This window comes from Blautia caecimuris, from assembly GCF_024622975.1.
Lineage (GTDB): Bacteria > Bacillota > Clostridia > Lachnospirales > Lachnospiraceae > Blautia_A > Blautia_A caecimuris.
The window spans coordinates 1-57,268 of record NZ_JANJZT010000020.1 but is presented as its reverse complement, the minus strand read 5'-3'; the positions used below and the strand labels follow the sequence as shown (position 1 = coordinate 57,268).

The window sequence follows — 57,268 nt, the reverse complement described above, 5'->3', positions numbered from 1 at the left end:
ACGTTAGATACATGAAGAGCGGCTTCTTTCTTTGTGATTCCGCCTGCCTGGTTTGCTGCAGATGGTTTGCTGTGCTTAGTAACCATGTTGACGTTTTCAACGATCACGGTGTTGTCTTTTACGTTAACGGCAAGGACTTTGCCCTCTTTGCCTTTATCTTTTCCAGCGATTACTTTAACAGTGTCGCCTTTTTTAATCTTCATAGCTGACATTAGGCACCCTCCTATAATACTTCCGGAGCTAAGGAAACGATCTTCATGAATTTTTTCTCACGAAGCTCTCTGGCAACTGGTCCAAAGATACGAGTTCCTCTCGGAGTTAAATCGTCTTTAATGATTACGGCTGCATTTTCATCGAAACGGATGTAGGATCCGTCTTTACGACGAGCGCCTTTTTTGGAACGAACAACAACAGCTTTTACTACGTCACCTTTTTTAACAACGCCGCCTGGTGTTGCATCTTTAACAGTAGCAACGATAGTGTCGCCGATATTTGCATATCTTCTTGTAGAGCCGCCCATAACACGAATACAAAGGATTTCTTTTGCACCAGTGTTATCGGCAACTTTTAATCTGGTTTCCTGCTGAATCATACTGGTTTCCTCCTTATTTAGCTTTCTCTACGATCTCAACCAGTCTCCATCTTTTGTCCTTGGACAGCGGTCTGGTTTCCATAACTTTTACGGTATCACCGATATTGCACTCATTCTGTTCATCATGAGCTTTTAATTTATATGTTCTCTTCACGATTTTTTTGTAAAGAGGATGTTTTACATGGTCTTCAATTGCAACTACGATGGTCTTGTCCATCTTATTGCTGACAACCTTACCCACACGGGTTTTTCTCAGATTTCTTTCCACGATTCTGTCCTCCTATATTCACTATTTCGCAGCGTTTGCCTGCTCAGTGATTACTGTCTGGATTCTGGCAATATTCTTACGAACCTCTTTGATCCGGCTTGTATTGTCTAATTGATTAGTTGCATTCTGAAATCTCAGGTTAAAAAGTTCTTTCTTAGCAGCTACTAATTCTTCGTTTAATTCTGCAGCTGATTTTGCTTTTAAATCTTCCACGAATTTATTAATTTTCACTGTTATCACCGCCTTCTAAGTCTGCACGAGAAACGATTTTACATTTACATGGTAACTTGTGCATTGCAAGACGTAATGCTTCACGGGCAACCTCTTCGGATACGCCTGCAATCTCAAACATTACACGTCCTGGCTTAACAACTGCTACCCAGTATTCCAGGGAGCCTTTACCGGAACCCATACGTGTTTCTGCTGGTTTCGCTGTTACTGGTTTATCTGGGAAAATCTTAATCCAAACCTGACCACCACGTTTGATGTAACGTGTCATGGCAATACGGGCTGCCTCGATCTGATTAGATCTGATCCAGCACGGTTCGGTAGCAACAAGCCCGAATTCACCATAATTGATTTTGTTACCTCTAAGGGCTTTACCTCTCATGGAGCCACGGAATTGTTTACGACGTTTTACTCTTTTTGGCATTAACATTATTTATCGCTCCCTTCCTTAGTTCCTTTTGTGGGAAGTACTTCACCATTGTAGACCCAAGCTTTTACGCCAACTTTACCGTAAGTTGTGTCTGCTTCTGCGAAGCCATAGTCGATGTCAGCACGAAGTGTCTGAAGCGGAATAGTTCCTTCGCTGTAGAACTCTGTACGAGCCATATCAGCTCCGCCAAGACGTCCGGATACGGATGTTTTGATTCCCTTTGCTCCGGCTTTCATTGTTCTCTGCATTGTAGATTTCATTGCACGACGGAAAGAAATACGGTTCTCAAGCTGAAGTGCGATGTTCTCTGCAACAAGCTGTGCATCTCTGTCCGGTCTTTTCACTTCTTTGATGTCAACGATCAGTTTTTTATCTGTATATTTCTGAAGCTCAGCTTTTACTTTTTCGATCTCAGATCCGCCTTTACCGATTACGATACCCGGTTTAGCAGTGTAGATGATGATCTTAACTCTGTCAGATGCTCTTTCGATCTCAATCTTGGAAACACCTGCGCTGTACAGTTTTTTCTTCAAAAATGTTCTGATATTGTAGTCTTCAACCAGATAATCTGCGAAGTCTGCTTCTGCATACCATCTGGAATCCCAATCCTTAATAATACCGACTCTAAGGCCATGTGGATTAACTTTCTGTCCCATGCTCTTCCTCCTTATCTTTCATCCAGCACGATGGTGATATGGCTTGTTCTCTTCTCGATTCTGTAAGCTCTACCCTGTGCTCTTGGCTGAATCCGCTTCATTGTAGGTCCTTTGTTTGCATAGCACTCTGCAATGTAGAGGTTTTCTGCGCTCATACCGTTGTTGTTCTCAGCGTTTGCGATTGCTGACTCAAGCAGCTTTTTGAGAACGCTGGAAGCATATCTCGGGTTATATGTGAGGATACCAAGTGCTGTCTGCACATCTTTGCCACGGATCGCATCTAATACATAGCATGCTTTCTGAACAGAAACTCTTGCATAAGATAATTTTGCAGACGGTCTTGTCTCTTTATTATTCTCATTTCTGGCTCTCTTAATCTGGCTTCTATGTCCCTTTGCCATTTTAAAGTGCCTCCTTTCTCGTAATCAATCATCTATGGGAATCACCGTGGCCACCCTTCACTGATGTCCGGTGACCAGGCGAATATTCTTATTTTATCTGCGAACTGCCGCTACAGTCTCACAAATTATCTGACACCGGATTTCTTCTCGTCTTTTCCGTGTCCTCTGTAAGTTCTTGTTGCAACGAACTCACCGAGTTTATGTCCTACCATATCCTCTGTAACGTATACCGGAACGTGCTTTCTTCCGTCATGGACAGCGATTGTATGTCCTACGAAGGAAGGGAAGATGGTGGAACGACGTGACCATGTTTTGATCACGGATTTATCGTTTGCAGCATTCATAGCGTCAACCTTTTTCAGCAGGCTTGCATCTGCGAAAGGTCCTTTTTTCAATGAACGAGACATTCTGTACCCTCCTTATTATTTCGCTAAAGCTTTTCCATCGCGTCTTCTTACGATGAGCTTGTTGGACTGTTTGTTTTTCTTTCTGGTCTTCAGACCAAGAGCAGGTTTGCCCCATGGTGTGCACGGACCCGGACGGCCGATACCGGTCTTTCCTTCACCACCACCGTGCGGATGGTCATTCGGGTTCATTACAGAACCACGAACTGTAGGTCTGATTCCCATGTGACGTTTACGTCCAGCTTTACCGATGTTTACAAGGTTGTGGTCTCCGTTTCCAACTTCACCGATTGTTGCGCGGCATACAAGCGGAACCATTCTCATTTCACCTGACGGTAATCTTAATGTTGCATATTTGCCTTCTTTAGCCATTAACTGAGCGCCGTTTCCAGCAGAACGAACCATCTGTCCGCCCTTTCCAGGATGAAGCTCAATGTTGTGGATCATGGTACCAACCGGGATAAGTTCCAGTGGCAGGCAGTTACCAACACGGATTTCTGCCTCCGGTCCGTTCATAACCTTCTGTCCAACCTTAAGTCCTTCCGGAGCAAGGATGTAAGCTTTCTCGCCGTCTGCATAGCAGATCAGAGCGATGTTTGCTGTTCTGTTCGGATCGTACTCAATTGTTTTAACTGTTGCCGGGATACCATCTTTTCTTCTCTTGAAGTCGATGATTCTGTATTTTCTTCTGCTTCCGCCTCCGCGGTGTCTTACTGTGATCTTGCCCTGGTTGTTACGTCCGGCATTTTTCTTTAAAGACACTACTAAGGATTTCTCTGGGGTGCTTGTTGTAATCTCAGAGAAGTCAGAACCAGTCATATGTCTTCTTGACGGTGTATATGGGTTATAGGTCTTAATTCCCATGGTGTTTCTCCTTTCGAATTTGTTATCGTGCTTTCGTGCACATAGTCAGGCTATCGTTTTGGATCAAAGTCCCTCGAAGATCTCGATATCTTTGCTTTCCTCTGTGAGAGCTACGATTGCCTTTTTGGTCTTGGCTGTTTTTCCAACAACCATACCGCGGCGTTTCTTTTTACCATCGTTGTTCATGGTGTTTACGCTCTTAACTTTTGTTCCTTCAAACATCTTTTCAACAGCTTCTTTGATCTGAGCTTTGTTTGCTTCCGGATGTACGAGGAATGTATATTTTTTCTCACCCATGATGTTCATGGATTTCTCTGTAATCACAGGTTTCAGGATTACGTCATAATATTTGATATCTGCCATTATGCGTACACCTCCTCAATGGATGCTACTGCATCTTTAGTAACCACTACAGTATTGTGTTTCATAACATCGTATACGTTCATAGTGTTTACAGTTGCAGTCTGTACATCAGCGATGTTTCTTGCGGAAAGTACTACGTTCTTATCATCAGAAGCTGTGATAACCAGAGCTTTCTCAGCTTTCAGGTTTGTAAGCACTCTCTGCATTTCTTTTGTCCTAACCTCTGCAAGTGCAAGGCTGTCAACAACTACCAGTTTATTATCCTGAACTTTAGAAGTAAGAGCGGATTTCAGAGCTGCTCTTCTTTCTTTTTTGTTCATTTTTACTTCATAGTCTCTCGGAACCGGAGCGAATACAACACCGCCGCCAGTCCACTGTGGTGCACGGATGGAACCCTGTCTTGCATGACCTGTTCCTTTCTGTCTCCACGGTTTTCTTCCGCCGCCGCTTACTTCAGAACGAGTTTTTGCTTTCTGAGTACCCTGGCGTTTATTTGCAAGCTGACGAACAACAGCAAGGTGAACCAGATGCTCGTTGATCTCTACACCGAACACTGCATCGTTCAGTTCCATTGTTCCAACTTCATTGCCTTCCATATTATAAACAGTTACGTTTGCCATTCTGATGCTCCTCCTTTCTCAATTATAAAGACTTTACTGATTCTTTGATGGTCACCAGAGATTTCTTAGGTCCTGGAACAGCACCTTTAACTAACAGTAAATTATTCTCTGTATCTACGCGTACGATCTCAAGGTTCTGTACAGTTACCTGAACATTTCCCATCTGACCTGGCATCTTTTTGCCCTTGAATACTTTACTCGGATCAGATGCAGCGCCGTTGGAACCTGCATGACGGTGATATTTGGAACCGTGAGCCATAGGTCCTCTGGACTGTCCGTGTCTCTTGATCGCACCCTGGAAGCCTTTACCTTTTGAGATTGCAGTTGCATCGATATGATCGCCTGCAGCAAAGATGTCAGCCTTAATTTCCTGTCCTACCTGATATTCAGCAGCGTTGTCGAATCTGAACTCTTTCAGGAATCTCTTTACATCAACGCCTGCCTTTTCAAAGTGGCCTTTTTCCGGTTTGTTGACCAGTTTCTCTCTGATCTCACCAAAACCAACCTGAACTGCTGCATATCCGTCGTTGTCTTCAGTCTTAACCTGAGTTACCACACACGGACCAGCCTGTAAAACTGTTACCGGAATCAGAAGACCATCTTCATTGAAGATCTGAGTCATTCCGACTTTTGTAGCTAAGATAGCTTTCTTCATTACATTTTCCTCCTTATAGCGGATTGCCCTGGCGGGTAATCATATAGTTTTTGAAGCACTCGGAATCCCGAGTGAACTTACCTTGTTCATGTGCCGACTGACCTGAGCCAGCCAGCAAGCAGTACCGGGTACTGCTTATTTTGTTTTCATTTTGATATCGATGTGAACACCTGCCGGCATTTCCAGTCTGGAAAGTGCGTCTACAGTTTTCTGAGTAGGTGTCATGATATCGATGAGTCTCTTATGAGTTCTCTGCTCGAACTGCTCTCTGGAATCTTTGTATTTGTGAACAGCTCTTAAGATTGTTACAACCTCTTTTTTTGTCGGAAGCGGAACCGGTCCGCTTACCTTTGCACCGTTCTTCTTAACAGTGTCGATGATTTTTGCTGCAGATGCATCTACTAACTGATGATCATAAGCTTTTAATGTGATTCTCATTACCTGATTTGCCATAAAAAAAGTCTCCTCCTATTCGTACTCAATTATGCAGTACGACAAGCGGCGACTGTACACATCTCCGTGTGTGTCCTAAGACATCTCTTCACACGCCCATCCCAAGATGGTTATTGAACTCTGTACAGTGACTTGTCGTCAGTTTCCTAACTTGACATTCGCTCCACGGAAAACCTGCTAATCAAAGCAGCAACCTCGCGCTTCATTGCTATCATGTCACAGCAGTTATCAGTATACACAATGATTTCCAATAATGCAAGTACTTTTTTTAATTTTTTTTATTTTTTTTGCATATGCAGAAATCCCATGGCATATACGCAAAAAACAGTACCTATATAATAGGAACAGTTTTTATTCTCTTATAAATCCTATATAAAACAGCCGTCCTTTTTCTTTTGTATAACCATATATAATAGGAAAGATTTCCCTGTTTTAATTATTTTCACACAAAAAACAAAGCGCAGACCGGATCGTTCATACCTGTCTGCGCTTTGCTGATATTTCTTTTTATTCTTCTTCGCTTTCTTCTGTGTCTCCTCCAAGGATATCAGAATAATCAAAGAATGTTACTTTTGTAATGGAGTCTCTCACAATATCAGGAGCGTCTCCTTCTCTTTTTGCCTTATCTGCAAGCTGGGAAGCCGTCCATACCGGCATCGCCATCTTTTTGATCTCAACAGGAGCTTCCTCTTCCTCCCATTCCTCTTCTTCTCTCTTCATACGGACTCTTTCTTCCTGAAGCTCACGGAAGCTGGGAAGCTCTTCTGTGTGATCAGCCGGAATCTCCATAGCTGCCGCTTCTTCTGCTGTAGCTGCCGCAATCTCTTTTTTCAGCAGTTCATGCGCTTCGCTTGTAGCCGCCTGCATATTCTCCGGACGAACCCCTGATCTTTCCTGGCGTCTTACCGGGCGTTCCTCTTCCAGATCGTCCTCGTAGATCTCATCTACAAATCCGCCGGTACGGATCTTCTTTCTTCTCTCTTTTTCTTCTTTCTTCGCCCTTTTTCTGCGGTCTTTTTCTCCGTAAAGAAGCTCTCTGTCCTCTTCCTGCATACGTTTTTCGCGGGCTTTTTCTTCCATCTTCAGTTCTTTCTGAGTTTTAAGATACCTGCGGTCTCCCTGGAGATCTTCATACTCATCAAGTGTTTCAGGCTTTTTCCACAGCTCTGCGATCACATAGAGAATGATCAGGAAAAGAACTGCAAGAGCAAGAACGATAATTCCCTCTGTGCTCTCTGTTGCCGCCATAAGATATCCGATCAGAGGAACTGTGACCACAACCTTGGGAACCCAGTTTTTTACAGACACATTGATATTTTCAGATGCGGCTGCCTCGGGATCAATGGCAACCCCTGTATTTGTCTGTCTGTCAACACTTACAAGGTTATAACGATAAGTACCTTCTCCGTCCTGTACAAGGATCGGAGCGCCGGCATTTACTGTCTCAGTCTTTACAGGAATCGCATAAGTAACGGAACCCATCGCCAGGTTTGTTTCCTTATTTTTATTATCAACGATCACCGTTTTTACCCCAAAAAACGGCGGCAGTGCCAGACCCAGCACTATAGCAATCGTACATATTATTACAAAATGTACGATAAATTTCAAAAATTTAGACATTTGTATATCCCTCACTTCTGTTTTTGTGGTAGTAGTGTTTTGAATACTTTAGTTATTATACCTTTTTTTTCTGCTACGGTCAACTTATAATATGTCCGAACCTGAAATTTCGTTTTCTGGTTTTTATTTCTGATATGCAGCGTATCCGTTTCTTTTTCCCGCCGAAAAAGCATCCGCTTTTTCGGTTTATTTTAATTCGTCTTCTGTTCCATAGACCTGAATCTCATATATTCTCGCTGCGGAGTCAGAGCCCTGTGTAGGTTTCACCACAGATACTTTTACATAGCGGGCATTTACCGGAGTAAATGTGTCTGTGGTATTTCCGGCTGTATTTTTAGTAACCTTTGTCACTGGAGTAAATTCTGTATTGTCTGTACTGACAGAGATTTCATAGCTCTTTGTATTCATATCAGCGCCTTCTCCGCCGGCCTCCGCATGACTGATCGCCACCTGGCTTACAGCCATCTCCCTGCCGAGATCAATAACAATTTCATGAGGCGCAGTTCCCGTTGCGCACCTTTTTTTCGCAATATCCCCGTCTACCGCAAATTGAGGTGCCTCATTTTCGTTTGTAAAGGAAGTTGCCTGCGTTTCCTTTCCCTGAGACAGAAGAGTCAGTTCTTCATCTTTTCCCAGCCCGGAAGTAACAACCACCGAAATACTTTTTGTATCTTCACCTGATTCGTTCTTTGCAGTTACCGATACTTCGTAAATACCTTCTTTTTCAAACACCGCTTCTACAGATTCGCCCTCTGCAGTTTCTTTGCTGCTTCCCGGAACAGACCAGCTTATTTCCTCTGTATTTTCCGAGCACGCACTGGCAAAGGTCACCGTACTTCCTGCTCCTACCAGAGTCTGAGATGCTGTAAGACCTGCTTTTGGAGCGCTGTTGTCCGGCCACTCTGTTTTTACAGAAGCTCCCTTTCCCTGCTCTGCCTGCTCATTTACCGGAACCACCTTAAATTCAGACTGCTTTGTATCATCCGTCCGTGTCAGCGTATTAATATAAAAACACTTTGTATTGGATTTCGTAACAGTTGTAAATACTGTTTTTTCTTCCACCGGAAGATCTGCGCTGTACATCTGAATCCGGGAAGCTTTGCCTTTTTCCATATTTCCGTAAAGCTTGACAGAATTTCCCCCATACCAGGCATCAGCTACATCAAAGTCTGCTTTCAGAGAATTTTCTCCTTCATTCTCGATCATCCACCGATAGGTAGGCAGAATATCTCCCACGCTTCTGTTATTCCAGTCCATTTTGGAAACCTGCTCTCCCTCCCGGAAAAAGCTGTATCCGTTTCCTGTGGAAAAATTCGTCACAAAGGGAAGTGTTGTCAGGGCTGATTTTTCCACTGCATAGGTGGATATTCCTCTCCACTGCTCTTCGGAGCTGTACTGAATCTCCTCAGAAGGATCTCCTTCGCTGTTTACCCACAGAGCATCCTCTTTCTGCCGGAATTCATCCGGTGTCGCCGCCGAGTAATAAGCCCAGCTGGGGCAATACAGTCCCAGGGAGGTATTTGTGGTATTTTCGCCTGACTCGAACAGATCCCAGCGTACAGGTGTCAGATATCCCTCTGCCTGCACGTCAACGCCTGCGTACAGGTCATACGGACTGATTCCCAGCTCCTCTGCTTTTTCTCCGGATGCCTTCAGAAGATCTTTATCCGCCAGCTCATCCTCTGTCCACCAGAAATTCAGAAACATTTCATCAGCAACAGCATTTCCCTCTTCATCTGTCATAAACATTGTATTCTTATCTGTCAGAGCATTCTGCCAGTCCATTTTTCCTTCAGAGGTCATGGAATCATAATATACCAGTCTCATTTCAGGAGCCTGTTTTTTGAAATATTTAATAAATTCCTGCATTTTAACCGCGTCATCTCTGGTCAGCGTTCTTTCCTCAGCGCCCTCTGTTTCCTGATTGATAAACCATCCGTCAAAGCCGTAGGTTTCTGCCACCTGAATAAGTTTGTCCGCCACAGGCACAAAGACTTGCAGACATAGTAACTGCCATTCCTACAGCCGCTGTTCTGGTAAGAAATTGTCTCTTTTTCATAAACATTCCTCTCTTTTCATGAAAATTTATCTATACTATAACCAGAACCCTATTAAAATAACAGTGTAAAAAATCTAGTTTATATGTACTTACTTCAGGATAAAAACTTGTTTTTTTACTGCGCTCAACTTATAATGGCACATATCAAATAATAATCAGAAGGAGGACCTTTATGGATTTTCTGAATTTGCTCTCACAATATCGGACACCTGCAGGCGATGTCTTTTTTCAGGGCATTACTCTTCTTGCTCAGGAAACATTTGTAGTTGTTGTGATCTGCTGGCTTTTCTGGTGTTCCAATAAAAAGCTTGCCTACTGTCTCGGATTTACATATTTCACTTCCGGGCTTCTTGTCCAGGGATTAAAAATAACTTTTCGCGTTCCCCGTCCCTGGCTTCTGGATCCGGCCTTTGAACCGGTTGCCTCCGCAGTGCCCGGCGCAACCGGATATTCTTTTCCAAGCGGTCACACACAGAGCATCACGGCTCTTCTGGGAACACTGGGACTGTATACAAGAAAAAAGCCCGCCCGGTTTCTGTGCGCGCTTTTTATTCTGCTTGTAGGCTTTTCCCGTATGTATCTGGGCTGTCATACTCCTCAGGATGTAATTGTATCTTTCCTGGTAACTTTCCTGTGCGTGGCGCTCTGCTATTCTTTTCTGTATAAAAAAGATTTCTCGGCCGGAAAAGAACTTTTGATTTCTCTGTGCATGGCAGCCGTATGCGCGGCTCTTCTGATCTATACAGCTGTTCTTTATAAAAACGAAACAATTGAATTTCACTATGCGCAGGACTGTATCAAAGCCTGCGGCGCCGGCTTTGCCTTTGCTGTCGGTTATTATATTACAGAAACTCATATTTCTTTTACTCCTCCGGATTCCACCCGGAAACGTATCATTCGTTTTGTTGTGGGAATAGCAGTGACGCTGCTTATCCAGACCGGACTGAAGCCTTTGATAGGAGAATCTCTTCCAGCTTCTTTTCTGCGGTATTTTATAGTTGTTATATGGATCGTAACGGTTTATCCGTTTCTCTTTTCCAGAAAAAAATAAGATTTTTGTTATTTAGAAATTATTTTAAAGAGTTTCCTGACAGACAAAAACACCTCCCTGAATTGGTCTTCCTTCCGGGCGGTGTTTTACTTTTCATTTTTATTTAATTTTGATTACTTAAATACCGTTCTATACTGCTCATAGCAGCTTCTTCATCTTCTCCATTAGCGGAAAGCATGATTTCTTCACCTGAATCCAGCCCCAGAGTCATCATACCCATAATGCTCTTTGCATTGACCTTTTTCTTTCCGATTTCAACATATATTTCACTGTTAAACTGGCTGGCTACCTGTACCAGCTGCGCCACCGGGCGTGCTTCAAGACCAGTAGACAGTTGAATAGTAACAGGTTTTTTAATCATAATAACTCCTCCTTGTCATTTCGCAGCTCATCCGCTATCTCGCTTAATTTTCTGAGACGGTGGTTCACACCGGACTTGCCAACCTGGGGATTCAGCATCATTCCCAGTTCCTTTAACGTGGCCTCCGGATACTGCAGCCTCAGCTCAGCGATTTCTGCGAGACCTTCATTGAGGCTGTAAAAGCCAACCCTGCGCTCAATAAGCCGGATGTCCTCGATCTGCTTCACTGCTGCACTGACCGTTTTATTAATATTTGCTGTTTCACAATTTACTTTTCGATTAACAGAATTCCGCATTTCTTTCAGTATCCGGATGTTCTCCAGATTCATCAGAGCAACATTTGCTTCCATCACTGCCAGAATATCTACAATCTGTGCGCCTTCTTTCACATAGACCACATATGATTTTTTACGCAGTACAATCTTGGCATCAATCTGAAAGCTGCGAATGAGCTCCTGCAGCTGTTCTGCCTTTTGCTGATCCGAACATACAATCTCAAAATGATATCCCTTTTCAGGATCACTGATTGAACCGGACGCCAGAAAAGCCCCGCGAATAAACGCCCGCTTACAGCAGCTTTGCTGTGTGACCAGGGTATTATCTGAACAGAGCGCCTCTCCGTCTTCCCTGCTTACAGAAAGTTTCGTTCCCTGAAGAATGTTCTGTATCTTCTCCGTGTCCTTTATCTCCACAAAATAGATATTTCCCTTCTTCATCTGACGACTTTCGCGGACAATTATTTCAGTATCTATATTAAATGTTTTTTGCAATAATGTAAAGCCTTTTCTTACGACTGCTGCATTTTCCGTCTGCAGTCTCAGACTTCCATCAGATGTGATTCTGCCGCAGGCGCTTAAAAGAGCTGCTGTCTCTGCAATTCTGCAGTGTCTGGCAGAACTGATCTGTCTGGAAAGTTCTTCTTTCACCTTCCCCGAAAAAGACAATTCCTCGTTCTCCTGTCTGCTTATTTTTCCGCCTCTTACTGTTTCTTCAGAAGAGCATCTTTCCCAATATCCCGATGCTCCAGACGGATGCCATACTCTCTTGTTTCCTGCAGCCTGTCATAAAGAACTCTTGCCAGAGTTACAGACCTGTGCTTTCCCCCGGTACAGCCAATGCCGATCACCAGACTGGTTTTTCCTTCTTTCGCATAGTTTGGAATCAGAAATTTCATCATATCTTCCAGTTTGTCTGCAAAATCAGCCGCTGCCTGACAGTCCATTACATACTGAAAAACATCTTCATCCATGCCTGTATGTGGCCGCAGTTCATCAATATAATAAGGATTCGGAAGAAACCTCACGTCAAAAACAAGATCTGCATCATCCGGTATTCCATATTTGAAACCAAAAGAAAGAACTGAGATCACCATATTGCTGAATTTTCCGTTATCAACAAAAATCCTGTTGATCTCTTTTTTCAGCTCTCTGGTAAGAAGATGAGAGGTATCTATAATATAGTCGGCTCTTTCTTTCAGGAATTTCATCTTTTCCCGTTCTCTGTGGATTCCTTCATCCACTCTTCCATACATTGCCAGTGGATGACTTCTGCGGGATTCTTTATAACGCTTTACCAGCACACGGTCATCCGCATCCAGAAAAAGAATTTCAAATTCATACCCGGCCTCGCCAAGCTGTTCCAGCACCTTTTCCAGTTCTCTAAGATCCCGGCCGCTTCTGGCATCAATTCCAATCGCCGCATTCTGTACGTCCTCTCCCTGCATTCCCGCCATCAGGGACACAAATTTACTCATAAGAGGAATCGGAAGATTATCCACACAAAAATAGCGGGCATCCTCCAGCATTTTCAGAGCAGTACTTTTACCTGCTCCTGATAATCCGGTTACTATTACAAGACGCATTCCTTATCTCCCGTTAAAGTCTCCCAGGAACTTCACCTCAGGTTCCAGGGTAACTCCGTATTTTTCTCTTACCACCCGGATCACATGATCCATCAGACTTCTCACATCTTCAGCAGTGGCTCCGCCTGCATTTATCACGAAACCGCAGTGTTTTTCTGAAACCTGCGCCCCGCCTACACGGTATCCCCGAAGGCCGCTGTCCATAATCAGCTTTCCCGCAAAATATCCTTCGGGCCGTTTAAAGGTACTGCCTGCGCTGGGGTAATCCAGAGGCTGTTTTTCTGTACGCCGTTCCGACAGATCTTTCATTGTGGCGCGGATCGCTTCCTCATCTCCCTTTTTCAGCGAGATCACTGCCTCAAGCACAAGATATCCGGCAGTCTTGATAATGCTGGTCCGGTATCCCATTTCCATTTTTTCTGCAGGGATTGTAAGGATCTCCCCCTCCCTGGTCATTACCGTAACCTCTTTCAGAACGTCTTTCAGTTCTCCGCCATAGGCGCCTGCGTTCATCACGGCAGCTCCGCCGATGGTTCCCGGAATTCCTCCGGCAAACTCAAATCCTGTGAGAGAAGCATTTCTTGCCGCTACTGCAACAGACGAAAGCAGTGCGCCTGCGCAGGCATGAATTTCTTCACCGTCCAGACGGATTTCTTCCATATTGCGGTCCATCTGAATGATCACACCTCTGTATCCACTGTCACTGACCAGAAGATTGCTGCCATTTCCCAGAACAAAAAACGGGAGCTTTTCTTCTTTGCAAAGTCTCAGCACTTCCCTGATCTGCTCATAATTTTCCGGCATAACAAATACGTCTGCCGGTCCGCCGATCCGGAATGTGGTATGCTGGCTCATCGGCTCATCAAAAAGCACTCTGTTGTTTCCGAGAATTTCGATAAATTTCTGTCTCATTTCTTCTTTCACAGGTTCTTTCCTCTATCTTTCTATTTTTTATTTAACCCTTTTCCATTTTCTGTCAGGATATCTCTGACAACCTCCCCGGCGATCAGCATTCCTGCCACACTGGGCACAAAAGAAATACTTCCGTCGACTATCTCTCCGTTTCTGGCCTCGGTCATCTTCTTCGGACACCGTTCCCGGGAATACAGAACCTTTACTTTGCGGATTCCTTTTTTGCGAAGCTCTGTACGCATTTTCTTCGCAGCCGGACATATATTGCCTGTTCTGGAAATATCCGTAATCTCAAATCTGGAAGGATTCAGTTTTCCCTCTGTTGCCAGACAGGAGATTACCGGCGTATGGCATAGTTTTGCCTGTTCGATCAGAAGAAGCTTGGATTCCATCGAGTCAATGGCGTCCACAATATAATCATAGCCTCTCAGGTCAAACATCCCCGACGTATCCTTATTGTAAAAGGTTTCGTACGTATGGACCAGAATATTCTCATCAATATCCCGGATCCGTTCCTTGGCAACCTGTACCTTTTTCCTGCCAATGGTAGAATGCAGGGCAAAAAGCTGCCGGTTAATATTTGTTGCAGATACTACATCGTGATCCACCAGCGTAAGGCTTCCCACGCCGCAGCGGGCAAGAGCCTCCACTGCATAGGAACCCACACCGCCCAGACCAAACACGGCAATCTGCGCTCTTCCCAGACGATCCACTCCTGTCTGTCCCAGTAATAATTCCATTCGGGAATATACGTCGTACATACGCAAACCTCCTGCGTCATTGTTTATCTTTTTAATTATACTATCCGCTGTAGAAAAAGTACAGGTTTTCATAGTTTTTTAAGAATTAGTGTATAATTTTCATGTTTTTTTACATAATACACACTAAATTCCGCGAAAGGAGAATTTCTCATGTGGCAGCAGATATTTCTGGGTCTTCTCGGACTTTGCTCCGGAACCATTATTGCCAGCGGTGTGGCAGGACTTCTGATCGGTCTTTCCATTATCCCCCGATATGCAGGCATTACCCATACCGCTGATCATATCCTTCTTTATGAAGATATGTGTTTTCTGGGAATCTTTCTTGGAAATCTTTTTTGTCTTTTCCGGTTCCCCCTGCCTCTGGGAACTCCTTTTTTACTTTTATTCGGTGTGTTCTCCGGTATTTTCCTTGGAGGATGGATCCTGGCTCTTGCTGAAGTAGCCGACATGTTTCCTGTTTTTACAAGAAGAATCCGTCTGACACAGGGACTTCCTCTTATCATCCTGTTTATTGCCCTGGGAAAACTGACCGGTACACTTTTCTTCTATTATTTCGGGTGGCAGTAAGACCCATTATATTCATAAATATCTGAAAAGTCAAAATAAATTGAAAGGAAAAATTTATGGCAAATTCTGAACAGCTAAAAAAACAAAAAGAATATGAGAAATATGTAAAGCGGGTAACCCCTGTCCACAGCCTTCCCCTGAATATGATAAAAGCATTTTTTACAGGCGGACTGATCTGTATGTCTGGACAATTTCTTCTGAATACGGCCCAGAGCCTTGGCGCAGACAAGGAAGAAGCCGGAAGCTGGTGCTCTCTGATTCTTATTCTGATCAGTGTAATCCTCACCGGTCTGAACCTGTATTCCAAAATCGGAAAATTCGGCGGAGCCGGTGGTCTTGTGCCCATTACAGGCTTCGCTAATTCTGTGGCAGCCTCTGCCATTGAATTTCAGGCAGAAGGGCAGATCTTTGGTATCGGCTGCAAGATCTTTACCATTGCAGGACCTGTGATCCTTTACGGAATCCTCAGTTCCTGGCTGGTTGGATGTGTCTATTATATTCTTAAACTTATGGAGGTGATCGTATGACTGCCGGAAAACAGACAGGAAGCGCCAGCATTTCCTTTGAACAGCCTGTATACATTGAAAGCGCAGCTGCTATTGCCGGAAAAAAAGAAGGAGACGGCCCTCTTGGAAACCTTTTTGACATGGTTTCCAAGGACCCTCTCTTCGGAACCCAGACCTGGGAGGCAGCAGAAAGCACTCTTCAAAAAGAAACCGCAGGGCTTGCAATCGGAAAAGCCGGACTGACTCCCCGTGATATCCGAATGGCCTTTGCCGGCGATCTGCTTGCCCAGACCATTGCCTCCTCTTTCGGGATTGCAGAAATGGACATTCCGTTTTATGGACTGTACGGCGCCTGCTCCACTATGGGGGAAGCACTGTCTCTGGGAGCAATGGCGGTCTCAGCCGGTTACGGAGAACATATTCTCTGCGCTGCTTCCAGCCATTTTGCCACAGCAGAAAAGGAGTTCCGTTTTCCTTTAGGCTATGGCAGCCAGCGTCCTCTGTCCGCTACCTGGACCGTGACCGGAAGCGGTGCCTGTGTCATCGGCTCCAGACCGCCGGTTCCCCAGGAGCGTTCAGAACACTCTCCGCTTTGCTGCAGTTCCGGCTGCGCCGTCATTACAGGGATCACCACAGGAAAGGTAATCGACTATGGTTTCCATGATTCTCTTAATATGGGCGGCTGCATGGCTCCGGCTGCCTGCGATACCATATGGCAGAATCTTTATGATTTCGGCCGCACCCCGCAGGATTACGACGCTGTTTTTACCGGAGATCTGGGGATGGTAGGCCAGCGGATCCTTCAGGATCTTCTTTTTGAAAAGCATATTGATATCAGCAAAGTCCATCAGGACTGCGGACTTCTGATCTATGACAACACCTCTCAGGACACCCATTCCGGCGGAAGCGGCTGCGGCTGTGCAGCTTCCGTGCTTGCAGCCTACATTCTTCCGGAGGTTGTCCGGGGCACATGGAAAAGAATCCTCTTTGTGCCAACAGGAGCCATGCTCTCCAAGGTCAGCTACAACGAAGGAGAGGCTGTTCCGGGAATTGCTCACGCAGTAGTCATTGAACACAGAGATTTTTAACAGGAGGAACATCTCATGGATTATTTTAATGCATTCTGGGTAGGCGGCCTTATCTGCGCTCTTGTCCAGATTCTTCTTGACAAAACCAAACTTCTTCCCGGCAGAGTCATGGTCATTCTCGTATGCTCCGGAGTTATCCTCAGCGCCGTCGGACTTTACCAGCCTCTTACGGACTATGCCGGGGCAGGCGCATCCGTGCCTCTGACCGGTTTCGGCCAGATATTATGGAAGGGCATGAAAAAAGCCATTGACCAGGATGGGCTTCTTGGTCTTTTTACCGGCGGATTTACCGCCTGCTCTGCAGGAGTTTCCGCTGCTCTGATCTTCTCTTGGATCGGAAGCCTTATTTTCCGCCCTAAAATGAAAGACTGATCTTTCAGAAAGGACCTCAGCTATGAACGACACCTTATATCTTCAGCTTGACCAGAATATCGAAGTTCATCATCCTCATGTATACCTTCAGGATATTGCCCGTCTGTCCTGTACCAACGCAAAGCTTCTCAACCGCCTTCGGGTTCTTCCGGTTGCCAACCTGGACCCGGAAAAACCCGGCCGGTATGTGATGACTGCCATGGATCTGGTAGATCTGATCCAGAAAAAAGAGCCGGAACTTACCATCACCCATATAGGCGAACCTGATTTTATTCTTACCTACAAAAAAACAGGAGCTTCCCATCAGCTCTTTCATATTGTCAAAACTGCTTTCGTCTGTCTGATTTCCTTTTTTGGCGCAGCCTTCTCTATTATGACCTTTAATACAGATGCGGACGTAGGAAAGCTTTTCAGGCAGATTTATGAACAGGTAACGGGCAGCGTCTCCAATGGCTTTACGATTCTTGAATTCACCTACTCTGTAGGCCTTGGACTGGGCGTTCTGTTTTTCTTTAATCATTTCAGCAGGGTAAAGATCACTTCCGATCCTTCCCCCATGCAGGTGCAGATGCGTATCTACGAAGACCAGGTAAACTCCACTGTCATCGAAGATATTAACCGGAAACAGGCGGCTGAGCATCAGGAACCGTCATAATACTCTCTCAGCCGCTTTATGATGCGTTTTTCCATTCTGGATACCTGAACCTGCGATATTCCCAGTCTGCCTGCGATTTCTGTCTGAGTCATATCCTGAAAATACCGCATGCAGATCAGCCTTCTTTCATCCTTTTCAAGTTTTCCCAGAACCTCTTCCAGCAGAATCCTGTTCAAAAGCTTTTCCTGCCGGTTTTCTTTTTCCTCAAGTCTGTCCGCCAGAGTGATCTCCGTTCCCTCTCCCTGGTACACAGTCTTATAAATGGATTCCACCGGAGCTCCTGCCTCCATTGTCATGGCAAGCTCTTCCGGAGCCATGCTGACTGCGCGGGCAAGCTCCTCCATGTCAGGCTCCCTTCCCAGACTCCGCTCCAGCTCTGCCCTGGCCTGAAATACTTTGCTGCAGTTTTCCTTTATGGATCTGCTGACCTTCAGCATCCCGTCATCTCTGAGAAATCTCCGTATTTCTCCTGCGATCATAGGCACCGCATACGTGGAAAATTTTACGTCAAATTCTGTGTCAAACTTATCCACTGCCTTTAAAAGCCCGATGCTTCCGATCTGAAAAAGATCCTCCATTTCTACGCCCCGGCCTAAAAATCTTTTTGCCACACTGTAGATAAGTCCTGTATTCTCCTCAAAAACTGTATCTCTTGCCTCTTTATCCCCCTGGTGCGCAAGCCCGATCAGGGCAAGAGTATGCTCCATTCCCCCTCCTTATCTTCGGATCGTCTTTTTCATGTGGACAGAAGTTCCTACTCCCACTTCAGAATCAACAGTTACCTCATCCATAAAAGCTTCCATAAATGTAAATCCCATTCCCGAACGCTCTTTTTCCGGTTTTGTTGTATACAGGGGCTCCATGGCTTTTTTGACATCAGAAATGCCTACTCCCTGATCTGTAATGTCCACAAAGATCTCTCTTCCTTTCAGCTTCAGATCCATGCGTATCTTATGTATCTCGCCCTCATATCCATGAATAATACAGTTAGTCACAGCCTCAGACACTGCCGTTTTCAGATCCGCAACCTCCTCCAGAGTGGGATTCAGCTGCGTGCAGAAAGAAGCTGCCGCAATACGTGCCATCCCTTCGTTTACCGGACGGCTGTCAAAAACAATTGTCATTTCATTGGTGTTTTCCATGGTCACTTCTCCTCTCCCTCAGCTTTCTGAATTTCTATATATCTGTGAACCCCTGACAGATGCAGAAGCTTGTCAATATGAGGATTCACCTTTACTGCGCAGATGCACCCCTGCCTCATTCCCAGAGCCCGGTAACGCCCCATCAGAAGTCCGATGCCAGAGCTGTCCATAAATCCTGTATTCTGAAAATCAAACAGCATGGTCCTGATGTATACGTGGCTCATGATCCGGTCTGATTCTCTGCGTATCTCATCTGACACCGGATGATCCACATCTCCCGGAAGATGCACAGTCAGACTTACTCCCTCCAGTTCAAACATTTCATTCATGATTATTTTCCCCCTTATTCTGCATTTTATTCCATTTTTCCACATTTTTTTGCCTGATGATAAACATATATTTATTTCTCCGCTGATTTGTTGTTGTCAGAATCCTGGCTGATACTCAGGCGTTTTTCCAGGAAGGTTCACACAAAATGTCCTGTTTTCCCGGTCAAAAAAAGGGATGTGCCTGCGCACATCCCCCTGCTTCGAGGTTTTTCTCATGTTTTCTGCATTATTCATAATAGGAGCCGTCATCATAGCTTCCATCATCATAGTAACCGGATTCATCATAGCTTCCGTCATCGTAGCTTCCGTCATCATAATATCCGGAGTCGTCATAGCCGGAATCGTCCGTACTTCCTTCTGTACTGCCGGAATCTCCGCTGCTTTCCCCGCCGGATGACTCCTCTGTCTGCGGCTGCTCCGGATCTCCGATCCCTGCCACCCCTGTAGCGTCCCGGATCGTAATGTAAATGGGCTTCAGGGACTCCGGAAGAACGTCCACCTGAACATTCTTTACTGCTACTGCCGCCTCATCCAGATTCTGCTGCTGGTAAAAGGTGTACGCCGTAAGAAGCGACTCGTAGCTTTTGCTCTTTGCCTGTTCTTCTGTCAGCTGTTTCGATACAGTCTCTGCTGTATTATCAGATTCCTCCGCTTCACCCTGAACCTTTGTAAGCTCTGCCCCCTGAGTTGCCAGAGACTCACTGTACTGAACAATCTGCTGGTTTGCTTCCTGATAAATGCCCTGTTTTATGGCAGGAACTGCAAGAAGCCAGAAGGCTGCCGCGCCTGCTGCCATTCCGGACATGATCAGAAGGAAAACCGGAAGTCTGGATCTTTCATGATAAACCGGCGTCTGAACTGTATACTCACTTTCTGCCGGATCGTATTCCATATTTTTATTTTTGTTATCCCGGAAAAAGCCTTTTTTCTGCTTTTCCAGTCTGGTTGTCACGCCAGTCTGTTCATCTACTTCCCTTAAAAATCTGAGAGTTGTGGTATTTGTCTTGTCAATTTTTGCCGCTTTTCTGAGCGTTCTCCTTGCCCGGCTCCACTCTCCGTTTTTTATCTGGATCAGAGCCAGAAGATGATACCCCTTGATCAGCTTGGGATTCTGAGAAAGAATCCGGCGAAGCTGAATGGAGGCCATATCCTCATGACCTTCTCTGCACAGAAGAAGCGCGTGGTTATATTTCCGGATGGTGTCATTGATAGCCTTCAGTTTATTTCCGTTTGCCTGAAGTCTGCCAATATACTCAGACGCAAGATTTCTTGTGGGCTGAAGATTCTTGCTGATCACCCATTCACTGAGCGCGGCAACCACCTCGCCTGTTTCAAAATACACAAGCCCCAGAAGATTTCTTGCCCTGATGTTTCTTTTATCATAAATAAGGCTCTGTTTCAGACAGGCAATCGCCCCTGACAGGTCACGGATGCTTGCCTTTTCCAGCCCCTGATTATAAAAGCTCTTGGAAAGATAATCCACTTTTTTCTGAATCAGTACATTGTACCCGCAGCTTGGACAATAATCCAGGTCCATGTCTGTAAGAAATGCACCGCAATTCACACAATTCATCTGTAGAATTCTCCTTATTATTTTACACGCCTGTTACTCTTGGCCTCTCTTAATACTTCCTGAAGCACATCAAGAATATCAGTGAGCTCTCTGTCGTAAATCGCACCTTCTGCTTCCCGCACGTCAAGACATGGCTCAAACTTCTTCAGCTCTTCCTCATAATCTATCATTTGTTTCCGCCTCCTTGCTCAATGTTTTCCGAGCATACAGGTACACCCCTGGGTGTTTCCGCCTCCTTAGTGCTCAGTCATTTTCTGGATGATCGCTTTGATCTCTCCCACCAGATACAGAGATCCTACGCAGAAAAGCATTCCCTCTTTCCCTCTGTATTCAAGGGCTCTTCTGAATGAAGACTCCACATCCTCGCAGCTTTCTGCGCAAAGGCATCCCTCTTTCCGGAAAATATCCGCAAGCTGCTCCGCCGGAACCTTTCTGTAGCCTCCTACCTGAGTCACGATCACATGCTGAAACCGAATCCGTCCTGCAACAGTCCGGATCATGTCTGTATAATCCTTATCATCTACAGCAGAAAACAACAGCGTCAGAGGATAATCCTTCTGAAAATGTTCTGCTGTCTCCACAAACTTTTCTACTCCGTCTTCGTTGTGAGCGCCGTCCACGATCACTCCCGGAAGAACGGTTTCCATACGTCCCTGCCAGCGTGTTTCCCTGAGGCCACGAAGAACAGAGTCCTTCGGAAGGTTTACCATATCTTTGAGAACCTCTGCGGTTTTCAGCGCCAGCGCCGCATTCATCACCTGATATCCTGCAATAAACGGAATGGAAAATGCTGTGTTTCCATAATACTCATTCTCCATACAAAAATCAATGCCCGCACTGGTATTTCGCAGAATTTCCGTATTTTCCTTTTTTACTTCATAATACGGACTGCCCATAGCCTCAGCCTGCTTCCGGATCACCTGGGCTGCCTCCGGATTATTTCCGTCATAGATCACAGGCACTCCCGGAACAATGATCCCTGCCTTTTCTCCTGCAATCTCTGCAATGGTATTCCCCAGATACTGCATATGGTCAAAGCTGATGGATGTGATCACACAGGCAACGGGATCCTCCACTGCTGTTGTGGCATCCAGACGTCCTCCCAGTCCGGTTTCCAGCATGACATAATCCACACCTGCCTCGGCAAAGATCACCATTCCCATAAGAAACAGCATCTCAAAATACGTGGGATGGTAACTTCCCTCTGCCACAAGCTCGTCTGCAAGAGCCTTTACCTTTTCAAATGCGCTCATAAACGCCTGGTTATCAATATTCTTCTCATTGATCTGAAAGCGTTCATTGATCACAACCAGGTGTGGAGAGGTAAAAAGTCCACAGGAATATCCCGCCTCTCTGAAAATGGAAGTCAGAAAAGCACAGGTACTGCCTTTTCCATTGGTTCCTGCCACATGAATGACTTTAAACTTTTTTTCCGGATTTCCCAGACGCTCCAGACACTCTTTTGTATGGGAGAGTTTGTTTTTTGTTGTAAACTTTGGAGTTTCTTCAATATAAGCAACCGCTTCTTCGTAATTCATAAAAAAATTCACCACTTCATCTAATGTTTTCGCAGCGGCATCAGAGGCTGTCTCTGATATACCGCTACGATATCATTATATATGAGTGGTGAAATATGTCCAGTACCAATCGTAATCTTTTATTCGGCAGGATCAGTTATCTTCCGTCGGCAGTTTCCATTTATTTTCATCAAACAGCATATAGCAGGAACGGTCATAGCTCTTGCTCAGCGCCTTTCGGGTTGAGCTGTTGCTTCGCTGCACCACAGAAAGCCTGTCGAAATCTTCCAGCTCTGTGCCGGAGATCATCAGTGTTGTGGGATTCACATAAATGGTATCGTACCATTCTCCATTCAGTTTTACCTGACTGGACGGCGTAAAATTGGTTCCCGTGATCCGGTAGGTATGATCCCAGGCTGATACCAGGGAAACTCCGTCCAGCGTCACATCATAAAGTCCGAGACGCATCTTTGTCCTTTTGAACGGATTTTCTCCCTCATAGGAATGCTGCTCCCCATAAAGCAGGTCATACTGAAGAGTTTCCAGATCTACCTGATAATTCTTTGTATTTCTTCTTGCCTGGTGATAACGGAAAACAGTTCCCTCATGGATTCCCACACGGTCCAGAACCTCTGCCGCCATCTGATAAGCCGCAAGGTTCACGTCTTTTTTCTCAAGACCGAAGTTGTCCCACATAACATACTGTGTCTGGAAAAGATATTTATTGTCCACATCCTCCACAGTCAGACCCATAGTAGGAAGATGATCTCCATACATAACAAGAACAACATCCTCCGGATAATCTTCAAGCCTGTCTGTAAGCTCTTTGACAAAATTATCCATCTCATGGATCTGGTTCACATAGTACTCCCACTGGTTATTCTTGGAAGCAGTAGGAGAACCGGTCACAGTGATTTCATGCTCTTCAAGCTCCGGTTCCTCCGGGTAGGCTCCGTGTCCCTGCACAGAGATGGTATAAACATAATCCGGCTGATCCTCTGTGGAATCCAGGCATTTCAGGATCTCATCTGTAAGAACCCGGTCTCTTGTCCAGCCCAGCGGGTTTTTATCATCCTCCTCAGGCATATACTCTGCAGAGGTAAAAGTGTCAAATCCCAGATTCGGGAAAATACTTCTTCTTCCGTAGAAATTCGCCTCATTGTTATGTATGGCATGACTGGAATATCCCAGCTCTCCAAGAACATACGGAGCGCTTTCACAGGTTGTCTCCTTCAGAATACTCTTATAAGGATATTCTCCCGGTCCGAAATACCGAAGGCTCATGCCTGTAATGGACTCAAACTCTGTATTTGCCGTACCTGCGCCTACAGAAGGCACTTTATAATATCCGGAGGTATACTCCTTCATCAGCTTGCGGAAGTTAGGTATGGGATCTTCGGATATCTCCAGATAATTTACAAGCTCCGGATCAAAGAAAGATTCCAGCTGCAGGAAAATAATGTTGGGATATTCTCCCTCTCTGGTTTCCGGCAGGTTCTCCTCGGTTTTTTCAATCCTTTTGATTTCTTTTTCCGAGTAATCTCTCGGACAGCTGATTCCGGTATCAAAGATCGTAACCCCGAGACAGTAAGGATATCCGTAATCCTCATAGGCAAAGGCTATGTTTCCAAAATAATTGGACAGCACTCTTTTTTCCAGCGCAAGCTGTGTCACTCCGGCAAAAAGCACAAATCCGGCAAGTACCAGAGGAATATTCCAGCGGTATTTCAGCTTTCCTTTAAACTTCGGTCCTTTGACGATCAGCGCCAGAAGCGTCAGTGCAAAAAGCCCCAGTACGATCAGTGCCACAATCACTCCCCATTTGGGAAGATATTTTTCCAGAAGAGCCATTCCATCTGTCAGAAGATGAAGATCCGGTCCGGTAAACGGTGTAACACGGGTAGCCAGGATCACACCGTTTATGATTCCAAGAAGAAGCCAGAACATCACCAGCAGCACACGGATAAAGCATCTTCTTCTGAACAGGTATACAATCAGAGAAGATGTGAAAATCAGAGCCGCATTGTAGGCAAACACCAGTGGCCTGCCTGTCATAAAATCCCATGCCTCAGTAAAGGAATGTCTGCTGATTGCCTCAATCAGAAAATATCCTGCTGCACTGACCAGTGCATGAAGCAGCAGAGAAATCCTGTTACATATATCATACCATTTCATCTTAACGCTCCTTTATCACTTTTGCATCTGTGAAAGCTGTACGTTTACCTTTTCCATCATTTCTTCGTATTTCTGAAGTTTTTCTTTTTCTGCGTCTACCTTTGCAGCAGGCGCTTTATTTACAAAATTCGGGTTATTCAGCATACCCTGGCAGCGGGCGATCTCTTTTGTGAGACGCTCCTGCTCTTTTGTAAGACGCTCGATTTCCTTTTCTCTGTCAACCAGATCTTCCAGAGGCAGATAAACAACTGCGTCAGAAACCACTACGGAAACTGCATCCTCGCCAATTCCCTCCTTTGTTTCCTGAACCTGTATTTCTTTAGAGAAGGCAAGGTTTACAAAGGATCTTTTGCAGGCCTCATAACGGGCGCAGGTATCTGCATCTCTTCCCACAATATAAAGGCTGGTCTTGCGGTTTACCGGAACATTCATTTCTGTACGGGTATTACGGATGCCTCTTACCGCCTCCTTAAAGCCCTCAACTGCCTTTTCTGCCTCCGGGAAGCTTCTCTCTTCTGTGTATACCGGCCACTGGGAGATCATAATAGAATCCTCTTCCGGCAGAAGAGTACAGTAAATTTCCTCAGTGATAAACGGCATGAACGGATGAAGCAGCTTCAGACCTTCGGTAAGAACTGTACGAAGTGTCCACAGAGCCTCTCCGGCTGCCTTTGGATCTTCCTCTGCCTTCCACAGACGAACCTTTGCCATCTCAATGTACCAGTCACAGAGCTCATCCCACAGGAAGTCATAAACCTTCTGAACAGCAATACCAAGCTCATATTTTTCCATGTTTTCTGTTACTTCACGGACTACTGTATTCAGTCTGGAAAGAATCCACTGATCCTCCATGCACAGCTCCTTCAGGTTCTCAGGAGCAGAGACTGTTCTGCCTTCCAGATTCATCATGATAAATCTGGATGCATTCCAGATCTTATTTGCAAAGTTACGGCTGGATTCTACTCTCTCCCAGTAGAAACGCATGTCATTTCCCGGAGCATTTCCGGTGATCAGTGTCAGACGAAGAGCATCGGCTCCGTATTTGTCAATTACTTCAAGAGGGTCGATACCGTTTCCAAGAGACTTGCTCATTTTTCTTCCCTGAGAATCCCTTACAAGGCCGTGGATCAGAACGTGGTGGAAAGGCGCCTTTCCGGTCTGCTCCATAGCAGAAAATACCATACGGATAACCCAGAAGAAAATAATGTCATAGCCTGTCACAAGCACGTCTGTAGGATAGAAATATTCCATTTCCTCCGTTTTGTCCGGCCATCCCAAAGTAGAGAACGGCCACAGTGCGGAGCTGAACCAGGTATCCAGAGTATCCTCATCCTGATGAAAATGAGTGCATCCGCATTTCGGACATTTTTCCGGCATCTCACGGGCAACAACCACCTCGCCGCACTCATCACAGTAGTAAGCCGGGATTCTGTGTCCCCACCAAAGCTGACGGGAAATACACCAGTCACGGATATTTTCCAGCCAGTGAAGATAGGTTTTGCCAAAGCTTGCAGGAACAAATTCCAGCTCGCCCTTATTGAGAACGTCAATAGCAGCTTTTGCCATCTCGTCCATACGAACGAACCACTGAGGCTTGATCATAGGCTCTACCGTAGTGCCGCAGCGGTCATGAGTTCCAACGCTGTGGGAATGGGGAACTACCTTCACCAGAAGTCCCTGTGCCTCAAGATCTGCCACCATTGCCTTACGCGCTTCATAACGGTCCATTCCCGCATACTTGCCGCCAAGAGAATTGATGGTAGCGTCGTCATTCATGATATTGATCTCAGGAAGGTTGTGACGTTTTCCAACCTCAAAGTCGTTAGGGTCATGGGCAGGTGTGATCTTCACGCAGCCTGTTCCAAATTCTTTATCCACATACTCGTCTGCCACAACCGGAATTTCACGGTCTGTGAGAGGCAGCTTCAGCATTTTTCCAACCAGATCCTTATATCTCTCGTCATCAGGATTTACCGCTACTGCAGTATCTCCCAGAAGTGTTTCCGGACGGGTGGTGGCAATCTCCACAAAGCGTCCCTCTTCTCCAACGATAGGATAATTGATGTGCCAGAAAAATCCGTCCTGATCCTCATGCTCTACCTCTGCATCGGAAATAGAAGTCTGGCATACCGGACACCAGTTGATGATCCTGGAGCCTTTGTAGATATAGCCTTTTTCATAAAGCTTGATAAACACTTCCTGAACTGCCTTGGAGCAGCCCTCGTCCATGGTAAAGCGTTCTCTTTCCCAGTCTGCAGATGCGCCGAGCTTTTTCAGCTGGTTGATGATCTTTCCGCCGTACTCTTCCTTCCATGCCCAGGCATGTTTTAAAAATTCCTCGCGGCCGATCTCGTGCTTGTCAATTCCTTCTTTTTTCAGCTTGTCAATAACCTTGACCTCTGTGGCGATTGCCGCATGGTCAGTTCCAGGCTGCCACAGCGCCTCATAGCCCTGCATTCTCTTAAAACGAATCAGAATATCCTGCATGGTCTCGTCCAGAGCGTGTCCCATGTGAAGCTGTCCGGTAACATTGGGCGGCGGCATCACAATGGTAAAGGGTTTTTTATCTGGATTTACTTTTGCATGGAAATAACCATTATCCATCCATTTTTTGTACAGACGCTCTTCCAGTCCTTTCGGATCGTACGTCTTTGCAAGTTCTTTGCTCATAATAAACCTCCTGTATGTGTTTTCTGTAAATAGTGAGGGGAAAAATCGTTATCATTTACCTGGAAGATCAGTACAGAACATACTGCCTTTCCGGTAAATAAAGAAGCCCCTCACACCTAAGTGTGAAGGGCGAATCTTGTCGCGGTACCACCTTCATTATGCAGGAAACAGTCAGTTTATCACACTTATTTCTCTGCACATCTCATTTTCCTTTAACGCAGGATTTACGTGAAAGCCTGCTGCCGGTTTCTGTACTTCATTTCCGGCCATCAGCCTCCCGGCTCCAAAGCTACCTTCTGCTGCGTCCTTCTGAGAATATCTTCCAGCCAGCGGATATTCCTCTCTGTCAGGGTATTCAGCATACTCCTCTTCTTCCTCGCCTTTGTTATGGTACATACTATAATTACATTTTTTACGGTTGTCAAGACGGAATACAGAAATTTCACAGATATTTCAACAACTGGTTACTGTTCCCCACCTTCACAGCCGACTGGTCAAAATACATTCCAAATCACCCCCAGGGACAATATCCTGCCCTGTATATCCCGGGATTTTGACGTATATATGCCAAAGCACCTCACAGGACAGTGATCCCTGATCTGTAACTCCTTTTACTCTACTGATTTCAGAGATTCTACCATGTCGATCTTTGTCAGCTTCCTGTGCATAAACCAGTTTACGATCATGGAAAAAATGCAGGTTATCACAGCACAGTACAAAAAGCTTACAGGACGGATATCCCGCCCGAACATTACTGCGTCCACCTCAACCGTTACAATAATATATCTGTGAAGCAGAACTCCGAATCCCGAGCCAAAAATAATCCCCGCAATAGTCAGAAAAATGTTTTCTCTCAGTACGTACTGGGAAACCTCCTTATCATAAAATCCCAGAACCTTCAAAGTTGCCAGCTCTCTCTGCCTCTCCGTAATATTAATATTATTCAGATTATACAAAACTACAAATGCAAGCATTCCTGCCGAAACGATCAGTACTACAATAACAATCCCCAATGTGCTGAGCATTCGTTCCACCTGGGCAGCCAGACTGGAGGTATAGCTGATACTGAGGGCTCCCGGCTGTTCAATGATCTCTTTTCCGATTTCCTCTGCCTGCTCCAGATATTCATCCTTTACAGAAAATACAACATCCTGATAATCCGGTTTTTCCCCAAAGGTCTGTTCATATACCTTGGGAGTCATATAGATGTAGTGTCCCATGTAGTTTTCTGTGATCACAGCGACCTTTGCCTGAAACTCTTCGTTTTCCCGCTCCAGGGTAATGGTATCTCCCACCTGAAGATCCAGAAGCTTCGCTGTCTTTTCACTGATCACCGCACCCTCGTCAGTCAGCTCATAGACCTCTCCTGTAAGACGGTTTCTCAGTGTCACATCCTCCCGGAAGTTTTCCATATTTTCCGGTACATAGAGATAAACACTGATATTGGATTTCCCGTTGGGAGCTGTAATCTTACTGAACTGAATGTTTGTAAACCGTTCCAGTTTTTCATTTTTGTCCAGATATTCCATCAGCTTCTCTCTGTCTTCATCAGAAGCGTCCTCATCCGTAATAATAGTTCCGTCATAGTGCTGAAGCTCAGAATACTGTTTCACCACAATATCTGAAATAGAATCCCGGATGCCAAAGCCTACCAGCATCAGCGCCATACTTCCGGAAATACCGAATATTGTCATAAACAGACGCTTTTTGTAGCGGAAAAGATTTCTGAGGCTTGACTTCCAGGTAAAATTCAGATGTTTCCACAAAATCGTGATTTTTTCTACCAGAACTCTTTTGCCCTCTTTTGGCGCCGGCGGACGCATAAGAGAAGCCGGTGTCTCAGAAAGTACCCGATAACAGGAAATAACAGTAGCGCCAACTGTACAGACAATTGCAGCAACTGAAGCCGTCAGGGCAAATTTCAGCTCATAATGAATCTGAAGGCTGTCTCCTACATTGTGGTACATAATTCCATAGGCTTTGATGATTATATATGGAAGAATTTTTTCACCGATCAGAACGCCTGCAGCGCTTCCTCCTACTGTGGCAAGAAACGCATAGTTCAGATATTTGGACGCAATAGAAAACTTCCCGTAGCCCAGGGCCTTCAGCGTTCCGATCTGAGTCCTCTGTTCCTCTACCATTCGTGTCATGGTAGTAAGACTGATCAGGGCTGCCACAAGGAAAAAGATCACAGGGAAAACCTCTCCTATACTTTTGATCCTGTCTGCATTGTCTCCGTAATCAGAATATTCCGGAAGATCGTTTCGGTCTGTGACGATCCATTCAGGTTCTTCGATCTCTGAAATTTCCTTTCTGGCGTCTTCTATCTTCTGCCCGCCTTCCGCAATTTCATCCTCTGCCTCTTTTTTGCCGTCCTCGTATTCCTTCCAGCCATCTTTCAGCTTTTGCTCCGCTTCTTTTAAATCCTTTTCTGCATCTGCAAGCTTCTGTCTGTTCTCTCTGAGTTCAGCCTCTCCATCTGTTATTTTCTGCTGGCTGGTCTCAATCTCCTGCTCACCGGAATTCAGCTTCTGCTCGTTTGCTTCGATTTCTCCCTGAGCAGAGTTCAGCTTTTGTCTGTTTGCGTCGATTTCCGCCTGACCGCTGTTTAAATCTGCCAGACTTTCCTGAAGCTTCTTTTCATTTGCGGTCAGCTTCTTTTCGTTTGCGGCAATCTGTTTTTTTGCAGGCTCCAGCTTCGCCTCTTCCTGTTTCAGCGTTTCCCTGCCGGCATCAATCGCCTTCTGGGCTTCTTTTAAAGACTCAATGGTCTGTGTCAGCTCTGCTTTTTTCGTTTCTGCCTGAGTAAGTCCATTGCGGACAGCCGCAAGACCGGCTTCCAGCTCCGGCTTCTTTGCTGCTGCCGCTGTACAGGTATCCAACACTACCTGTGCCTGAGAGACAGCTCCATTGGCTGCATTCAGTTCCCCGCGGGCTGTTTCCAGATTTCCCTGAGCTGCTTCCAGATTTCCTCTTGCTGTTTCCACTGCTGTCTGATAGGAAGCAAGTTCTTCTTCTGTAATCTCTCCGGCTTCAAATCTTCGGACAGCCTCTTCCAGAGCCGCCTGGGCTGTGTCAAAACCGGCCTGCGCTTCACTGACCGCTGACTGAGCCGCATCAAAAGCGGCCTGTTTTTCTGCCGCAGTACGCTGAGCTGCTTCCAGAGCCTGTGTCAGCGCCTGAATCTGCGCCTCTGCCTCTTCCGCCTGACGGATTCCTTCTTCAAGCTGAGAAATCTGATCCTGAAGCTGCGCAATCTGACCTTCAACAGCCTGAATTCCCTTTTCGGCCTGAGCAAGACCGGTATCCAGCTGATCCTGCTTTTCATCCAGAGCAGCTTTGCTCTCCTCTATTTTCTGTTGTCCGTCTGCAAGCTGCTTCTTTGCCTGATTTAACTGGCTGCGTCCCTCCTGAAGCTGTTTTTTACCGCTGTTATACTGACTCCAGCCATCTGACAGCTTTTCCTGAGCTTCATTTAGCTGGCTCCAGCCGTCTGCGGCCTGCTGCTTGGCTGCTGCAAGCTGGTCTCTTCCCTCTGCCAGAGTCTCCTTTGCAGAGGCAAGCTGCTCTTTGCCGTCGGAGATTTCCTTTTCCCCGTCTGAAAGCTGTTTTTTACCGTCCTCGTATTCCTTTTTGCCGTCTGAATACTCTTTTTCACCGTCTTCAAGCTCTTTCCGGGCGTCTGCAAGTTCTTCCTCCGCTTCCTTTTTACCGTCTGAAAGCTCCTTCTCTGCATCTGCAAGCTCTTTTTCCGCCTCAGTCATCACATCCTCATATCTGATCTGACAACGTTCCGCCTGAATTCCCTCCACCTTGTCCTGAAGCTTCTCAATAAGCCGGTCATAGGCATCTGTGTAGCTGGTCACCTGATCCACACCATGAGCTCTGATATAGATCTGGGTAAAAACCTCCTGGTCAAAATCCTCAGGCAGCACATAGGCAAATCCGTTTACCTCGCCGGATCCCAGGGTTGTATTTCCTCTGTTAAAGGATATGTAAAGAGGGGATCTGCCAAGTCCGGTAACGGTATATGTTTTCTTTTTCAGAAAAGGATCCTCTGTATCCTCTCTTAATTCAATCTGATCTCCGATCTGATATCCCTGCGCTTCTGCAAACTCCACATCCAGAAAACATTCTCCGCTTTTTTCCGGAAGCTGTCCCTCTGCTACTGTAAGAGTGTTTACATCCTCGTTGACAGCCTCCACATGGAGAACCTTCTGAGCCTCAGCCTCCCCGCACAGCACGTCGGTTGACCAGGCTCCCTCAGCCCATTCTACTCCTTCAACTTTGCGGACAGCCTCTACATCCTCCTCCGTCAGTCCCAGAGTGCCCATCACCTTCAGATCCATCATTTTGCTTTCTGTATAATAAGCATCCCCGGAAAGTCTCATATCAGGGGAGCTTGCCTGGATTCCTGAAAAAAACGCAACTCCAAGGGCAACAATACAGAAAATAGAAATAAAACGCGCCTTTGTTTTTCTTATTTCCACCCAGAAATCTTTATGCAGTGCCTTCTTCATCGCGCTCACCTACCATTCGATTTCTTCTACCGGAGTAGGAGCATCATTCTGAACCATAGAAGATACTTTTCCGTTTTTGATCTTGATCACCCTGTCCGCCATAGGAGTAAGGGCAGAGTTATGAGTAATCACAATTACTGTCATTCCTCTTTCCCGGCACATATCCTGCAAAAGCTTCAGGATTGCTTTTCCGGTCTGATAATCCAGCGCGCCTGTAGGCTCGTCACAGAGAAGAAGCTTCGGATTCTTGGCAAGAGCCCTGGCTATCGACACTCTCTGCTGCTCGCCTCCTGAAAGCTGCGCAGGAAAATTCCCCAGTCTGTCCTTCAGCCCCACATCTTCCAGAACTGTTGCCGCATCCAGCGGTTCTTTACAGATCTGAAGAGCCAGTTCTACATTTTCCAGAGCTGTAAGATTGGGCACCAGATTATAAAACTGAAATACAAAACCAATATCCTCTCTCCGATACCCGGTAAGCTGTCTGCTGGAATATTTGGCAATATCCACACCGTCTACCAGCACATGTCCGGAGGTTGCCTTATCCATACCGCCCAGAATGTTCAGCACAGTAGTCTTTCCTGCTCCGCTTGGACCTACGACTACCACAAACTCACCCTTATTGATCTCAAAACTGATGTGATCCACTGCAACAATCTTTACTTCCCCGGAGCCATAAACCTTTGACACATTTTCAAGCTTTACATATGCATGATCCTGACGCTCCATTCTCATCGCCTGCCTTCTGTTGTATGATAAAAAAGAAACCCCTGCCTGAGAGATTTCTTTTTTGTTTGCATTTAGTATAACAGTTTTAAAATATTTCTTCAATCAACAGCGGTCCAAAAAGATATAAAAAATGTATAAACTGCTGTTGTTCACACAGCACTGTCCCACGGGGTGTTTGGGCATGTATCTACCAAAATCTCAAGATATACAGGGCAAAACGCCATCACCAAAGGTGCTTTGCCTTCCGGTAACAGCTGCATTATTTACCCAGACTGCTTCCGTTAAAGCTCAGAGGAAGCAGTTCCTTCAGAAGATAGATTTTATAATCCTCTGTACTTTTTGCTACAATTACCTGAAATGTATCCGGATCACAAAATTCAGCCATTACCTGACGGCAGATACCGCAGGGCGCGCAGTAATCAAATTCCTCTTTTTCCTGCGATTTTCCCACAATGGCTATGGCGCAGAACTCCTTTTTCTCTTCATAAACTGCCCGGAACAGAGCTGTCCGCTCCGCGCAGTTGCAGGCTCCATAGGAAGCATTTTCAATGTTGCAGCCTCCGTAAATACTTCCGTCTCTGCACAAAAGCGCCGCCCCTACCTGAAAATGCGAATAGGGAGCATACGCCCGTTTCTGTGATGCAAATGCTTCTCCGATCAGTTTGACAGCCTGCTGCTGTGATAACCTGTCTGTGTTCATAAACCGTACCTCCATTGTAAGTTCAGCTCAGTTTCTTATCCAGCTCTTCCCTCAGTTTTTGTTTCATTTCCTCTAATTCCTGCTCTGAAGGACGATTTTCCTCACTGTACATTTTTTCCATAGGATACCACCATACCGATCCTTTTCCGTTGCTTCCATACTGCTCCAGATCTCCGGCTATTCGCGGAAACAAATGCCAGTGAAGGTGTGTATCACCATTTCCCAACAGCTCATAATTCATTTTTTCCGCTCCAAAAGCACTAGAAACCGCCTCCGCAACCAGAGACATTTCTTCTAAAAACTGAATCTTTACTTTGTCTTCCAGTTGAAATAGCTCTGTTTTATGCTTCTTGCATAAAAATAACGTATACCCTTTAAAATGTTGATGATCACCGATTACAACATATCCTGTTTTCAGTTCTTTTACAAAGTACGGGTTCCTGTCTTCTTTTATCATTTTTATTCTGTCACAAATCAGACACATGGGGTTCTCCTTTCTTTGTTCAGATGATTTTTATTTCTGTCAGTTGTTTCCTGTATCCTCCGCAGAAATACACACCTTAAAAAACTTTGCCATCAGAGGAATATACGTTATTATAAAAACAGAGCCGCTAAGCGCATAAAACATTTTTTTCTTCTCTTCTGGGATCTTCATTCCCGCCATCAGCCCCATAGAAAAAAGGCAGAACTTAACAAGAGCAAGTGTTTTCCAGGTACTTTCCTTACAATATTGGTCTGCAATTTTAAATAACTTCATAAAATATTCATGCCTCCTTTTTACATATAACCTGATACTTCATCTTATTGATCTCGCTCCCTTCTGTCCCGCTTAATAAGTAACAGGACAAAAAGTACAAACCATGCTCCCCAAGCAATCAGACATCCCAGGCCAGCTTTCCACAGATCAATTGCGATTCCCACCAGAAAAGGAACAGCCATCCCCATCATATGTTTTCCATATGACTTACACATATTTTCTTCATCATACTTTCCTGATTTGACGCTGTATCCAGACAAATATTTTGCGGCTCTTCCATTGGATTTATAAAACCATAAGCCAAAGCCAAATGTAATACATGCCATACTTAAATCAAATATGATATAAAACAACATTTTTCCCTCCTATTCTCACAACATCTGTTTTACACCTTCGGTCGATATCTGAGATCCGACACCGTATACACAGTAATAAACGCCTCCGGATCTTTATGGTTCATGTAATCCATAAGCTTCTGGTACTCACCTTTATCCACAATTGTGATAATTTCATTTCGTTTTTCCATATTATAAGCGCCCACAGCCTCGTAAATCGTTGCCCCGCTGTGCAGATTATGAAGAATAAAATCTCTGAGTTCCTTTTCATGCTTTGTAATAATACAGACTCTCCGCTTGATATTCTGTCCAAAAATAAAGTGATCCAGAAGAAGTCCGTTAAAATAGGTACCAAGAACGCTGAGAACAACAGACTTTTTATCATACACAAGCGCTGCAGAAAGAGCTATGCACATCCCGGAAAGCGATATGGCCTTTCCAAGCTCCATATGCAGATATTTATTCATAATCTTTGCCACAATATCCAGTCCCCCGGAGGATGCATTCCGGTTAAAAAGAATACTGCAGCCTGCGCTCGCAGCCAGAATGTAGCAGACTACATCCAGCTCCTGGCTTCCGGTCATGGACTGATAAGCCGGAAAAGCTTTTTCATACACTCCCAGAAAAACAGGAAGCATAATGCTTGTATATATAGTTTTTACTCCAAATTCTTTTCCACAGGTCAGAAAACCAATAATCAGAAGCATCACATTCATAATCATGGTAATTGCGGAAAGAGGCAGCGGTACAAAATTAGACAGTATAATTCCCAGTCCGGAGATGCTGCTTACTGATGTTTTGCTTGGCACCAGAAAAAAGTAAACTGCTGCTGAGATTACTGCCATAGCTCCTGTAAGAATAACAATTTCTTTCAGCAGTTCCGTATAATTTATTTTCTGTTTCATGATAAAGTCTCACTTTCTGTCAGGTTTTGTCTCTTATTGATTTTCTGAAATCATACTGTACGATAATCTGATTATCTCCAAAACCTTTTTCTTTTTTATTAGATGATAAATAACATTTTATAAACACTTCATCATCCAGTACGCATCTGCATATGTGCCATCTGAATATTTCATATTATTTGGAAAGTATTTTTCTCTTTCCTGTTGGCTTCTGCTGTCACTTAACTGTTTTTCTGCCACAATCAGATAGCGGTGGATTGTTCCCTGAATTTCTCCATTCTTTTCCAATATTTTCTGCATTTCAACTAATTTTTCAAAGCAGCATTCTACTGAAAAACCAGGAAATTCCCACTGAATAATGCGCGCAAACCACACAAAAGCACCAACATCATAAAATAAAATTGGTCTATACGCTTCTTTTGCACATATAGTACGGAACCCAGCCTCCTCAAATATTTTTTTCTGCTCTTTCAAATTCATATGTGGAAAAGGTGGCTGAGTTCCAGGAAGAACCATTTCTACTAAATCTCTGTCATTGTCTCCTCCAACCTGTTCTGTAATAAACATTCCTTTGTTCTTTAAAAGACGATATGTTTCCTGTACATTAAAATCCCCATGTCGGTTAATAATCATGTCAAAGCTTTGATCCTCAAAAGGGATATTAGCAGGATCACTGCACTCCTTAAACTGAATCCCCAAAGGAAGAAGTCTTTCCTGACATATCTGTACATTAGGTTTATATCCCTCTGTTGCTGACGTATTATTACAGGGATGTCCCAATGACAGTAAAAATTCGCCTCCCCCTGTATCATAATCTAAAAGATTAAAAGAATCCTTCAGATATGATTTTATAATTTTTTCATAATCCCATGGCAGATCATTCTCTTCCTCATATCGCCCATTAATATGAGAAAAATCCCATCCATGAATATGGGCAGCTTCCTCTTCCTTTTTCCATATTTCTCTCAATTTCAGTTCATCCATCTGATTTTTTCCTTTCTATACATCACAATCCTTCCTAAGAAACTGTTTCAGATATTCTTCCACTGACCGGGTCATTTCTTTTGAAAAATCAGAATTATATTTACGGCCGCAAAAAGCTGCAGTCCAGTCCTCAAAACTTTTCTGTCCGCAGCGGCCTTCAAACATATTTCGAAGTTCTTCTCCGTCCATACTGCGGTATGTATTTTCATGTACAATGTGCTTCTGTTCAAACCGTACTGGTTTTGGTCTGTGTTTCTGCTGCTCTGTTGGCCATCCAAACACCAGCATCACAGCCGGAAAAACATATTCCGGAAGCTTCAGAAGTCTGCGCTGTTCCTCACAGTTTTCCATAATATCACCTATATAGCAGGAACCAATACCAAAGCTTTCCGCCGCCACAACTGCATTTTGCGCTGCAATCGCCGCATCTGTTACTGCCAGCATAAGATCCCCGGCTCCAGGTTTTCGGGGTGTACACCCGGCTTCCAGATATGTGTCATACCATTTTTTACAGTCCGCACAAAATACCAGAACCATTGGCGCTTTTGCAATAAACGGCTGATTATCACAGGTCTCTGATAATGCTACCTTTAACTCTTTATCCGTAATATCCAGAATTGTATAAAGCTGCTGACATCCTGCACTGGGAGCCTGTGCAGCAGCCTCCAGAATTATTCTCTTCATTTCCTCAGGAATCGTTCTTTCCTCATAAACCCTCATGGATTTTCGTTTGTACAAGCTTTCAATAATTTCGTTCATTTTTTCCCCTTTTCTGCTGCAAAAATCATTCTGATACACCAAGTACTAAATAACAATAACCATTATATCAACCTGCATTTGGAGCAATGGTTCTACGCCAATATGGCAGAAGCTTAATATTCGTTACACCAGCTTCTTTCTCAAATATACCATGTCCTTTAACTGAATACCCGCTTCATAAATTGGATGGTCATAATTATCAGTAAAAAAATTTTCCACCACATGAGAACGTGAAAATCCGCACTTTTCATAAAACGGAACCGTTAAAGGACTGTCTCCTGTTCCTGCCTGCAAAACAGAATATTTCCCCTGATATTTGCTGCTAATAAAATCAATCAGAGCTTTGCCATATCCCCTTCTCTGACTGTCCGGATCAGTGGCTATATTTTTGATCTCAAGAATTCCATTCCCCTCATCTGTAACCACACATTCCGCCTTTATCCCCTTATCATCCAGCACATACATCGTTCCATGTTCCAGATAACGATCCACCATATTTTCCTGCTCATCCGCCAGCAACAAAAGAGAAAGATACTGCTTTTTATTTCTCTTCACTTCTTTGATTTCCATACTGCTTTCTTTATCTTCTCCTGTCCGAAAATTCTTCTGTTTATCGTCTTATATTTTTACATTTTTCTGTTTTCAGAATATCACAGAACAGACTTACTTACAATGAAAAAAAGGACTCCCTCTTCCCAGGAATCCTCTTTACTGCTTCTGTTCACCACGTTTCCGGTAATTACCTGTGAACAGCTGCTTTCTGCTTTCTTATTTTTCTTGTTTTTTTCTGCGGGTCATCAGTCCGCCAATCCGCCCGGTTTCCTTTGCCGAAAGGCTTTTCCATCCATTTTCCAGCACCTGGTCCAGAAGTCCCAGTTCTCCGGCGATCTCATATTTCAGCTTTTCCTCTTCAGGAAGTTCTCCCTTCAGATAGCTTTCCACTTCCTTATCTTTATTCAATGTTCTCACACTCCTTATCTGTATTCATCAGGAGTATTGACACTTTCAGGAAAGGTTATACTTCAATATTCTCAAATATCTCTTCCAGTTTCATGGTGATATTAGGAAACTCTCTCAGATAGATCACAGTGTCTGCATTATAATATATATCTTCTGGATCATCCTGCAAAATATAACTGTATTTCAGAATATAATTGTCCTGTTCCAGATAATAAATCTCTACTGCCCTTTCTTTTGGGGATACGATCCAGTATTCCGAAACTCCTGCTGCCTGATAAATTTCTTTTTTCACTGTTTTGTCTTTCAGGGCTGTAGCAGGACTTAGGGTTTCCGCAATAAAACGGGGTACTCCTGTGTAGGCTCCTCCTTTCAGGTGTTTTCTGTCACAGATAAGCATAACATCCGGGATTACGTAATCATTATTTTTTTCAGGCTGGTATCTGTAATCCAGATTTTCCATAAAAGAAAGACATAAACTGTTTTTCAGATGCTGCTTCAGTATTGCATGAATATTGCTGTTTACAATTCCATGGCGATAGTCTGCAGAGGGAGACATATCATAAACTATCCCGTTTATTCTTTCTTCTTTTCTGTAGTCTTCTTTTAATTCTGCCATATTTTTCTCCCCTTTCACACTTAATCAGCTTTTTTATTATCATATCAATTTATCTTTCTTCGTACAAGCAATATTTCCTTATGATTTACATTCTTCACAATAACAATTACACGTTCTTTCATATAAAAAATCCTGCCAGACTGCTCCGTTCCCCAAATTGGATTTACAGGGTTGGTTCAGACTGACAGGATTTTTCTCTATTATTTATCCTCTCGGAATAATAATTGCAGCTATGATATATGCCCAGATTCCCGCGCCGCCGAAACAGGTAAGGATTACCCATGCAAGACGCACCAGCGTGGGATCAATGTCAAAATATTCTGCAATGCCGCCGCAGACTCCGCAGAGCATACAGTTTACTGAAGATTTATAAAGACGTTTGTTGCTCATATTTTTACTTCCTTTCTGTAGGTTCCTGCATACCGGACCCACTGAAAACTGATTGTCGTTTTACAGGCTCTGTCCCGGAAATCATTCAGTAAAGCTTACTTCCAGGGTTCCCATACCGCACTCCAGCTGCATTTTGCGGGCAGCGCCATCATTATCTACTATTTTGCTTCCGCCCAGACCGGCAAATTCCTCGTCTTCCAGGCTGAGTGTTCCTGCGCCACAGGAAAGGCGGTAATTATAATCTGTTTTTTTGCCTGCTGCTTCAAGCTCCATAGTTCCGATTCCACATTCTGCCTCAATGTATTCCGCATCAAGGTCTGTAAGAGACAATGTTCCTACTCCAACCTCAACATCTGCTTCTCTGGCTGTAATCGCTCCATAGTTTTCCAGGGTTCCTGCACCTACCGATACACTGAATTCCCGTGTGTTCAGATTATTCTCCAGAGTTGCTGTTCCCGCCTCCACATCAATATTTACCTCTGTAAATTCCATTCCTGCAGGATAGCGAACAACCACCTGTCTTTCCTCAGGCTTTGTTTTTCCTTTGCTTTCAATTTTCAGCTCTGTACCTTCTGTAGTGACCCTTACTTTATCTGTATAGTCTCCTGAAATACTGACTTTTACATTTTTACCGTCATATTCCTGAAGGATCAGTTCATCATAATTAAGTTCAATGTCCATGGAGGAAATATTTTCTAGCTCATATGTTCCGTCTTTACCTGCCGGAGCTATATCTTCAATTTCCCAGTCGTCATCATCCCAATCATCATGGTCGTCCCAGTCATCATCGTCCCAGTCGTCATGGTCATTCAGGCTTTCCGCAACTCTTACCATACGATTCACAACCTTCTGAACAGAACTGCCCTCATATCTCATATCGTCCATGGTTGCTCCCATGGCAACTCCGCCTGCGGTAAGTCCTAATCCTGCAACTCCAAGAACTGCTGCCGCGCCTAAAACAATTTTTGAAAATTTTCTCATACCTGATTACCTCCTTTTTCTCTGTGGATCAATCCGCTGCAAAAATCTGTAAACTTATTCAACAGTCTGGGTAAAAGTCTGCTGAGCACCCAGACAATAAAAACCAGTCCCACAAGCCCTATGGCTGTAACAATGCTTCCGAGTCCGACAGCAAAAATTCCAACCGGCGCTGCGCTGAAGCAAAGTCCGATTCCGGCAAACACTGTAACGATTCCGCCAACCAGCAGTCCGATTACTCCGGCACCAATTCCAAATGCCAGGATAAAGGGTAAAAGGATGATGGTTACAATAAATCCGACCACACCTCCTATGGCTCCTGACAGAAACGGTGAAAGGAACACCAGAAGAATCAGTACCAGAATCATCATCCCACTGCCCCGTTTCTCCCTGGGGCGGTAACCTCTGTCTTTTCTGCCGGCTGTCCGCTCTCCCGGAACCTGTCCCGGCTCTTCTGTTCTTTCATCATAGTATCCTTTTTCTGTGTATGTTCCGGCAGAATCGCTGTTTTCTCTCAGATCTGCCTTGATAATGGCTGCTACCTTACCTGGGCTTCCAAGCTTCTGTATCACAGAAGCCTCTTCTGCTTCTCCCGCCTCATCAAAATAACTTTCATAATAGTCAAGAGCCTCTCTTCTCTCATCCTCTGAGATATCAGAGAGGAGCTTTTCCAGCTGGTCCATAAATTCTTTTCTGTTCATAAATCAATTCCCCCCTCAAACAGCCTGGAAATTTTTGAAGAATAGTTTTTCCATTCCACTTTATATAAATTCAGCTGTGCAGATCCTTTTTCCGTCAGTTTATAGTATCTGCGGTTTCTTCCTTCATATGCCATATCATAGGTTTCCAGACATTCATCCTTTTGCAGCCGTCTCAGCACCGGATAAAGTGTGGATTCCGAAACATCCAGAACACTGCGTACGTCCTGAGTAATCTTATACCCATAGGTTCCGTCCTGTTCCTTTGATACAATAGCCAGAACAATGGCATCCAGAAGGGCTGCGCCTGTATTAAATACCATGGGCTCACTCCTTTTTTGATTTCTGTATAATATTATATCAATCATCAATATTGTTTTGTTAATAATACTATATATTATATAATATAGTTTTGTCAATAGTATCTACTAAAAATTTCCGGATAAAACACAGAACTTTTATTCCGCTTTTCTCATCTAACAATTATCATAATCTGAAACTTCATTCAACTATATTTCGGAAACAGCCCTGTAACCAAACATTCTCTTTGCTGACGACCGTTACTCCGACATATAGAAAAGCTCCCTGTGTGATCTGCACACCAGGAGCTTTCCTCTGATTTTTATTATTGATTTTTATCTGTAATAAACAGAATTCCATTTCAGTTCATTTTTAAAGCTGCGGATCGTTGTATCGTTATCAATATATACAGCTTCAATTCCCATTGCATTTGCCCAGTCTCCCATCTGTTCGGCAGTAAGATCATAAGAAAATGCCGTATGATGAGCGCCGCCTGCCAGAATCCACGCTTCCGCGCCTGTGGTAAGATCCGGTCTCGGAGTCCAGAATGCAGATGCCACCGGAAGTTCAGGCATGGATTTTTCTGTACGCTTACAATCCACTTCATTAATAATAAGTCGGAAGCGATTTCCCAGATCCACAAGAGAGGTTGCAATAGCCGGGCCTTCCTTTGCTTCAAATACCAACCGCGCCGGATCCTCACGGTCTCCCATGGAAAGAGGTTTCACGCGGATGCTGACAGGTCCCTCTGCAATGGTAGGGCACACCTCCAGCATATGTGACTGTAAAATTCCTTCTTTTCCCGGAACAAGGTTATACGTATAGTCTTCCATAAAGGAGGTTCCTTTCGCACCAGGAACGTTCTGAGTCATGATCTTCATCAGACGGACCATGGCAGCGGTTTTCCAGTCTCCCTCTGCGCCAAATCCATAGCCTTTTTCCATCAGACGCTGGATTGCAAGGCCGGGAAGCTGCTGCAGACATCCCAGATCTCCAAAATGAGTAACAATAGCCTGATAGTTCTTTTCTTCCAGGAATCGCTCGAATCCAAGCTCGATCTGAGCCTGTACCGCCACATGTTTCCGGAATTCCTTTTCGTCTCTTCCTTCTGTGATGATACGGTACTTATCATAGTATTCTTCTACCAGAACATCCGTATCTGCCCTGGAAACAGCATTTACCGCCTCGGCAATTTCATTAACCGGATAGGCGTCGATCTCCCATCCGAATTTAATCTGAGCTTCAACCTTATCGCCTTCTGTTACCGCAACATTTCTCATGTTATCTGCGATTCTCATAACACGGATATGGCTGCTTTCCATAATGCCTACTGCCGTCCGCATCCATGAAGCAATGCGTTCCTGTACTCTGCTGTCATTCCAGTGTCCTACTATAATTTTCCGCTCAATTCCCATTCTGGTAACAATATGACCAAACTCGCGGTCGCCATGAGCGGACTGATTTTCATTCATAAAGTCCATGTCAATGGTATCATACGGAATTTCTTCATTAAACTGTGTATGTAAATGAAGAAGAGGCTTTCTGTATTCCTGAAGACCCAATATCCAGGACTTTGCCGGAGAAAAGGTATGCATCCAGGTGATCACGCCCGCACACTCTTCATCTGCGTTTGCCTCATTAAAAGTACAGCGGATCACTTCGTTTGTGATCATGGTAGGTTTCCATACTACTTCATAGGGAAGAATGCCTGATTCATTTAATTTTTCTACAATAATTCTGGAATGCTCTGCCACCTTTTTCAGACATTCATCCCCATAAAGATCCTGAGAGCCTGTGGCAAACCAGAATTTATAATTTTTTTGTGTTTTCATGGTCATGTTCTCCTTATATTTGATTACTGTTCCGCACACCGGCAAACAGACCGCCGCTCTTTCAGAGAAACAGGAAACTCATATGTTACATCACATCCCGGCTCTTTTATCAGCCGAAGAATAGCCTCTGCCGCACGGCTTCCCAGTTCTTCCATGGGATGACCTATACTTGTCAGGGGAACCGGATTCAGTTTTGCCAGTTCGGAATTATCAATACCGATTATGGAAATATCCTCCGGGATTTTTTTTCCTGTTTTTAAAAGGCATCTTGTCAGTTCATGCGCTACTTCATCATTGTAGCAGACGCAGGCCGTACATCCGGAAAGCCGGTATTTCAGTTTTTCCATGATCCTGGAAAAATCTTTCATTTCCAGTGTATCGATCCACGTCACTCTGCTTTCCTCCACTTCAATCCCTGCATGGCCCAGCGCTTTCAGATAGCCGAGATAACGTCTTCTTCCCTGACCGTCGTCTGTTTTAAAAATTCCTCCGATCCTGGTGTGACCTTTTTCAATCAGATACTCTGTTGCAGCTCTGCCTGTCTGTACATCATTCATACTGATATGAGGAATATCCAGATTTTCATAGAAACTGTTGAAAAACAGAATTGGAATTCCTCTTGCCAAAAGTCTTCGATAAAACTTCAGGTTCGGATTGGGAAGACCGCTCATAACCGGTTCTGCGATCAGCGGATCACGGCTTCCCTCATCCAGCATTCGTTCCAGAAGTCTCCGCTCTGTTTCAATACGGTTGCCCGTAAACATAATGCGCGCACTGTAGCCTTCCTTTTCCAGTCGTTCTACCATCGCCTGCAGGATTCTGGGAAAAATATATCCATCCACATAGGTGGTCAGAATATCCACTGTATGAGACAGCATCTTCTTTTCTTCCTGCTCTGCCTGTTCATCCCGCACAAAGGTTCCGCTTCCCTGAATACGTGTCAGTATCCCCTGCTGCTCCAGAAGGCCAAGTGCATGGCGTACCGTCTGACGGCTAATACCAAACGTACGGCTGATATCATTTTCTGATTCGATCTGATCTCCCCGGTTCAGCTCTCCGGTTGCTATTCTGTTTTGAATCCATTCCGTCACCTGACGGTACTTAGCAATACCCATATTTTATACCAGATTAATTCTTTTTCTTCTTTGTTGTTACGTCAAGTACAACTGCTCCCAGAAGTACCGCACCTTTTACAACCTTCTGAAGGTCTGTTGACATACCGCACATGGACATACCGTTGTTCAAAACACCCATTACCAGAGCACCGACAACAGCGCCGATGATCGTACCAACTCCGCCGGATGCAGCAGCGCCGCCGATATAACAGGAAGCAATCGCATCCATTTCAATACCATCGCCCATTTTCGGGTTTGCGCCGCCCTGACGTGCGGATAATACGATACCTGCAAGAGCTGCAAGAACGCCCATATTTACATATACCCAGAAAAATACATGTCTTGTGTTGATACCGGAAAGTCTTGCCGCCTTTGCGTTTCCTCCCATTGCATAAATCTGACGGCCTGCAACAGTTCTGCTTGTAATAAAATGATATACTGCAACTACAACACCAAGAACGATCAACTGGATCGGAATACCGTTATACTGTCCCAGTTTTATAAAGAAGAACCACACGATCAGAAGGATCACAACATCTTTTACTGCCATCTGCCATGGAACAATATTTGCAAATCCATATTTGTTATTTGTTTTAATTGTGTTCAGCTCAGTCAGAATGAGACACACAGTAACAACAGCAGCCACACCTACGCACACAAGATCCAGTGTGCCTCCCGCAAAGTCGATCTTGATGGTTGGAAGAAATCCTGTTCCGATAAATGCATAATCCTGCGGAAGAGGACCTACAGTAAGAGATTTTAAAAGCGTATATGTAAGACCACGGCCCATAAGCATTGTAGCCAGAGTTACTACAAACGGAGGGATATCCAGATATGCAATAAAGAATCCGGAAAAAACACCAACTCCAAGTCCGATGGCAATAGCTACCAGCCATGCAAGAGCTACCGGCCACTGCTGCTCTACAACAAGCTTTGCAGCGCAGGCAGCGCCAAGAGCTACTACAGAACCAACGCCCAGATCGATATATCCGGTCAGTACGCACAGCAGCATACCGGTTGCAAGGATAATAATGTAACCATTCTGCATGATCAGGTTGTTAATATTGGTGGGCGTCGCATTTGCTCCGCCTGTAAGTACATAAAAAATAGCAAAAATAACAACAAGTGCTACAATCATTCCAAGGGATTTCAAATCCAGATTTACATATTTTTTCTTAGTATCTGTTCCCATTACTCTTCTCCTTTCGCATTACTGTCCATAATGCACTTCATAATGCTTTCCTGACTGAGTTCAGCGTGACTGAGCTCTCCTGCTATACGGCCTTCATTGATAATGTAAGCACGGTCACAGGTACCGATAATCTCCTGCATCTCAGAGGAAATTACGATCACAGCCTTACCGGCGCGGGCCATATCATTAATAGCGCAGTAGATTTCATATTTTGCGCCTACATCAATACCTCGGGTCGGCTCATCCAGTATCAGAACATCCGGCTGCGTCATCATCCATTTTGCAAGAACAACTTTCTGCTGATTTCCTCCTGACAGAGATCCCACTGTCTGATGAATAGAAGTTGCTTTTACATTAATTTTTTTCTTATATTCTTCCGCTTCCAGATTTTCTTTCCGTTCATTAACAATGGCTCCGTTAGAATAGTAATTGCGTAATGCAGCCATTGTCATATTTGTTTTAATGTCATCAATCAGTACCAGTCCGTAAGTTTTTCGATCCTCTGAAGTGTACGCGATCTTATTATTGATTGCGTCTTTCACTGTTTTTGTACTGACCTTTTTTCCGTGCATATAAACTTCTCCGGAAATTTTCTGACCGTAGGAATGACCGAATAAGCTCATGGCAAATTCTGTTCGTCCTGCTCCCATCAGTCCTGCAAGTCCCACTACCTCACCTGCCCGGACTTTGATATTGATATTTTTGAGAATCTGCATCTCCGGAATTTCCGGATGATATGCATTCCAGTTTTTCACTTCCAGAACCACATCGCCGATAGGACAATTATCGCGGACCGGATAACGGTTATTCATTTCACGACCAACCATTCCTTTAATGATTCTGTCCTCTGTCCACTCATCCACTCCCTTTTTCAGGGTTTCAATAGTTTTTCCGTCTCGAATGATTGTAATGGCATCTGCAACATAGCTGATCTCATTAAGCTTGTGGGAAATGATAATGCAGGTAACGCCTTTTTTCTTCAGTTCCAGCATGATTTCCAGAAGCTGAGCGGATTCCTCATCATTGAGAGCCGCTGTAGGCTCGTCCAGTATCAGAAGATCTACATTTTTTGCCATTGCCTTGGCAATCTCGATCAGCTGCTGTTTTCCAACGCCCAGTGTATTCACAGGGGCATTGAGATTTTCATTTTCAAGGCCCACATGAGCCAGGGCCTCCTTTGCTTCTCCTCTGGTCTTTGTCCAGTCAATCACACCTTTCATGGAAACACGTTCATTTCCCATAAAAACATTTTCCGCAATAGACAAATACGGACTCAGCGCAAGTTCCTGATGGATAATAACAATTCCTTTATTCTCACTGTCCTTGATCTTATGGAACTTACATGTCTCGCCTTTATAAATAATGTCTCCCTCGTATGAACCATAAGGATATACGCCGGAAAGAACATTCATCAGGGTCGATTTGCCGGCTCCGTTCTCACCACATAACGCATGAATTTCTCCCTTCTTAACCTGAAGGTTTACATCGTCCAGAGCCTTTACACCGGAAAATGCTTTTGTTATGTGCCTCATTTCCAAAATAACTTCAGACATGTCTTTCCCTCTCTCCTTTACTTTTTATGAAAAGAGGCAGCGGATTCTTCCGCCGCCTCTCTGAATTTCATATTCAGCCTGATCCATTATTTCAGCTGATCTTCTGTGTAGTATCCGCCATCGATCAGGATTTCTTTATAGTTGGACTGATCTACTGCAACAGGTGTGCACATGTAGGTCGGAACTACCATTTTTCCGTTGTCATACTGCTCTGTATCATTGATCTCCGGCTCTTCGCCTTTCAGAACTGCGTCTACCATGGTAACTGCTTTTTCAGCAAGGAGACGGGTATCTTTGTAAATAGACATTGTCTGTGTACCGTCGATAATATTCTTGGTAGCCATGACTTCTGCATCCTGTCCTGTGATCAGAGGCCAGTTTTCTTCTGTATATCCGGCACCCAGAAGAGCTGCTTTGATTCCATATGCAAATCCGTCAAATGCAGAGCATGCAATATCAAGATCTTCGTCTGCATAGTTTGCTGTCAGAATGTTTTCACAGTTTGCCTGAGCTGTTTCCTGAGACCATCTGAGGATACATGTATCTTCAAAAGATGTTCTTCCTGATTTACATACAAGTGTTCCATCATCCAGATACTCCTGGAGAACTTCCATAATACCGTTGTACAGGAACAGCGCATTGTTGTCATCCGGTGATCCCATAAAGAATTCAATTGTATAGGACTCTCCTGCCTCGCGGGCTGCGTCCAGATCCTTGGTATCTTTAATATAATTACCAATAACAGTACCAACGCCTTTGTTGTCAAAGGTTGCATAATAAGAAACAGCATCTGTATCCATAAGGAGACGGTCATATGCAATAATAGGAATACCTGCTTCTTTTGCCTGAGCCTCTGCATTTACAAGCACACCGGAGTCAATTGCTGCGATAACAAGACAGTCAACACCCTTGCCCACATAGTTTTCAAGCTGGGACACCTGCATTGCAGTGTCATCTTCTGCATACTGAAGCTCTACTTTGTAGCCTTTTTCTTCAAGCTGTTTTTTCATGTTTGCGCCATCGTTGATCCATCTCTCTGATGACTGGGTTGGCATCAGAATACCAACTGTCTTCTGCTCTTCTGCTGACACTGTGGTTGCAGAAGCTGCTCCCATAGAGCATACCATTGCTGCTGCAAGTGCTGTACTGACTAACTTTCTGTTCATTTTGTTTCCTCCCTGTTCATACTTGTACAAATTATCTGTAACTTGTACAGTTTTTGTGTTACATCCTGTACAAACACATCATTGCTTTTGTGTGTTTTGTACATTTATGTATCACTTGTTACGTTTAACTGTGAGCACATTGTATACCCACCCCCGCATATTTGTCAAGTATTTTTTATATACATCTGTATTTTATGTATATTTTGCACATAAATTTGTATGTACATTTAGTACTTTTGCCAGTCACTCATGTATACATCTTTTCCATTCAACTGGCAAGCCAAAAATCAGGCAGGCAAATATCATCACCAAAAGTAGTTTGGAATGCATTTTGACCAACTTACCGAAAACAGAGTACACAGTAACTGAACTCCAGAGTATTGCCATAATATCCCTGATCCGTACTTGATTTTTAAAAGATCAAAAATTATAATCAGGAATACAGATGCCAAAAATCACTATATATGATATGATTAAGTAACTGTTCACAGGCCACTGCTGTAAGCCTGATGAACTGTGGCATGATTCACATACAAAATGACGTAATCCACACCAGGAGGTTTCTATGGGAGATTTATCCAGAATTGAAATTCTTCCCCAGGCATTTCTTTCCCGGATGAGGGAAATGCTTGGAGACGAATATGAAGAATTTTTAGAAAGCTATCAAAAGCCCCGTACCTACGGGCTTCGTGTCAATACATCAAAAATCACCTGCGAAGAATTTGAAAAGCTTGTTCCGTTTCCGGTAACAAGGATTCCCTGGACAGAAAACGGATATTTTTATTCTGAAGATGTCCGCCCTTCCAGATGCCCTATGTATCAGGCAGGGCTTTATTACCTTCAGGAGCCCAGCGCCATGACCCCGGCAGCCTGTCTCCCAGTAAATCCCGGAGAATCTGTTCTTGATCTCTGTGCTGCTCCCGGCGGCAAGGCCACAGCTCTTGGCGCAGCGCTGAAGGGGCAGGGACTTCTGATCGCCAATGATATCAGCACTTCAAGAGCCCGGGCGCTGCTTCGCAATCTGGAGCTTTTCGGCATTTCCAACAGCTTTGTCACAAATGAAACGCCAGCCCGCCTTGCAGAGCAGTTTCCGGAATTTTTCCACAAGATTCTTCTGGACGCTCCCTGTTCAGGAGAGGGAATGTTCCGAAAAGAAGAAGCTCTGGCAAAGGACTGGACCCCTGAAAAATCTCACGAATTAGCCAGAATACAAAGGGAACTGATTCTTCAGTCTGCAGATATGCTCCGTCCCGGCGGACTTCTTCTTTATTCTACCTGTACCTTTGCCCCGGAGGAGGATGAGGGAACCATTTCCTACCTTCTGGAACAAAGAGAGAATATGGAGCTTCTGGAGCTTCCTGCGTATGAAGGATTTTCTCCGGGAGTACCGGAATGGGGAAATGGAAATGAGAATCTCAGAAAATGTGTACGCATTTTCCCACACAAAATGAACGGCGAGGGACATTTTCTGGCTCTTATGAAAAAACAGGGACAGCCGGATATGGTTCAGCAGCCATCTTCTGTCCGCCCGGATGCCAACACCAGAAAATGGCTGGAGCTTTTCCTTGAGGAAATCGGTTTACAGACCTTGGGTGGAAAAGCCTTTGACTGGAACCGGGTGGAGACAAGAGGAGACAAGGTCTATTATCTCCCTCCTGTAAACACCGGATTTCGCGGACTTACCTTTCTCCGCAACGGCCTGTATCTGGGCGATCTGAAAAAGAACCGTTTTGAGCCCTCTCAGCCTTTTGCTCTGGCTCTTTATAAAAATGATGTGAAGGCTGTGATTTCTCTTCCTGTGGCCGATTCCCGTCTGACCCGGTATTTAAAGGGAGAAACTCTTCTCATTGAAGAAGGTGAAGCCCGCGGCAAAAAAGGCTGGCATCTTCTCTGTGCAGAGGGATACCCACTTGGCTTTGGCAAGCTGGTAAACGGTACTCTGAAAAACAAATATCCTGCAGGCTGGAGAGTCTGAGTAAAAAAATCCCCGGGCAGAGCTTACTCTGTCCGAGGATTTTTCTATAATATTCATATCTGGCTACCTGTTTTTATTCGCCTGTCAGGAAGTGGACGGCAGATCTTTTACCGGAATTTCTTTTTGAAGGGTAAAGGAATAAATAATCTTTTCTTTTACTTTTTTCTTCAAAAGTCTTTCCAGAGCCTGAGCATAATCGTCAAGCTGTGTACGGTAACGTTCTTCCAGTATCTTCTCTTCGCCCGGAAGAATCCGGTCTGTCTTGTAATCCACAAGAACCAGTTCACCGTCTTCCTCAAAATATGCATCAATAATACCCTGAACAAGAATTTTTTCTCCTCCTGTCCAGGTGTCATTCATCTCTGAGGCCTGCACAGATATCACAAAGGGCTGCTCGCGGAAAAGCTTTTGTTCCTGAGAAGCTTTTTTCATTCTCTGGCCCAGATCTGAGCGAACAAAGCTCAGAATATCCTTTATATAAATACATTCTGCTTCTTCCGGACTCATTTTTCCCATTTCTTCCAGCCTGCCGATCTGCTTTCTGATTCCCTCAAAGGAATTATCTCCTGTATAATCCAGACATTCCATAACCTGATGATAGGCAGTTCCCTTTGCCGCTCCCCGGACAGTCTGCTCTTCTGCTGCAAACCGTGGAACCAGCGGTACAAATTCCTTCTGAAAAAAGACAGTCTCTTCCTGTTCCTCATCCTGCCAGCTTCTTTTTTTCAGCTCAGATACGCTTACTTTTACCGGCATCTCTGCCAGATAATAACAGGGATACTGAAACTCAAACCGTTCTTCCAGAGTCTGCCGGATTTCCTGGTCATACACTTTTTCACAGTCCCAGTTTTTCATCACCTGCTCACGTATCTGCAAGTCTGTCATATCCACGATTTGATCCTGAATAAGATCTGATGCCGTAATTTTTCTTATTTTGAACTCAGCTCTGTCATCTCTGCACTCCTGTACGCTTCCTGCCGGAATACCATAATCCAGGTAAAGATTTCTCATTGCACTGTGGCCTGCAAGAGCCGGAAGTATCACATCCCAGAAATCTCTTGCTCCGGACCGGATTCCTCCGGGCAGCAATAGCTCCTTTTCATTTCTTCCATAGGAAATCCGCGCCAGAGTTTCCTCCAGCTTTGCTATGGTGCCTGTAATATAAAGCTTTTCTTTTGCGCGGGTAAGGGCAACATAGAGAACTCTCAGTTCTTCGCCCAGACTTTCTCTTTTCAGTTCTCTGCGGATAATCTGTTTGTGAAGAGTAGGCGCGATCAGCCTTTTTTCCGGAAGTATGGCATCAGATCCAAATCCCAGCTCCGGATGGATCAGAAGCCGGGCGTTTATATCCTGGAAATTAAACTGTTTTCCCATTCCCGCAGCAAACACCACAGGAAATTCCAGTCCCTTGCTTTTATGGACCGTCATGATCTGTACTGCTCCGCTGCCGGCGTCTGTTACATTCACTTCGCCAAAATCCACCTCATATTTCTGAAGGCTCTCAATATATCTGACAAAATTAAACAGTCCCCTGTAGCTGGTTTTTTCATAATCCATTGCTTTTTCCACCAGCATCCGAAGGTTGGCTCCTCTCTGATTTCCGCCGGGAAGAGCTCTTACATACGTTTCGTAGCCTGTTGCTTTCAGAATATACAGGATCAGCTGATGAACCGGTGTATAAGCTGCCATATCACGAATTTCCTGAAGCTGCCTGTGAAATTTTTTCAGTTTGTTCCTGAGGTTTCTTTTTTCCTGCTCTTCACAATTCTCTGCTTCCCCTTCCTCCCCGGGCTCTTTTTCAATAAGAGCGCAGAGGCTTTCGTACAAAAGCCCTTCCGGACTTTCCAGACGGATCAGAGACAGATCCTGAGCTGTACAGCCCACCAACGGAGAATGCAGCACACCTGTAAGAGGAATATCCTGCAGAGGGTTGTCACAGACTCTCAGATAGTTCAAAAGAGTTACTACCTCCTGTGCAGAAAAATACCCGGTTCTGGATGCGGTATACGCTGGAATCCCATTTGATTCCAGCACCTCCCGGAAGGTATCTGCCCATCCGTAGGCTGAGCGGAGCAGAATCACGATATCGCCATACTCCAATGGCCTGTAGATTCCGGTTTCTTTGTCAAGAATCTGCTCCCTGCCTGTAATTCTGTTTATTTCTGCGGCAATGGCAAGGGCTTCCAGCTCCTGGGGCGTCTGCCCGGAATCTTCATCCTGAAGCTCTTCACTGTCTTTTTCCACCAGAAGCACTTCCGTTTTCAGAAACTCTCCACCCTCAGGGAAATCCGCTCCGGGATAAAGAGCGTTGTTGTCATCATAGGTAATGCCTCCCATATCTTCTCCCATGATCCTGCGGAAAATATAATTTACACTTTCCAGTACCTGAGCGCGGCTGCGGAAATTTTTGTGAAGCTCAATCTTCTGTTCCCGGCTGTCTTCTGTGGAATAGGTCTTATACTTTTCCATAAAAAGTTCAGGTCTTGCCAGTCGGAAACGGTAAATACTCTGCTTCACATCTCCTACCATAAAAATATTTTTTCTGTCCTGAGACCATCCGGAAACCATGGAGGTGATCATCTCCTGGACAAGATTGCTGTCCTGATATTCATCAACCATGACCTCCTCATATTTTTCCGAAAGCTCCCTGGCTGCCTGGCTTGGATTTCCCTCCTCATCCATGAGAATGTTAAGGGCAAAATGCTCCATGTCTGTAAAGTCCAGAATATTTTTTTCCCGCTTTTTCTGAGAAAATTTTTCCTGAAACCCACAGGTAAGCTTTACAAGGCTCTCCACCGGACTTCTGCAGCAGTAAAGAAGCTCCAGTAATTCATCCTCACTCCAGCAGAAATATCTGGCAGAAAGCTCTTTGATAATATCTTTTTCTTCCTCTCTGAAGGTTTTTGCCTGAATTTTTTTATCCTCATCCTGTTCAGGAATCTTTTTTGCAGAAAGCCGCGCAAAAGAGGGCTTTTTCAAAAGCTCTGCAGTTTTGTCATAATCCTTTTGTTCTGCAGCCTGCTTTATCTGTCCAATTAACAGAAGATCACTGTCCAGAGCCGCCTCATACTGCCAGGGTCCCTCCGGTGATTCACATACTGCCCTTGCCTGATTTGCAATCCGTTCTGCTTCTTTCAGCTGTTCTCCGGTTTCTTCCCACAAAAGAGTGATCCACCGGGCCTTTCGCAGTTCCTCTTTGTTGTCCACCCTGTAAACTTCCAAACACTGCTGAAGCCATTTTTCCGGAAACGGATGGCTGACAGAGGATTCATAAACCTTTTGTATCAGCTCCTTCAGTCCCTCATCTGTTTTTCCGGGAGAATAACATTCCACCAGTTCCAGAAACGCTTCATCTCTCTGCTCATAGGCTTCTTCCAGAAGCTCCTCAAGGACCTCTTCTCTTAAAAGCTTCAGCTCGCCCTCATCTGCTGTACGATATCCGGGATCCAGTCCGATCATATGAAAATAATTTTTGATAATATAGGAGCAAAAGCTGTCAATAGTAGTGATCTGGGCTGTGTGTATCAGAGTCATCTGCCTCTGAAGATGCTCGTTGTCCGGTTCCTCAAAAAGCGCCTGTCCCAGAGCCGCAGAAATACGCTCCTTCATTTCTCCGGCCGCCGCCCTTGTAAAAGTCATGATCAGAAGCCTGTCAATATCTACCGGATGCTCTTTATCCAGAATCTTACTGAGAATACGCTGTACAAGCACTGCTGTTTTACCAGAGCCTGCGGCTGCGGAAACCAGAATATTTCTGTTTCTCAGGGAAATTACTTTCTGCTGTTCTTCCGTCCATGTCACTGCCATATCAGCGTTCCTCCTCTTCCAGATGATTCCATATTTCCTGATCCGAAAACTGTTTCAGACGTCTGTACTCATAGCCTGGGATTTTCCGGTCAAATCCGCAGATTCCCTGATAGGAGCAGTAGGTACAGGCAGTTCTTTTTCCCAGCTCATAGGGCGATACCTCCGTATCTCCGGAAAGCATCTCTCCCCGGATATCTGAAATTTTTCTTTTTACATATTCATTCAGAAGACGGAACTGCTCCCTTGTGGCAACAGAGGAACCTTTTCGGAAGGAACCGTCCTTATTATAGGTTACTGGCAAAGAAACCAGACTTCTGTCCATTTTCTGGATCACCTCAGAATTTGCAGCCACAAGTCCGTTCATTTTCAGTTCTTTCAGAAGCCCCGGCTGGATGCTGTCCATATCAGCCTGAATATTTTCCTGGATCATGGGATCTTTCACATTGTAATAAAAAATTCCTGCCGGCTGTATGTCACAGTCCGGGTACTTTCTCTGTTCTGCATCCAGAGCGGCATCCATATATACCACAAGCTGAAGCTGAAGTCCATGATACAGGCTGACCAGGTCAAAGGAAGTGTTCCCCGACTTATAATCTATGATTTTTACATAGACCTTTTTGTCCTCTTTCAGCACGTCAAGACGGTCAATCCTTCCCCCTCCTATGGAAACCTCAAAGCCTTCGGGCAGAAATTCTCCCTGGCGAAGCTGCTCCTGAAGTGCCCATACAGTACGCTTCAGAATACGGGAGGTTCTCTCTATCATATACTGGTTTCTGGCGCTGCTTTTTAATATTGTGTTTCCATAATCTGCCGCTACCTGGTTCAGACATTCTTCCACAATGCTGTCTCTTTCCTCCTCATCAAGCTCGCTCCACCTCAGTCCCTTTCGCTGGAGCTCTGCGGCAAATTTCTCCAGTGCCTGATGAATCACATTGCCCATATCCATTGCGCGAAACTCATATTCTGCCCGCTCCGTGATCTCAAGACCATACCTTAAAAAATGGGCAAAGGCACAGGCCGCAAACTGTTCCAACCTGGTGGCGCTGTTCGGTGATACCTCCCCGTAAAGAGCCTTTGCAACACTGGCGCTGATTCTGTCTGCCGGCTTTCTCATAAATGCCGCGTCTGTCAGCTTTTTTGTAAGCTCCTGATATTCCGGACTTCTCAGATACCAGCTGTACAGTTCCTGAAACAGCGGTTCCTCATATTTATCCGTATGGCTTCCAAGGATTTCCAGAAGATAATCCATGCCTGTAGAAGGTGTTTCCAGAAGCTCCAGAAAGCTTTCCGGCTCCTCTGCCCGCTCCGGGTGCAGCTGCGGATAAAGCCGTCTGACTGTATGGATTAGATAGGCCGGGCTTACCGCCTCCCCCTTCATGTTTGAATCTGCAAAAGAGAGGCAAAGGTGTTCTGACGGCTTGGTAAGATTCAGATATAAATAAAATCTCTGGATATTCATCAGTTCCTTTGGTCCGGGAGCCAGTTCCACTCCCTGGTCCGCAAAAAATTCCCTGTCCAGTTCTGTGAGGATTCCCCCGGACTCTGTGTTCTTTGGAATATTTCCTTCATTCACGCCTACAAAAAATAAGGCGCGAGCATCCTTCAGACGGGTTCTCTCCATATCTCCCACAAGAACCTGATCCAGTCCCGGAGGAATTAAAGCTACTTTTGCCTGGCTCATTCCCGTTTCCAGAATCTGCCGGAATTCCTCCGGGGATACTGTTTCCTCCCCCAGAATTTCCGTCATTTTATCAAGAAGCTCCATGACGATCCCGTAAATCTGAGCATATTCCTTTTCCATTGCCCGATCACCCTTCCGGCAAAATACCTCTTCCTGCTCATAAAGTTTTTCCTGGATACGGCTTCTTACAATAAACTCATAAAGAAATCCGCAATATTCTTTTACTGTTTTCTTTTTTCCGGAAAATCCCCGGGCAAGCTCTTCTGTTTCCCGGACAAAACGCTCACGGATCTCATTCAGCTCCAAAATAGATTCCTCTTTCATTCCCCGATAAATCCGCACCCACTTTTCCTTCCATTTTTTGAATCCCCGGATTCCAAGGGCTACCACATAGTTTTCCAGCCAGTCTGTTTCCTGTCGTGTGATATCCGACATTCCGCATCGCAGATACCGGAACACACTTTCATAGGAAAATCCCTGCGCTGCCATTTCCAGAGCTGCCCTTACATACTCTACAAAAGGATTCATAAGAATGGAGTGCTTCTCATCAATAAAACAGGGAATTCCACTATTATCAAAGGCCTGTCTGGCCAGATTTCCATATTCCTCCAGATTGCCTGTAATCACAGCAATTTCTCCAAACCTGTACCCCTCTTTTCGTACAAGGCGAAGAATCCTTCTTGCAGTTTCTTCCATTTCCTTCAGCGGAGTTCCCGCAGAAAAAATACTGATTTCCTTTTGTTCCTGTTTATAAACCTGTCTGCGATACCGGAACAGATTTTTTTCCATAAAAGAAAGAGCAGGAGAATGGGCAAACCGTGACTTTTCACCGGCTTTTATCCACACAGGCTCTTCTGTTTCTTTTGTAAGCTCACAAAGTCCCCGTATCATTTTGTGGCTCATGTAAAAAAGCTGGTGGGATTTTTCTTTTCCCATAAAAGGTTCCTGTACATCCATAGTCACAGTCACCAAAACTTTACTGCACACAGCCAGAAGCTCTTTTACCACCTTCATCTGCACAGGAGTAAAACCAGTAAAGCCATCCAGAACAAGCACGCTGCCTCGAAGCTTCTCAGAAAAAACAATCTCTTTTGCCAGAACCTCCAGCACTTCTTCCGGTGTCATGTAATGTTCTCTCAGATAATCCCGAAATGCCTGATAAAGAACCGTCACATCCTGAAGCTTCATCTGAAGAAGAGCTCTGTCAGAAGCGTCCTCCTTCATTCTTTCCAGTTCCTGCTCTCCTACCTCATACTGCATAAATTCAGAGATCAGAGATTTTACCTCGTCCAGATATCCGGGCTTTTTCATCTGATTTTTCAGATAAACCAGATCTTTCTGATGCTTCTGGACCAGCTTCTGAAGGACCATATTTTTCCCTGTCTCTTCCAGAATCTTTCTGGTATCTCCGCCTACCTCCTCAAAAACACGAAAGGCAAGGCGTTCAAAGCTGAGTACATCAATATTCAGGATTCCTCCGTCCGGATGCATTTCTACCAGTGTTTTTTGCGTCTGCATGGTAAACTGTTCCGGCACGATCACATAAAAAAGCTGTTCCGGATGCTCTCTGGCTTCCTGAATCACGCTTTGAAAAACTGTGTAGGACTTTCCGGAACCGGAATTTCCAATAATAAACTGAAGCGGCATAATTTCCTCCATACGAAAACTTTAACTGCACATATTCCCATTGATGTTATACAACTGTTAAAATAAATGCGAAAATATACTTTCACAGTATCTCTTATATCCTGTTTCTGTATTGTAGCACATATGTTCGGTAATTGCAATCATGCTAAAATATCATATCCATATGCTTAAATGAAACTTATACAGACAGCTGTAAATAGTAAATTTAAAAAATATACAAAAGTCATACACCTGAAGAAATTTTTCCAGATCAGTAAATATTGTGATCACGGGAAATCCTTTTCTTTTCATGAATTTGTCTTTATAAGCTGTACACATGAATTTGTCTTTATAAGCTGTACAGATAGAGCTTACCATGGAAATTTGATATTTGCTCATTTACAGGACTTAAATATTTTTAAATAGAAAAAAACCAGTACTTCTGTTCAGTACTGGTTAAGTTGCACATTCAAAACTACATACATGTTGACATTTGGAATCGTGTGACCAAGCTTTCGCTCGAATGCGGTCACCTCA

Annotated in this window: 59 protein-coding genes (1 of these 59 cut by a window edge); 7 read left to right on the top strand and 52 right to left on the bottom strand. The window is 44.6% G+C overall.

All coding sequences use genetic code 11. From position 1 onward, the window contains the following. From rplX to NSA57_RS12805, 15 genes are all read right to left on the bottom strand, one after another. A protein-coding gene (gene rplX / locus NSA57_RS12875; protein WP_022067325.1) for a 50S ribosomal protein L24 crosses the window boundary here: on the bottom strand, positions 1-212 show its 5' portion. It extends 103 nt beyond the left edge of the window; the window shows 212 of its 315 coding nt (coding positions 1-212); it begins with the start codon at positions 210-212; the stop codon falls past the left edge of the window. Between the two features lie 11 nt (positions 213-223). Next, positions 224-592, bottom strand: a complete 369-nt coding sequence (gene rplN / locus NSA57_RS12870; protein WP_022067326.1) for a 50S ribosomal protein L14 — start codon at positions 590-592, stop codon at positions 224-226. A 13-nt stretch (positions 593-605) separates the two neighbouring features. Continuing rightward, positions 606-860, bottom strand: a complete 255-nt coding sequence (rpsQ, locus tag NSA57_RS12865; protein WP_022067327.1) for a 30S ribosomal protein S17 — start codon at positions 858-860, stop codon at positions 606-608. Positions 861-881: 21 nt separating this feature from the next. Continuing rightward, positions 882-1,091 (bottom strand): 50S ribosomal protein L29, encoded by a 210-nt coding sequence (gene rpmC / locus NSA57_RS12860; protein ID WP_022067328.1) that lies wholly within the window; start codon positions 1,089-1,091, stop codon positions 882-884. Beyond that, positions 1,081-1,518, bottom strand: coding sequence for a 50S ribosomal protein L16 (rplP, locus tag NSA57_RS12855; protein ID WP_022067329.1), 438 nt, complete (start codon positions 1,516-1,518; stop codon positions 1,081-1,083). The genes rpmC and rplP overlap by 11 nt, the downstream gene beginning before the upstream one ends. Then, on the bottom strand, positions 1,518-2,174 hold the full coding sequence (gene rpsC / locus NSA57_RS12850) for a 30S ribosomal protein S3 (protein ID WP_138270700.1): 657 nt from the start codon (positions 2,172-2,174) through the stop codon (positions 1,518-1,520). Before rpsC ends, rplP begins: the two co-directional genes overlap by 1 nt. Before the next feature lie 11 nt (positions 2,175-2,185). Next, positions 2,186-2,575 carry a 50S ribosomal protein L22 gene (rplV, locus tag NSA57_RS12845; RefSeq protein ID WP_022067331.1) on the bottom strand — a complete coding sequence of 130 codons (390 nt, stop codon included), beginning with the start codon at positions 2,573-2,575 and terminating at the stop codon, positions 2,186-2,188. A 125-nt stretch (positions 2,576-2,700) separates the two neighbouring features. Then, on the bottom strand, positions 2,701-2,982 hold the full coding sequence (gene rpsS, locus NSA57_RS12840) for a 30S ribosomal protein S19 (protein ID WP_022067332.1): 282 nt from the start codon (positions 2,980-2,982) through the stop codon (positions 2,701-2,703). A 15-nt stretch (positions 2,983-2,997) separates the two neighbouring features. Then, on the bottom strand, positions 2,998-3,843 hold the full coding sequence (gene rplB, locus NSA57_RS12835) for a 50S ribosomal protein L2 (RefSeq protein ID WP_022067333.1): 846 nt from the start codon (positions 3,841-3,843) through the stop codon (positions 2,998-3,000). Positions 3,844-3,906: 63 nt separating this feature from the next. Then, complete coding sequence (gene rplW / locus NSA57_RS12830; protein ID WP_022067334.1) at positions 3,907-4,206, bottom strand: 50S ribosomal protein L23; 300 nt, start codon at positions 4,204-4,206, stop codon at positions 3,907-3,909. Beyond that, entirely contained in the window at positions 4,206-4,826 is a 621-nt protein-coding gene (rplD, locus tag NSA57_RS12825) for a 50S ribosomal protein L4 (protein WP_257465036.1), read from the bottom strand. Before rplD ends, rplW begins: the two co-directional genes overlap by 1 nt. 22 nt (positions 4,827-4,848) lie before the next feature. Then, positions 4,849-5,481 carry a 50S ribosomal protein L3 gene (gene rplC / locus NSA57_RS12820; protein WP_147597934.1) on the bottom strand — a complete coding sequence of 211 codons (633 nt, stop codon included), beginning with the start codon at positions 5,479-5,481 and terminating at the stop codon, positions 4,849-4,851. 135 nt (positions 5,482-5,616) lie between these two features. Next, positions 5,617-5,934 carry a 30S ribosomal protein S10 gene (gene rpsJ, locus NSA57_RS12815; RefSeq protein ID WP_022067337.1) on the bottom strand — a complete coding sequence of 106 codons (318 nt, stop codon included), beginning with the start codon at positions 5,932-5,934 and terminating at the stop codon, positions 5,617-5,619. Between the two features lie 507 nt (positions 5,935-6,441). Beyond that, positions 6,442-7,554, bottom strand: coding sequence for a hypothetical protein (locus tag NSA57_RS12810; protein ID WP_257465035.1), 1,113 nt, complete (start codon positions 7,552-7,554; stop codon positions 6,442-6,444). Between the two features lie 186 nt (positions 7,555-7,740). Continuing rightward, positions 7,741-9,537, bottom strand: coding sequence for an endo-beta-N-acetylglucosaminidase (locus NSA57_RS12805; RefSeq protein ID WP_257465034.1), 1,797 nt, complete (start codon positions 9,535-9,537; stop codon positions 7,741-7,743). Positions 9,538-9,785: 248 nt separating this feature from the next. Between NSA57_RS12805 and NSA57_RS12800 the strand changes: the two genes are divergently transcribed. Next, positions 9,786-10,664 (top strand): phosphatase PAP2 family protein, encoded by an 879-nt coding sequence (locus NSA57_RS12800; RefSeq protein ID WP_257465033.1) that lies wholly within the window; start codon positions 9,786-9,788, stop codon positions 10,662-10,664. Between the two features lie 103 nt (positions 10,665-10,767). On the opposite strand, the gene NSA57_RS12795 is transcribed toward NSA57_RS12800, so the two are convergent. Genes NSA57_RS12795 through NSA57_RS12775 form a run of 5 tightly spaced genes read right to left on the bottom strand, consistent with a single transcriptional unit; the run spans position 10,768 to position 14,559 of the window. Next, a complete protein-coding gene (locus NSA57_RS12795) occupies positions 10,768-11,025 on the bottom strand; it encodes an HPr family phosphocarrier protein (RefSeq protein WP_147597930.1) in 258 nt (85 codons plus the stop codon). Then, the gene (gene whiA / locus NSA57_RS12790; RefSeq protein WP_257465032.1) at positions 11,022-11,969 is read right to left on the bottom strand and encodes a DNA-binding protein WhiA; all 948 of its coding nucleotides are present in this window, start codon (positions 11,967-11,969) and stop codon (positions 11,022-11,024) included. Before whiA ends, NSA57_RS12795 begins: the two co-directional genes overlap by 4 nt. Positions 11,970-12,004: 35 nt before the next feature. Beyond that, positions 12,005-12,886: an RNase adapter RapZ gene (gene rapZ / locus NSA57_RS12785; protein ID WP_147597928.1), complete on the bottom strand. Its 882-nt coding sequence runs from the start codon at positions 12,884-12,886 to the stop codon at positions 12,005-12,007. Positions 12,887-12,889: 3 nt separating this feature from the next. After that, positions 12,890-13,810: a UDP-N-acetylmuramate dehydrogenase gene (gene murB, locus NSA57_RS12780; protein ID WP_330671342.1), complete on the bottom strand. Its 921-nt coding sequence runs from the start codon at positions 13,808-13,810 to the stop codon at positions 12,890-12,892. 20 nt (positions 13,811-13,830) lie between these two features. Beyond that, positions 13,831-14,559: a tRNA threonylcarbamoyladenosine dehydratase gene (locus NSA57_RS12775; protein WP_257465031.1), complete on the bottom strand. Its 729-nt coding sequence runs from the start codon at positions 14,557-14,559 to the stop codon at positions 13,831-13,833. A gap of 150 nt (positions 14,560-14,709) precedes the next feature. Between NSA57_RS12775 and NSA57_RS12770 the strand changes: the two genes are divergently transcribed. Genes NSA57_RS12770 through NSA57_RS12750 form a run of 5 tightly spaced genes read left to right on the top strand, consistent with a single transcriptional unit; the run spans position 14,710 to position 17,747 of the window. Further along, positions 14,710-15,126, top strand: coding sequence for a stage V sporulation protein AB (locus tag NSA57_RS12770; RefSeq protein ID WP_022068190.1), 417 nt, complete (start codon positions 14,710-14,712; stop codon positions 15,124-15,126). Positions 15,127-15,182: 56 nt separating this feature from the next. Beyond that, positions 15,183-15,653, top strand: a complete 471-nt coding sequence (locus NSA57_RS12765) for a SpoVA/SpoVAEb family sporulation membrane protein (protein WP_147597926.1) — start codon at positions 15,183-15,185, stop codon at positions 15,651-15,653. Then, positions 15,650-16,720: a stage V sporulation protein AD gene (locus NSA57_RS12760; protein ID WP_257465030.1), complete on the top strand. Its 1,071-nt coding sequence runs from the start codon at positions 15,650-15,652 to the stop codon at positions 16,718-16,720. Before NSA57_RS12765 ends, NSA57_RS12760 begins: the two co-directional genes overlap by 4 nt. A gap of 15 nt (positions 16,721-16,735) precedes the next feature. Then, entirely contained in the window at positions 16,736-17,092 is a 357-nt protein-coding gene (locus NSA57_RS12755; RefSeq protein WP_022068193.1) for a SpoVA/SpoVAEb family sporulation membrane protein, read from the top strand. A 22-nt stretch (positions 17,093-17,114) separates the two neighbouring features. After that, complete coding sequence (locus tag NSA57_RS12750) at positions 17,115-17,747, top strand: stage V sporulation protein AA (RefSeq protein ID WP_147597924.1); 633 nt, start codon at positions 17,115-17,117, stop codon at positions 17,745-17,747. Here NSA57_RS12750 and NSA57_RS12745 read toward each other — a convergent pair. From NSA57_RS12745 to chvE, 30 genes are all read right to left on the bottom strand, one after another. After that, the gene (locus NSA57_RS12745; protein WP_138270710.1) at positions 17,732-18,454 is read right to left on the bottom strand and encodes a SigF/SigG family RNA polymerase sporulation sigma factor; all 723 of its coding nucleotides are present in this window, start codon (positions 18,452-18,454) and stop codon (positions 17,732-17,734) included. The genes NSA57_RS12750 and NSA57_RS12745 overlap by 16 nt on opposite strands. Positions 18,455-18,463: 9 nt before the next feature. After that, positions 18,464-18,889, bottom strand: coding sequence for an anti-sigma F factor (gene spoIIAB / locus NSA57_RS12740; RefSeq protein WP_173753010.1), 426 nt, complete (start codon positions 18,887-18,889; stop codon positions 18,464-18,466). Positions 18,890-18,891: 2 nt separating this feature from the next. Further along, on the bottom strand, positions 18,892-19,218 hold the full coding sequence (locus NSA57_RS12735) for an anti-sigma factor antagonist (protein WP_257465029.1): 327 nt from the start codon (positions 19,216-19,218) through the stop codon (positions 18,892-18,894). Between the two features lie 226 nt (positions 19,219-19,444). Further along, entirely contained in the window at positions 19,445-20,791 is a 1,347-nt protein-coding gene (locus NSA57_RS12730; protein ID WP_257465028.1) for a tetratricopeptide repeat protein, read from the bottom strand. 17 nt (positions 20,792-20,808) lie between these two features. Further along, a complete protein-coding gene (locus tag NSA57_RS12725) occupies positions 20,809-20,961 on the bottom strand; it encodes a hypothetical protein (protein WP_022068199.1) in 153 nt (50 codons plus the stop codon). 66 nt (positions 20,962-21,027) lie between these two features. Beyond that, positions 21,028-22,329 (bottom strand): bifunctional folylpolyglutamate synthase/dihydrofolate synthase, encoded by a 1,302-nt coding sequence (locus NSA57_RS12720; protein WP_257465027.1) that lies wholly within the window; start codon positions 22,327-22,329, stop codon positions 21,028-21,030. Between the two features lie 132 nt (positions 22,330-22,461). Beyond that, positions 22,462-24,483, bottom strand: a complete 2,022-nt coding sequence (locus NSA57_RS12715) for a sulfatase-like hydrolase/transferase (protein WP_257465026.1) — start codon at positions 24,481-24,483, stop codon at positions 22,462-22,464. 15 nt (positions 24,484-24,498) lie between these two features. Further along, the gene (locus NSA57_RS12710) at positions 24,499-27,153 is read right to left on the bottom strand and encodes a valine--tRNA ligase (RefSeq protein WP_257465025.1); all 2,655 of its coding nucleotides are present in this window, start codon (positions 27,151-27,153) and stop codon (positions 24,499-24,501) included. A gap of 171 nt (positions 27,154-27,324) precedes the next feature. Continuing rightward, positions 27,325-27,549 carry a hypothetical protein gene (locus tag NSA57_RS20035; RefSeq protein ID WP_022068203.1) on the bottom strand — a complete coding sequence of 75 codons (225 nt, stop codon included), beginning with the start codon at positions 27,547-27,549 and terminating at the stop codon, positions 27,325-27,327. A gap of 215 nt (positions 27,550-27,764) precedes the next feature. Further along, positions 27,765-31,676: an FtsX-like permease family protein gene (locus tag NSA57_RS12705; RefSeq protein ID WP_257465024.1), complete on the bottom strand. Its 3,912-nt coding sequence runs from the start codon at positions 31,674-31,676 to the stop codon at positions 27,765-27,767. Positions 31,677-31,685: 9 nt separating this feature from the next. Next, complete coding sequence (locus tag NSA57_RS12700; protein ID WP_022068205.1) at positions 31,686-32,402, bottom strand: ABC transporter ATP-binding protein; 717 nt, start codon at positions 32,400-32,402, stop codon at positions 31,686-31,688. A 259-nt stretch (positions 32,403-32,661) separates the two neighbouring features. Next, positions 32,662-33,102, bottom strand: a complete 441-nt coding sequence (locus NSA57_RS12695) for a cytidine deaminase (protein ID WP_138270718.1) — start codon at positions 33,100-33,102, stop codon at positions 32,662-32,664. Positions 33,103-33,124: 22 nt separating this feature from the next. Beyond that, positions 33,125-33,586, bottom strand: coding sequence for an HIT family protein (locus NSA57_RS12690; protein WP_257465023.1), 462 nt, complete (start codon positions 33,584-33,586; stop codon positions 33,125-33,127). Positions 33,587-33,625: 39 nt separating this feature from the next. Beyond that, on the bottom strand, positions 33,626-33,859 hold the full coding sequence (locus NSA57_RS12685) for a permease of phosphate ABC transporter (RefSeq protein ID WP_257465022.1): 234 nt from the start codon (positions 33,857-33,859) through the stop codon (positions 33,626-33,628). Positions 33,860-33,903: 44 nt separating this feature from the next. After that, positions 33,904-34,215: a DUF3784 domain-containing protein gene (locus NSA57_RS12680; RefSeq protein WP_330601548.1), complete on the bottom strand. Its 312-nt coding sequence runs from the start codon at positions 34,213-34,215 to the stop codon at positions 33,904-33,906. 29 nt (positions 34,216-34,244) lie between these two features. Next, positions 34,245-35,099 carry a YitT family protein gene (locus NSA57_RS12675; protein ID WP_257465021.1) on the bottom strand — a complete coding sequence of 285 codons (855 nt, stop codon included), beginning with the start codon at positions 35,097-35,099 and terminating at the stop codon, positions 34,245-34,247. Between the two features lie 117 nt (positions 35,100-35,216). Then, on the bottom strand, positions 35,217-36,083 hold the full coding sequence (locus NSA57_RS12670; RefSeq protein ID WP_243873734.1) for a class I SAM-dependent methyltransferase: 867 nt from the start codon (positions 36,081-36,083) through the stop codon (positions 35,217-35,219). 15 nt (positions 36,084-36,098) lie between these two features. After that, a complete protein-coding gene (locus tag NSA57_RS12665; RefSeq protein WP_022068561.1) occupies positions 36,099-36,842 on the bottom strand; it encodes a nitroreductase family protein in 744 nt (247 codons plus the stop codon). A 123-nt stretch (positions 36,843-36,965) separates the two neighbouring features. Then, a complete protein-coding gene (locus NSA57_RS12660) occupies positions 36,966-37,412 on the bottom strand; it encodes a GNAT family N-acetyltransferase (protein WP_147597913.1) in 447 nt (148 codons plus the stop codon). A gap of 198 nt (positions 37,413-37,610) precedes the next feature. Next, the gene (locus NSA57_RS12655; RefSeq protein WP_022068563.1) at positions 37,611-37,802 is read right to left on the bottom strand and encodes an alpha/beta-type small acid-soluble spore protein; all 192 of its coding nucleotides are present in this window, start codon (positions 37,800-37,802) and stop codon (positions 37,611-37,613) included. A gap of 55 nt (positions 37,803-37,857) precedes the next feature. Next, positions 37,858-38,418, bottom strand: coding sequence for a Uma2 family endonuclease (locus NSA57_RS12650; RefSeq protein WP_022068564.1), 561 nt, complete (start codon positions 38,416-38,418; stop codon positions 37,858-37,860). 204 nt (positions 38,419-38,622) lie between these two features. Further along, positions 38,623-38,808 carry a PspC domain-containing protein gene (locus NSA57_RS12645; protein ID WP_022068565.1) on the bottom strand — a complete coding sequence of 62 codons (186 nt, stop codon included), beginning with the start codon at positions 38,806-38,808 and terminating at the stop codon, positions 38,623-38,625. Positions 38,809-38,889: 81 nt separating this feature from the next. After that, positions 38,890-39,789 carry a GIN domain-containing protein gene (locus tag NSA57_RS12640; protein WP_257465020.1) on the bottom strand — a complete coding sequence of 300 codons (900 nt, stop codon included), beginning with the start codon at positions 39,787-39,789 and terminating at the stop codon, positions 38,890-38,892. Continuing rightward, a complete protein-coding gene (locus tag NSA57_RS12635) occupies positions 39,786-40,487 on the bottom strand; it encodes a DUF1700 domain-containing protein (RefSeq protein WP_257465019.1) in 702 nt (233 codons plus the stop codon). The genes NSA57_RS12640 and NSA57_RS12635 overlap by 4 nt, the downstream gene beginning before the upstream one ends. Next, positions 40,484-40,807, bottom strand: coding sequence for a PadR family transcriptional regulator (locus NSA57_RS12630; RefSeq protein ID WP_022068568.1), 324 nt, complete (start codon positions 40,805-40,807; stop codon positions 40,484-40,486). The genes NSA57_RS12635 and NSA57_RS12630 overlap by 4 nt, the downstream gene beginning before the upstream one ends. Positions 40,808-41,119: 312 nt before the next feature. Further along, complete coding sequence (gene araA / locus NSA57_RS12625; protein WP_257465018.1) at positions 41,120-42,616, bottom strand: L-arabinose isomerase; 1,497 nt, start codon at positions 42,614-42,616, stop codon at positions 41,120-41,122. A 23-nt stretch (positions 42,617-42,639) separates the two neighbouring features. Next, a complete protein-coding gene (locus tag NSA57_RS12620) occupies positions 42,640-43,731 on the bottom strand; it encodes a GntR family transcriptional regulator (protein WP_257465017.1) in 1,092 nt (363 codons plus the stop codon). A gap of 13 nt (positions 43,732-43,744) precedes the next feature. Continuing rightward, positions 43,745-44,923, bottom strand: coding sequence for a multiple monosaccharide ABC transporter permease (gene mmsB, locus NSA57_RS12615; RefSeq protein WP_257465016.1), 1,179 nt, complete (start codon positions 44,921-44,923; stop codon positions 43,745-43,747). After that, positions 44,923-46,476, bottom strand: a complete 1,554-nt coding sequence (gene mmsA / locus NSA57_RS12610; protein ID WP_257465015.1) for a multiple monosaccharide ABC transporter ATP-binding protein — start codon at positions 46,474-46,476, stop codon at positions 44,923-44,925. Before mmsA ends, mmsB begins: the two co-directional genes overlap by 1 nt. A gap of 86 nt (positions 46,477-46,562) precedes the next feature. After that, on the bottom strand, positions 46,563-47,603 hold the full coding sequence (chvE, locus tag NSA57_RS12605) for a multiple monosaccharide ABC transporter substrate-binding protein (protein ID WP_390427802.1): 1,041 nt from the start codon (positions 47,601-47,603) through the stop codon (positions 46,563-46,565). Positions 47,604-48,207: 604 nt separating this feature from the next. Here chvE and NSA57_RS12600 point away from each other — a divergent pair. Then, a complete protein-coding gene (locus NSA57_RS12600) occupies positions 48,208-49,617 on the top strand; it encodes an RsmF rRNA methyltransferase first C-terminal domain-containing protein (RefSeq protein WP_257465013.1) in 1,410 nt (469 codons plus the stop codon). Positions 49,618-49,701: 84 nt separating this feature from the next. Here the strand turns inward: NSA57_RS12600 and addA are convergent, their stop codons facing one another. Further along, a complete protein-coding gene (addA, locus tag NSA57_RS12595) occupies positions 49,702-53,424 on the bottom strand; it encodes a helicase-exonuclease AddAB subunit AddA (RefSeq protein WP_257465012.1) in 3,723 nt (1,240 codons plus the stop codon). A 1-nt stretch (position 53,425) separates the two neighbouring features. Beyond that, positions 53,426-56,752, bottom strand: coding sequence for a helicase-exonuclease AddAB subunit AddB (gene addB, locus NSA57_RS12590; RefSeq protein ID WP_257465011.1), 3,327 nt, complete (start codon positions 56,750-56,752; stop codon positions 53,426-53,428). Positions 56,753-57,268: the final 516 nt, after the last annotated feature.

What these genes read in the sequence shown, in the direction of transcription:
- NSA57_RS12775 (WP_257465031.1), bottom strand. Translation starts at nt 14,559, where the DNA reads ATGTACGACGTATATTCCCGAATGGAATTATTACTGGGACAGACAGGA.
- NSA57_RS12645 (WP_022068565.1), bottom strand. Translation starts at nt 38,808, where the DNA reads ATGAGCAACAAACGTCTTTATAAATCTTCAGTAAACTGTATGCTCTGC.
- rplN (WP_022067326.1), bottom strand. Translation starts at nt 592, where the DNA reads ATGATTCAGCAGGAAACCAGATTAAAAGTTGCCGATAACACTGGTGCA.
- NSA57_RS12630 (WP_022068568.1), bottom strand. Translation starts at nt 40,807, where the DNA reads ATGGTATTTAATACAGGCGCAGCCCTTCTGGATGCCATTGTTCTGGCT.
- NSA57_RS12670 (WP_243873734.1), bottom strand. Translation starts at nt 36,083, where the DNA reads ATGGATGAACTGAAATTGAGAGAAATATGGAAAAAGGAAGAGGAAGCT.
- NSA57_RS12770 (WP_022068190.1), top strand. Translation starts at nt 14,710, where the DNA reads ATGTGGCAGCAGATATTTCTGGGTCTTCTCGGACTTTGCTCCGGAACC.
- araA (WP_257465018.1), bottom strand. Translation starts at nt 42,616, where the DNA reads ATGAAAACACAAAAAAATTATAAATTCTGGTTTGCCACAGGCTCTCAG.
- NSA57_RS12760 (WP_257465030.1), top strand. Translation starts at nt 15,650, where the DNA reads ATGACTGCCGGAAAACAGACAGGAAGCGCCAGCATTTCCTTTGAACAG.
- NSA57_RS12710 (WP_257465025.1), bottom strand. Translation starts at nt 27,153, where the DNA reads ATGAGCAAAGAACTTGCAAAGACGTACGATCCGAAAGGACTGGAAGAG.
- NSA57_RS12800 (WP_257465033.1), top strand. Translation starts at nt 9,786, where the DNA reads ATGGATTTTCTGAATTTGCTCTCACAATATCGGACACCTGCAGGCGAT.
- NSA57_RS12745 (WP_138270710.1), bottom strand. Translation starts at nt 18,454, where the DNA reads ATGGAGCATACTCTTGCCCTGATCGGGCTTGCGCACCAGGGGGATAAA.
- NSA57_RS12675 (WP_257465021.1), bottom strand. Translation starts at nt 35,099, where the DNA reads ATGAAACAGAAAATAAATTATACGGAACTGCTGAAAGAAATTGTTATT.
- rplP (WP_022067329.1), bottom strand. Translation starts at nt 1,518, where the DNA reads ATGTTAATGCCAAAAAGAGTAAAACGTCGTAAACAATTCCGTGGCTCC.
- rplW (WP_022067334.1), bottom strand. Translation starts at nt 4,206, where the DNA reads ATGGCAGATATCAAATATTATGACGTAATCCTGAAACCTGTGATTACA.
- NSA57_RS12795 (WP_147597930.1), bottom strand. Translation starts at nt 11,025, where the DNA reads ATGATTAAAAAACCTGTTACTATTCAACTGTCTACTGGTCTTGAAGCA.
- chvE (WP_390427802.1), bottom strand. Translation starts at nt 47,603, where the DNA reads ATGGTATGCTCTATGGGAGCAGCTTCTGCAACCACAGTGTCAGCAGAA.
- NSA57_RS12735 (WP_257465029.1), bottom strand. Translation starts at nt 19,218, where the DNA reads ATGAATGAAATGTTTGAACTGGAGGGAGTAAGTCTGACTGTGCATCTT.
- NSA57_RS12765 (WP_147597926.1), top strand. Translation starts at nt 15,183, where the DNA reads ATGGCAAATTCTGAACAGCTAAAAAAACAAAAAGAATATGAGAAATAT.
- NSA57_RS12730 (WP_257465028.1), bottom strand. Translation starts at nt 20,791, where the DNA reads ATGAATTGTGTGAATTGCGGTGCATTTCTTACAGACATGGACCTGGAT.
- NSA57_RS12685 (WP_257465022.1), bottom strand. Translation starts at nt 33,859, where the DNA reads ATGAAGTTATTTAAAATTGCAGACCAATATTGTAAGGAAAGTACCTGG.
- rapZ (WP_147597928.1), bottom strand. Translation starts at nt 12,886, where the DNA reads ATGCGTCTTGTAATAGTAACCGGATTATCAGGAGCAGGTAAAAGTACT.
- mmsA (WP_257465015.1), bottom strand. Translation starts at nt 46,476, where the DNA reads ATGTCTGAAGTTATTTTGGAAATGAGGCACATAACAAAAGCATTTTCC.
- NSA57_RS12650 (WP_022068564.1), bottom strand. Translation starts at nt 38,418, where the DNA reads ATGGCAGAATTAAAAGAAGACTACAGAAAAGAAGAAAGAATAAACGGG.
- NSA57_RS12725 (WP_022068199.1), bottom strand. Translation starts at nt 20,961, where the DNA reads ATGATAGATTATGAGGAAGAGCTGAAGAAGTTTGAGCCATGTCTTGAC.
- NSA57_RS12715 (WP_257465026.1), bottom strand. Translation starts at nt 24,483, where the DNA reads ATGAAATGGTATGATATATGTAACAGGATTTCTCTGCTGCTTCATGCA.
- addB (WP_257465011.1), bottom strand. Translation starts at nt 56,752, where the DNA reads ATGCCGCTTCAGTTTATTATTGGAAATTCCGGTTCCGGAAAGTCCTAC.
- NSA57_RS12690 (WP_257465023.1), bottom strand. Translation starts at nt 33,586, where the DNA reads ATGTGTCTGATTTGTGACAGAATAAAAATGATAAAAGAAGACAGGAAC.
- NSA57_RS12695 (WP_138270718.1), bottom strand. Translation starts at nt 33,102, where the DNA reads ATGAACACAGACAGGTTATCACAGCAGCAGGCTGTCAAACTGATCGGA.
- NSA57_RS12665 (WP_022068561.1), bottom strand. Translation starts at nt 36,842, where the DNA reads ATGAACGAAATTATTGAAAGCTTGTACAAACGAAAATCCATGAGGGTT.
- rpsS (WP_022067332.1), bottom strand. Translation starts at nt 2,982, where the DNA reads ATGTCTCGTTCATTGAAAAAAGGACCTTTCGCAGATGCAAGCCTGCTG.
- NSA57_RS12660 (WP_147597913.1), bottom strand. Translation starts at nt 37,412, where the DNA reads ATGGAAATCAAAGAAGTGAAGAGAAATAAAAAGCAGTATCTTTCTCTT.
- NSA57_RS12750 (WP_147597924.1), top strand. Translation starts at nt 17,115, where the DNA reads ATGAACGACACCTTATATCTTCAGCTTGACCAGAATATCGAAGTTCAT.
- NSA57_RS20035 (WP_022068203.1), bottom strand. Translation starts at nt 27,549, where the DNA reads ATGTACCATAACAAAGGCGAGGAAGAAGAGGAGTATGCTGAATACCCT.
- NSA57_RS12635 (WP_257465019.1), bottom strand. Translation starts at nt 40,487, where the DNA reads ATGAACAGAAAAGAATTTATGGACCAGCTGGAAAAGCTCCTCTCTGAT.
- rpsJ (WP_022067337.1), bottom strand. Translation starts at nt 5,934, where the DNA reads ATGGCAAATCAGGTAATGAGAATCACATTAAAAGCTTATGATCATCAG.
- rpsC (WP_138270700.1), bottom strand. Translation starts at nt 2,174, where the DNA reads ATGGGACAGAAAGTTAATCCACATGGCCTTAGAGTCGGTATTATTAAG.
- NSA57_RS12720 (WP_257465027.1), bottom strand. Translation starts at nt 22,329, where the DNA reads ATGAATTACGAAGAAGCGGTTGCTTATATTGAAGAAACTCCAAAGTTT.
- NSA57_RS12640 (WP_257465020.1), bottom strand. Translation starts at nt 39,789, where the DNA reads ATGAGAAAATTTTCAAAAATTGTTTTAGGCGCGGCAGCAGTTCTTGGA.
- NSA57_RS12600 (WP_257465013.1), top strand. Translation starts at nt 48,208, where the DNA reads ATGGGAGATTTATCCAGAATTGAAATTCTTCCCCAGGCATTTCTTTCC.
- NSA57_RS12705 (WP_257465024.1), bottom strand. Translation starts at nt 31,676, where the DNA reads ATGAAGAAGGCACTGCATAAAGATTTCTGGGTGGAAATAAGAAAAACA.
- rplB (WP_022067333.1), bottom strand. Translation starts at nt 3,843, where the DNA reads ATGGGAATTAAGACCTATAACCCATATACACCGTCAAGAAGACATATG.
- rplD (WP_257465036.1), bottom strand. Translation starts at nt 4,826, where the DNA reads ATGGCAAACGTAACTGTTTATAATATGGAAGGCAATGAAGTTGGAACA.
- NSA57_RS12700 (WP_022068205.1), bottom strand. Translation starts at nt 32,402, where the DNA reads ATGGAGCGTCAGGATCATGCATATGTAAAGCTTGAAAATGTGTCAAAG.
- NSA57_RS12755 (WP_022068193.1), top strand. Translation starts at nt 16,736, where the DNA reads ATGGATTATTTTAATGCATTCTGGGTAGGCGGCCTTATCTGCGCTCTT.
- NSA57_RS12620 (WP_257465017.1), bottom strand. Translation starts at nt 43,731, where the DNA reads ATGGGTATTGCTAAGTACCGTCAGGTGACGGAATGGATTCAAAACAGA.
- spoIIAB (WP_173753010.1), bottom strand. Translation starts at nt 18,889, where the DNA reads ATGGAAAACACCAATGAAATGACAATTGTTTTTGACAGCCGTCCGGTA.
- NSA57_RS12680 (WP_330601548.1), bottom strand. Translation starts at nt 34,215, where the DNA reads ATGTTGTTTTATATCATATTTGATTTAAGTATGGCATGTATTACATTT.
- rplV (WP_022067331.1), bottom strand. Translation starts at nt 2,575, where the DNA reads ATGGCAAAGGGACATAGAAGCCAGATTAAGAGAGCCAGAAATGAGAAT.
- addA (WP_257465012.1), bottom strand. Translation starts at nt 53,424, where the DNA reads ATGGCAGTGACATGGACGGAAGAACAGCAGAAAGTAATTTCCCTGAGA.
- rplC (WP_147597934.1), bottom strand. Translation starts at nt 5,481, where the DNA reads ATGAAGAAAGCTATCTTAGCTACAAAAGTCGGAATGACTCAGATCTTC.
- mmsB (WP_257465016.1), bottom strand. Translation starts at nt 44,923, where the DNA reads ATGGGAACAGATACTAAGAAAAAATATGTAAATCTGGATTTGAAATCC.
- NSA57_RS12810 (WP_257465035.1), bottom strand. Translation starts at nt 7,554, where the DNA reads ATGTCTAAATTTTTGAAATTTATCGTACATTTTGTAATAATATGTACG.